The 56,038-nt window shown below is 56.6% G+C and carries 57 protein-coding genes, 5 tRNA genes and 1 pseudogene (2 of these 63 running past the window's edge); 35 read left to right on the forward strand and 28 right to left on the reverse strand.

The window, feature by feature from the left end; all coding sequences use genetic code 11:
• On the forward strand, positions 1-751 hold the 3' portion of the coding sequence (locus AC4OVS_RS05000) for a HoxN/HupN/NixA family nickel/cobalt transporter (RefSeq protein WP_022649154.1). Its footprint begins 272 nt before the window's first position; 751 of the gene's 1,023 nt are visible here — the last part of the coding sequence; the start codon falls outside the window, past its left edge; it ends in the stop codon at positions 749-751.
• A gap of 113 nt (positions 752-864) precedes the next feature.
• On the opposite strand, the gene norW is transcribed toward AC4OVS_RS05000, so the two are convergent.
• Both norW and norV read right to left on the reverse strand, forming a co-directional pair.
• On the reverse strand, positions 865-1,998 hold the full coding sequence (gene norW, locus AC4OVS_RS05005; RefSeq protein WP_491922223.1) for an NADH:flavorubredoxin reductase NorW: 1,134 nt from the start codon (positions 1,996-1,998) through the stop codon (positions 865-867).
• A complete protein-coding gene (gene norV, locus AC4OVS_RS05010) occupies positions 1,995-3,443 on the reverse strand; it encodes an anaerobic nitric oxide reductase flavorubredoxin (RefSeq protein ID WP_023298460.1) in 1,449 nt (482 codons plus the stop codon). Before norV ends, norW begins: the two co-directional genes overlap by 4 nt.
• A 187-nt stretch (positions 3,444-3,630) precedes the next feature.
• Between norV and norR the strand changes: the two genes are divergently transcribed.
• Complete coding sequence (norR, locus tag AC4OVS_RS05015) at positions 3,631-5,145, forward strand: nitric oxide reductase transcriptional regulator NorR (protein WP_023298459.1); 1,515 nt, start codon at positions 3,631-3,633, stop codon at positions 5,143-5,145.
• Here norR and gutQ read toward each other — a convergent pair.
• The 7 genes from gutQ to srlA all read right to left on the reverse strand — a co-directional run bounded on the left by gutQ (position 5,142) and on the right by srlA (position 10,046).
• Positions 5,142-6,107 carry an arabinose-5-phosphate isomerase GutQ gene (gutQ, locus tag AC4OVS_RS05020; protein WP_023298458.1) on the reverse strand — a complete coding sequence of 322 codons (966 nt, stop codon included), beginning with the start codon at positions 6,105-6,107 and terminating at the stop codon, positions 5,142-5,144. The genes norR and gutQ overlap by 4 nt on opposite strands.
• Complete coding sequence (srlR, locus tag AC4OVS_RS05025) at positions 6,100-6,873, reverse strand: glucitol operon DNA-binding transcriptional repressor SrlR (protein WP_015571676.1); 774 nt, start codon at positions 6,871-6,873, stop codon at positions 6,100-6,102. Before srlR ends, gutQ begins: the two co-directional genes overlap by 8 nt.
• Positions 6,874-6,936: 63 nt before the next feature.
• A complete protein-coding gene (gutM, locus tag AC4OVS_RS05030) occupies positions 6,937-7,296 on the reverse strand; it encodes a transcriptional regulator GutM (RefSeq protein WP_155024366.1) in 360 nt (119 codons plus the stop codon).
• Positions 7,297-7,357: 61 nt separating this feature from the next.
• Positions 7,358-8,137 carry a sorbitol-6-phosphate dehydrogenase gene (gene srlD, locus AC4OVS_RS05035; protein WP_491922224.1) on the reverse strand — a complete coding sequence of 260 codons (780 nt, stop codon included), beginning with the start codon at positions 8,135-8,137 and terminating at the stop codon, positions 7,358-7,360.
• Between the two features lie 14 nt (positions 8,138-8,151).
• Positions 8,152-8,514: a PTS glucitol/sorbitol transporter subunit IIA gene (gene srlB, locus AC4OVS_RS05040; protein ID WP_022649147.1), complete on the reverse strand. Its 363-nt coding sequence runs from the start codon at positions 8,512-8,514 to the stop codon at positions 8,152-8,154.
• A gap of 12 nt (positions 8,515-8,526) precedes the next feature.
• The gene (gene srlE, locus AC4OVS_RS05045) at positions 8,527-9,486 is read right to left on the reverse strand and encodes a PTS glucitol/sorbitol transporter subunit IIB (protein ID WP_022649146.1); all 960 of its coding nucleotides are present in this window, start codon (positions 9,484-9,486) and stop codon (positions 8,527-8,529) included.
• Positions 9,483-10,046: a PTS glucitol/sorbitol transporter subunit IIC gene (gene srlA, locus AC4OVS_RS05050; protein WP_003862164.1), complete on the reverse strand. Its 564-nt coding sequence runs from the start codon at positions 10,044-10,046 to the stop codon at positions 9,483-9,485. The genes srlE and srlA overlap by 4 nt, the downstream gene beginning before the upstream one ends.
• Before the next feature lie 251 nt (positions 10,047-10,297).
• On the opposite strand from srlA, the gene mltB reads away from it, so the two are divergent.
• The 18 genes from mltB to luxS all read left to right on the forward strand — a co-directional run bounded on the left by mltB (position 10,298) and on the right by luxS (position 23,996).
• A complete protein-coding gene (gene mltB / locus AC4OVS_RS05055) occupies positions 10,298-11,398 on the forward strand; it encodes a lytic murein transglycosylase B (RefSeq protein ID WP_022649145.1) in 1,101 nt (366 codons plus the stop codon).
• A 310-nt stretch (positions 11,399-11,708) separates the two neighbouring features.
• Positions 11,709-12,362, forward strand: coding sequence for a metal ABC transporter ATP-binding protein (locus AC4OVS_RS05060; RefSeq protein ID WP_058646232.1), 654 nt, complete (start codon positions 11,709-11,711; stop codon positions 12,360-12,362).
• Positions 12,359-13,219: a metal ABC transporter permease gene (locus AC4OVS_RS05065; protein ID WP_022649142.1), complete on the forward strand. Its 861-nt coding sequence runs from the start codon at positions 12,359-12,361 to the stop codon at positions 13,217-13,219. Before AC4OVS_RS05060 ends, AC4OVS_RS05065 begins: the two co-directional genes overlap by 4 nt.
• Positions 13,220-13,233: 14 nt before the next feature.
• Positions 13,234-14,112, forward strand: a complete 879-nt coding sequence (locus AC4OVS_RS05070; RefSeq protein WP_150312461.1) for a metal ABC transporter substrate-binding protein — start codon at positions 13,234-13,236, stop codon at positions 14,110-14,112.
• 130 nt (positions 14,113-14,242) lie between these two features.
• A complete protein-coding gene (gene pncC / locus AC4OVS_RS05075) occupies positions 14,243-14,740 on the forward strand; it encodes a nicotinamide-nucleotide amidase (RefSeq protein ID WP_003862172.1) in 498 nt (165 codons plus the stop codon).
• Positions 14,741-14,829: 89 nt separating this feature from the next.
• Positions 14,830-15,888, forward strand: a complete 1,059-nt coding sequence (recA, locus tag AC4OVS_RS05080; RefSeq protein ID WP_022649140.1) for a recombinase RecA — start codon at positions 14,830-14,832, stop codon at positions 15,886-15,888.
• A 68-nt stretch (positions 15,889-15,956) separates the two neighbouring features.
• Entirely contained in the window at positions 15,957-16,457 is a 501-nt protein-coding gene (gene recX / locus AC4OVS_RS05085) for a recombination regulator RecX (protein WP_038416578.1), read from the forward strand.
• A 131-nt stretch (positions 16,458-16,588) separates the two neighbouring features.
• Positions 16,589-19,216 carry an alanine--tRNA ligase gene (gene alaS / locus AC4OVS_RS05090; protein WP_022649139.1) on the forward strand — a complete coding sequence of 876 codons (2,628 nt, stop codon included), beginning with the start codon at positions 16,589-16,591 and terminating at the stop codon, positions 19,214-19,216.
• A gap of 241 nt (positions 19,217-19,457) precedes the next feature.
• Positions 19,458-19,643, forward strand: coding sequence for a carbon storage regulator CsrA (gene csrA / locus AC4OVS_RS05095; RefSeq protein WP_000906486.1), 186 nt, complete (start codon positions 19,458-19,460; stop codon positions 19,641-19,643).
• A 342-nt stretch (positions 19,644-19,985) separates the two neighbouring features.
• Positions 19,986-20,078, forward strand: a tRNA-Ser gene (locus tag AC4OVS_RS05100).
• A 4-nt stretch (positions 20,079-20,082) separates the two neighbouring features.
• Positions 20,083-20,159: transfer RNA gene (locus AC4OVS_RS05105), tRNA-Arg, on the forward strand.
• Positions 20,160-20,223: 64 nt separating this feature from the next.
• Positions 20,224-20,300, forward strand: a tRNA-Arg gene (locus tag AC4OVS_RS05110).
• Between the two features lie 64 nt (positions 20,301-20,364).
• Positions 20,365-20,441, forward strand: a tRNA-Arg gene (locus AC4OVS_RS05115).
• A 64-nt stretch (positions 20,442-20,505) separates the two neighbouring features.
• Positions 20,506-20,582: transfer RNA gene (locus AC4OVS_RS05120), tRNA-Arg, on the forward strand.
• Positions 20,583-20,708: 126 nt separating this feature from the next.
• Entirely contained in the window at positions 20,709-21,275 is a 567-nt protein-coding gene (yqaB, locus tag AC4OVS_RS05125) for a fructose-1-phosphate/6-phosphogluconate phosphatase (protein WP_022649138.1), read from the forward strand.
• Complete coding sequence (locus AC4OVS_RS05130) at positions 21,272-21,700, forward strand: YqaA family protein (protein ID WP_017692791.1); 429 nt, start codon at positions 21,272-21,274, stop codon at positions 21,698-21,700. The genes yqaB and AC4OVS_RS05130 overlap by 4 nt, the downstream gene beginning before the upstream one ends.
• Positions 21,701-21,783: 83 nt before the next feature.
• Positions 21,784-23,328 carry a glutamate--cysteine ligase gene (gshA, locus tag AC4OVS_RS05135; protein WP_058676734.1) on the forward strand — a complete coding sequence of 515 codons (1,545 nt, stop codon included), beginning with the start codon at positions 21,784-21,786 and terminating at the stop codon, positions 23,326-23,328.
• Between the two features lie 152 nt (positions 23,329-23,480).
• Positions 23,481-23,996: an S-ribosylhomocysteine lyase gene (luxS, locus tag AC4OVS_RS05140; protein ID WP_017382778.1), complete on the forward strand. Its 516-nt coding sequence runs from the start codon at positions 23,481-23,483 to the stop codon at positions 23,994-23,996.
• A 61-nt stretch (positions 23,997-24,057) separates the two neighbouring features.
• Here the strand turns inward: luxS and AC4OVS_RS05145 are convergent.
• The 13 genes and pseudogenes from AC4OVS_RS05145 to AC4OVS_RS05205 form a co-directional block, all read right to left on the reverse strand.
• Positions 24,058-24,201 (reverse strand): annotated as a pseudogene (locus AC4OVS_RS05145) (hypothetical protein); the annotation flags it as partial.
• A gap of 229 nt (positions 24,202-24,430) precedes the next feature.
• Positions 24,431-25,978, reverse strand: a complete 1,548-nt coding sequence (gene emrB / locus AC4OVS_RS05150; RefSeq protein ID WP_022649134.1) for a multidrug efflux MFS transporter permease subunit EmrB — start codon at positions 25,976-25,978, stop codon at positions 24,431-24,433.
• Between the two features lie 16 nt (positions 25,979-25,994).
• Positions 25,995-27,167 (reverse strand): multidrug efflux MFS transporter periplasmic adaptor subunit EmrA, encoded by a 1,173-nt coding sequence (emrA, locus tag AC4OVS_RS05155; RefSeq protein WP_022649133.1) that lies wholly within the window; start codon positions 27,165-27,167, stop codon positions 25,995-25,997.
• A 128-nt stretch (positions 27,168-27,295) separates the two neighbouring features.
• On the reverse strand, positions 27,296-27,826 hold the full coding sequence (emrR, locus tag AC4OVS_RS05160) for a multidrug efflux transporter EmrAB transcriptional repressor EmrR (protein WP_017694792.1): 531 nt from the start codon (positions 27,824-27,826) through the stop codon (positions 27,296-27,298).
• 314 nt (positions 27,827-28,140) lie between these two features.
• On the reverse strand, positions 28,141-29,325 hold the full coding sequence (locus AC4OVS_RS05165) for an MFS transporter (RefSeq protein ID WP_126502712.1): 1,185 nt from the start codon (positions 29,323-29,325) through the stop codon (positions 28,141-28,143).
• A gap of 175 nt (positions 29,326-29,500) precedes the next feature.
• Positions 29,501-30,496, reverse strand: a complete 996-nt coding sequence (proX, locus tag AC4OVS_RS05170) for a glycine betaine/L-proline ABC transporter substrate-binding protein ProX (RefSeq protein WP_491922225.1) — start codon at positions 30,494-30,496, stop codon at positions 29,501-29,503.
• A gap of 9 nt (positions 30,497-30,505) precedes the next feature.
• On the reverse strand, positions 30,506-31,570 hold the full coding sequence (proW, locus tag AC4OVS_RS05175) for a glycine betaine/L-proline ABC transporter permease ProW (RefSeq protein ID WP_022649132.1): 1,065 nt from the start codon (positions 31,568-31,570) through the stop codon (positions 30,506-30,508).
• Positions 31,563-32,765 (reverse strand): glycine betaine/L-proline ABC transporter ATP-binding protein ProV, encoded by a 1,203-nt coding sequence (gene proV / locus AC4OVS_RS05180; RefSeq protein WP_022649131.1) that lies wholly within the window; start codon positions 32,763-32,765, stop codon positions 31,563-31,565. The genes proW and proV overlap by 8 nt, the downstream gene beginning before the upstream one ends.
• A gap of 333 nt (positions 32,766-33,098) precedes the next feature.
• Positions 33,099-34,058: a class 1b ribonucleoside-diphosphate reductase subunit beta gene (nrdF, locus tag AC4OVS_RS05185; protein ID WP_022649130.1), complete on the reverse strand. Its 960-nt coding sequence runs from the start codon at positions 34,056-34,058 to the stop codon at positions 33,099-33,101.
• Between the two features lie 9 nt (positions 34,059-34,067).
• Positions 34,068-36,212: a class 1b ribonucleoside-diphosphate reductase subunit alpha gene (gene nrdE, locus AC4OVS_RS05190; protein WP_023306802.1), complete on the reverse strand. Its 2,145-nt coding sequence runs from the start codon at positions 36,210-36,212 to the stop codon at positions 34,068-34,070.
• Entirely contained in the window at positions 36,185-36,595 is a 411-nt protein-coding gene (gene nrdI / locus AC4OVS_RS05195; RefSeq protein ID WP_126315115.1) for a class Ib ribonucleoside-diphosphate reductase assembly flavoprotein NrdI, read from the reverse strand. Before nrdI ends, nrdE begins: the two co-directional genes overlap by 28 nt.
• A complete protein-coding gene (gene nrdH / locus AC4OVS_RS05200) occupies positions 36,592-36,831 on the reverse strand; it encodes a glutaredoxin-like protein NrdH (protein ID WP_017382770.1) in 240 nt (79 codons plus the stop codon). Before nrdH ends, nrdI begins: the two co-directional genes overlap by 4 nt.
• 243 nt (positions 36,832-37,074) lie before the next feature.
• Positions 37,075-37,401: an ElaB/YgaM/YqjD family protein gene (locus tag AC4OVS_RS05205; RefSeq protein ID WP_017382769.1), complete on the reverse strand. Its 327-nt coding sequence runs from the start codon at positions 37,399-37,401 to the stop codon at positions 37,075-37,077.
• Between the two features lie 158 nt (positions 37,402-37,559).
• Here AC4OVS_RS05205 and AC4OVS_RS05210 point away from each other — a divergent pair, with 158 nt between their 5' ends.
• On the forward strand, positions 37,560-37,904 hold the full coding sequence (locus tag AC4OVS_RS05210; RefSeq protein WP_006811693.1) for a DUF2002 family protein: 345 nt from the start codon (positions 37,560-37,562) through the stop codon (positions 37,902-37,904).
• A gap of 32 nt (positions 37,905-37,936) precedes the next feature.
• On the opposite strand, the gene alaE is transcribed toward AC4OVS_RS05210, so the two are convergent.
• Positions 37,937-38,386 carry an L-alanine exporter AlaE gene (gene alaE / locus AC4OVS_RS05215; RefSeq protein WP_022649127.1) on the reverse strand — a complete coding sequence of 150 codons (450 nt, stop codon included), beginning with the start codon at positions 38,384-38,386 and terminating at the stop codon, positions 37,937-37,939.
• A gap of 497 nt (positions 38,387-38,883) precedes the next feature.
• Between alaE and stpA the strand changes: the two genes are divergently transcribed.
• Complete coding sequence (gene stpA, locus AC4OVS_RS05220; RefSeq protein WP_022649126.1) at positions 38,884-39,288, forward strand: DNA-binding protein StpA; 405 nt, start codon at positions 38,884-38,886, stop codon at positions 39,286-39,288.
• 37 nt (positions 39,289-39,325) lie between these two features.
• On the opposite strand, the gene AC4OVS_RS05225 is transcribed toward stpA, so the two are convergent.
• Both AC4OVS_RS05225 and AC4OVS_RS05230 read right to left on the reverse strand, forming a co-directional pair.
• The gene (locus AC4OVS_RS05225) at positions 39,326-39,505 is read right to left on the reverse strand and encodes a YodC family protein (protein WP_006811690.1); all 180 of its coding nucleotides are present in this window, start codon (positions 39,503-39,505) and stop codon (positions 39,326-39,328) included.
• Positions 39,506-39,587: 82 nt separating this feature from the next.
• Entirely contained in the window at positions 39,588-40,106 is a 519-nt protein-coding gene (locus AC4OVS_RS05230) for a rhodanese family protein (RefSeq protein ID WP_022649125.1), read from the reverse strand.
• A gap of 179 nt (positions 40,107-40,285) precedes the next feature.
• Here AC4OVS_RS05230 and AC4OVS_RS05235 point away from each other — a divergent pair, with 179 nt between their 5' ends.
• The gene (locus AC4OVS_RS05235; RefSeq protein ID WP_003862203.1) at positions 40,286-40,444 is read left to right on the forward strand and encodes a YqaE/Pmp3 family membrane protein; all 159 of its coding nucleotides are present in this window, start codon (positions 40,286-40,288) and stop codon (positions 40,442-40,444) included.
• On the opposite strand, the gene AC4OVS_RS05240 is transcribed toward AC4OVS_RS05235, so the two are convergent.
• Complete coding sequence (locus AC4OVS_RS05240) at positions 40,441-41,370, reverse strand: LysR substrate-binding domain-containing protein (protein ID WP_491922226.1); 930 nt, start codon at positions 41,368-41,370, stop codon at positions 40,441-40,443. The genes AC4OVS_RS05235 and AC4OVS_RS05240 overlap by 4 nt on opposite strands.
• 320 nt (positions 41,371-41,690) lie before the next feature.
• On the opposite strand from AC4OVS_RS05240, the gene AC4OVS_RS05245 reads away from it, so the two are divergent.
• The 6 genes from AC4OVS_RS05245 to AC4OVS_RS05270 all read left to right on the forward strand — a co-directional run bounded on the left by AC4OVS_RS05245 (position 41,691) and on the right by AC4OVS_RS05270 (position 49,287).
• The gene (locus AC4OVS_RS05245; protein WP_032625916.1) at positions 41,691-42,296 is read left to right on the forward strand and encodes an ankyrin repeat domain-containing protein; all 606 of its coding nucleotides are present in this window, start codon (positions 41,691-41,693) and stop codon (positions 42,294-42,296) included.
• Positions 42,297-42,404: 108 nt separating this feature from the next.
• The gene (gene fdrA, locus AC4OVS_RS05250) at positions 42,405-43,946 is read left to right on the forward strand and encodes an acyl-CoA synthetase FdrA (RefSeq protein WP_045622879.1); all 1,542 of its coding nucleotides are present in this window, start codon (positions 42,405-42,407) and stop codon (positions 43,944-43,946) included.
• On the forward strand, positions 43,946-45,361 hold the full coding sequence (locus tag AC4OVS_RS05255; protein WP_491922227.1) for a YlbE family protein: 1,416 nt from the start codon (positions 43,946-43,948) through the stop codon (positions 45,359-45,361). The genes fdrA and AC4OVS_RS05255 overlap by 1 nt, the downstream gene beginning before the upstream one ends.
• Positions 45,362-45,372: 11 nt before the next feature.
• Positions 45,373-46,953, forward strand: a complete 1,581-nt coding sequence (locus AC4OVS_RS05260) for a xanthine permease (RefSeq protein ID WP_491922228.1) — start codon at positions 45,373-45,375, stop codon at positions 46,951-46,953.
• On the forward strand, positions 46,950-47,906 hold the full coding sequence (locus AC4OVS_RS05265) for a carbamate kinase family protein (RefSeq protein ID WP_023298439.1): 957 nt from the start codon (positions 46,950-46,952) through the stop codon (positions 47,904-47,906). The genes AC4OVS_RS05260 and AC4OVS_RS05265 overlap by 4 nt, the downstream gene beginning before the upstream one ends.
• Before the next feature lies 1 nt (position 47,907).
• On the forward strand, positions 47,908-49,287 hold the full coding sequence (locus tag AC4OVS_RS05270; RefSeq protein ID WP_491922229.1) for an amidohydrolase family protein: 1,380 nt from the start codon (positions 47,908-47,910) through the stop codon (positions 49,285-49,287).
• Positions 49,288-49,305: 18 nt separating this feature from the next.
• Here AC4OVS_RS05270 and AC4OVS_RS05275 read toward each other — a convergent pair whose 3' ends face one another.
• Positions 49,306-50,226 carry a LysR substrate-binding domain-containing protein gene (locus AC4OVS_RS05275; protein ID WP_023323646.1) on the reverse strand — a complete coding sequence of 307 codons (921 nt, stop codon included), beginning with the start codon at positions 50,224-50,226 and terminating at the stop codon, positions 49,306-49,308.
• Positions 50,227-50,441: 215 nt separating this feature from the next.
• Between AC4OVS_RS05275 and AC4OVS_RS05280 the strand changes: the two genes are divergently transcribed.
• The 5 genes from AC4OVS_RS05280 to AC4OVS_RS05300 all read left to right on the forward strand — a co-directional run bounded on the left by AC4OVS_RS05280 (position 50,442) and on the right by AC4OVS_RS05300 (position 55,221).
• On the forward strand, positions 50,442-51,773 hold the full coding sequence (locus tag AC4OVS_RS05280; RefSeq protein WP_058676724.1) for an MFS transporter: 1,332 nt from the start codon (positions 50,442-50,444) through the stop codon (positions 51,771-51,773).
• A gap of 36 nt (positions 51,774-51,809) precedes the next feature.
• Positions 51,810-52,559 (forward strand): SDR family NAD(P)-dependent oxidoreductase, encoded by a 750-nt coding sequence (locus AC4OVS_RS05285; RefSeq protein WP_003862216.1) that lies wholly within the window; start codon positions 51,810-51,812, stop codon positions 52,557-52,559.
• 12 nt (positions 52,560-52,571) lie between these two features.
• Positions 52,572-53,417, forward strand: coding sequence for a transketolase (locus AC4OVS_RS05290; protein WP_022651707.1), 846 nt, complete (start codon positions 52,572-52,574; stop codon positions 53,415-53,417).
• Positions 53,417-54,415, forward strand: a complete 999-nt coding sequence (locus AC4OVS_RS05295; protein WP_022651706.1) for a transketolase family protein — start codon at positions 53,417-53,419, stop codon at positions 54,413-54,415. Before AC4OVS_RS05290 ends, AC4OVS_RS05295 begins: the two co-directional genes overlap by 1 nt.
• A gap of 74 nt (positions 54,416-54,489) precedes the next feature.
• Positions 54,490-55,221, forward strand: a complete 732-nt coding sequence (locus AC4OVS_RS05300) for a class I SAM-dependent methyltransferase (protein ID WP_023298437.1) — start codon at positions 54,490-54,492, stop codon at positions 55,219-55,221.
• On the opposite strand, the gene AC4OVS_RS05305 is transcribed toward AC4OVS_RS05300, so the two are convergent.
• A complete protein-coding gene (locus AC4OVS_RS05305) occupies positions 55,218-55,820 on the reverse strand; it encodes a short chain dehydrogenase (protein WP_023298436.1) in 603 nt (200 codons plus the stop codon). The genes AC4OVS_RS05300 and AC4OVS_RS05305 overlap by 4 nt on opposite strands.
• Before the next feature lie 97 nt (positions 55,821-55,917).
• Between AC4OVS_RS05305 and AC4OVS_RS05310 the strand changes: the two genes are divergently transcribed.
• Positions 55,918-56,038, forward strand: the start of a protein-coding gene (locus AC4OVS_RS05310; RefSeq protein WP_022649115.1) for a LysR substrate-binding domain-containing protein. 767 nt of this gene lie beyond the right edge of the window; 121 of the gene's 888 nt are visible here — the first part of the coding sequence; the start codon lies at positions 55,918-55,920; its stop codon lies beyond the right edge, outside the window.

A 56,038-nucleotide genomic window follows, 5' to 3' on the forward strand; every position in this document is an offset into this window, starting at 1 on the left:
CGTGGTGCTGGCCTCCATTGCCATCGCCGCCACCGCCACGGCGTTTCAGAAAAATATGGAATGGTTCCACGAAACCGGCAGCCTGATTGGCACCGCCGTCTCCGCCACCTTCCTGCTGGCGATGGCGCTGGTGAATATGGTGATCCTGCGCGGCGTCTGGCGCAGTTTTCAGGCACTGAAACACGGCAGGCCCGTGCAGGGCGACATCACGCTGCCTGCCCAGGGTGGCGTCATGAACTGGCTGTTCGGCAAAACCTTCCGCCTCGTCAATAAAAGCTGGCAGATGTATCTGGTGGGCTTCCTGTTTGGCCTCGGCTTTGACACGGCCACCGAAATCGGCGTACTGGGGATCTCCGCCGCCAGCGCCTCCAGCGGGATGTCGGTGTGGTCGATCATGATCTTCCCGGCGCTCTTCGCCAGCGGCATGGCGCTGGTGGATACGCTCGATAACCTGCTGATGGTGGGTGCCTACGGCTGGGCGTTTAACAAGCCACAGCGCAAGCTGTACTACAACATGACCATCACCGGCACTTCGGTGGTGGTGGCGCTGTTTATCGGCGGGCTGGAAGCGCTGGGTCTGCTGATGGACAAGTTCTCCCTCAGCGGCGGCGTGTGGGATCTGATTGGCGCGGTGAACGATAACCTGGGCGACGCCGGGTTTGTGGTGGTCGGGCTGTTTGTCGCCTGCTGGCTGATCTCGATGGCGAATTACCGTTGGCGCGGTTATGACGCGCTGGTGGTGCGGTCCTGAACCACGCAGCCCTGTTTTTGCCCGGCGGCGCTACGCTTGCGCGGGCCTACAAGGTTTGCCGTTATGGTGTTAAGTAGGCCGGGTAAGCGGAGCGCCACCCGGCATGACGAGGGTTAAGCAGGTAACGATTTCAGCAGTGCAAAGGCCTCCTTCATTCTGTCTTCGCTGACCACAAAGGCGCGCATCTGACCGACAGTATCGGTGCCGCGCGCCACCATGCCCTGAGGCGAAAGGGCAATCTCCCAGTTCAGATCCTGACGCTGCGTTTCACCTGCGAGATGCAGCGGTAGTTCCGGCGTTTTTACCTTCACCAGCATGGCGGGTAATTTCACCGGGGCGTTGCCGCCGAGCAGGTTTTTCGCCAGGAACATGGCGCTTAACTGAATCGGTTGCAGGAACGGCAGCACCTGGCCGTTAATTTCCGCGCAGTCGCCCAGGGCAAAAATGTCCGGCTGGGTGGTTTGCAGGTAGCTGTCTACCTTCACGCCGCGATTGATCTCTGCGCCTGCGCGGTGCGCCAGCGCGGTTTCCGGGCGCAGCCCCGTCGCCGCAATAACCACATCCACTTCCACCCTGCGGGTGCGGTCGAGCGTCGCACAAATGCCGGTTTCGGTTTTGCTCAGGCTCTGCAACTGCGATTTCAGCAGCAGATGCACGCCCATGTCGGTCAAACGATGCTGTAAGCGACTGCTTACTTCTGCCGGCATTAGCGCTGACAGAATGCTGGCCGCGTGGTCAACCAGGGTGACGGATTTTCCCGCCCGGCAGAAGTCCATCGCCAGCTCGGTGCCAATCAGCCCGCCGCCGACAATCATCACCCGTGTGGCGTCGCGTAACAGGGTCTCGCTGGCCTGATACTCCTGCTGACTGTTGAGCGTGACCATCAGCTCGCGGCCCTCAACCGGCGGCACAAACGCCGATGCCCCCGTCGCCAGCACCAGCTTGTCGTACTGCCAGGTTTTATCTTTCGCGTTCACCACGTGGGCGTCGGCGTCGATATCGGTGACCCAGGTGTACGGAAACAGACGCAGATTAAATTGTTCTGCAAACTCCCCCGCCGTCTGGCGGGTGAGATCGTCGGCGCGCTGATTTTGGCTAATGACGTGGCTTAAATCAGGCTTGTTGTACTCATCCATGCTGTCGGCGGCGATCACCGTCAACGGCACGTTAGCATCCTGTTTGCGGATATTTTTCACCAGCTGGCGGGCGGCAAAGCCCGAGCCGATAATGACGATGCCGTGGCTCATTTTGCCTCCGTTGCCAGTTCATCAAAGACGTCTTTTCCGAGGGAACATTCCGGGCAGAGGAAGTTGTCCGGCACCTCGCTCCACGGTGTACCCGGCGCGACATCCTGCAACGGCTCGCCCAGCTCAGGATCGTAAATCCACTGGCAGACGCTGCACTGCATGCAGGGGCCGAGGTCGGCAGCGGCAGGAGCGGCTTCTGCTACGGCTTCCGGCGCAGCAGCCGCGGCGGGTGCGGTTTCCGGCAGCGGCGCAAGCGCCCACTGGCGGGCAATGTCGCGACCGTGCTGGCGACAGATTTCCAGCGCGTCGAGATCCGGACGCCATTTCGCCTTCAGGCTCAGGGACATCTCAAAACCGGCATCCTGTAAACGGGTGGAGAGACGGTCTACCGCGCCGCCGCTCCAGCCGTGTGAACCAAAGGCGCTGGCGCGTTTGTTACGGAAGCGCAGGCCGGTCATCTCTTCCACCAGTCCGGCAATTTTCGGCATCATCACGTTATTCATGGTGGAGGTACCCACCAGCACGCCTTTGGAGCGGAAGACGTTGGTCAATACCTCATTCTTATCGCTGCGCGCCACGTTGAAGATTTTCACTGCCACGTTCGGGTCCACTTCGTTGATGCCCTGGGCAATGGCGTCCGCCATCATGCGGGTGTTGTTGGACATGGTGTCGTAGAAGATCGTAATGCGGTCTTCCTGATAGTCCGCCGCCCACTTCAGGTACAGCTCGACGATCTGGGTTGGATTTTCACGCCATACCACGCCGTGGGAGGTGGCAATCATATCCACCGGCAGGTTGAAGCCGAGGATCTCGGTGATTTTTGGCGTGACCAGACGGCTGAACGGCGTCAGGATGTTGGCGTAGTAGCGCTGGCACTGTTCGAACAGCTCGGTCTGATCCACTTCGTCGTTGAACAGACGTTCGTCGCAGTAGTGCTGGCCGAAGGCGTCGTTGCTGAACAGCACCGCGTCACCGGTCATGTAGGTCATCATGCTGTCCGGCCAGTGCAGCATTGGGGTTTCCACGAAGATCAGCTGTTTGCCGTTGCCGATATCCAGCGTGTCGCCGGTTTTTACGGTGTGGAAGTTCCACTCCGGATGGTGGTGGTGACCGTTGATGGAGTCAATGGCGTTGGTGGTGCAGTAGATCGGGGTATCCGGAATGAGGGACATCAGCTCGGTCAGCGCCCCGGCGTGATCCTCTTCCGCGTGGTTGATGATGATGTAGTCGATGTCATTCAGATCGATTTCGCTGCGCAGGTTCTGCACGAACTCGCGGCTGAATTTGTGATCGACGGTATCGATCAGAACGTTTTTACCTTCGCGAATGAGGTAGCTGTTGTAGCTGCTGCCGCGCAGCGTTTTGTATTCCGTCCCGTGAAAATCACGTACTTCCCAGTCACGTTGACCCACCCAATGAATGTTATTTTTAACCAGAATAGACATAGCAACCTCAACTTAATACGGCGTTTTCAAATAAGATGACTGTCATATATCAAGTTGCGTGCCAGTTTTTTAACTTATTGAAAATAATATATTTGTGTTTTGATTCTCCCTAATGGGTAGTCATTTTGACTATCTTAAAAATTGTCAATATGACACTATGTGTTGTCAAAATGACAGTGAGGCAGCGATGAGCTTTTCCGTAGATGTGCTGGCGAAGATCGCCATAGAACTGCAAACCGGTATTGGTCATCAGGACCGCTTTCAACGGCTGATCTCCACGTTGCGCCACGTGCTGGATTGCGATGCCTCGGCGCTGCTGCGTTACGAAGGGCGGCAGTTTATTCCACTGGCTATCGACGGTCTGGCGAAGGACGTACTCGGGCGGCGCTTTACCCTGGAGGGCCACCCGCGTCTGGAAACCATCGCCCGTGCGGGTGACGTGGTGCGTTTCCCGGCAGACAGCGATCTGCCCGATCCGTACGACGGCCTGATCCCCGGCCAGGAGAGCCTGAAGGTTCACGCCTGTATCGGCCTGCCGCTGTTTGCCGGGCAGAACCTGATTGGCGCGTTAACCCTCGACGGCATGTCGCCGGATCAGTTCGATACCTTCAGCGACGAAGAGCTACGGCTGATTGCCGCGCTGGCGGCCGGGGCGCTGAACAACGCCCTGCTGATAGAACAGCTGGAGAGCCAGAATATTCTTCCGGGTAGCCCGACGGCGTTTGAGCAGGTGGCGCACACCGAAATGATTGGCCTTTCGCCGGGCATGGCGCAGCTTAAAAAAGAGATTGAGATTGTCGCCGCGTCTGATTTGAACGTGCTGATCTTCGGGGAGACCGGCACCGGTAAAGAGCTGGTGGCGAAAGCGATCCACGAAGCCTCGCCCCGTGCGGTGAACCCGCTGGTGTATCTCAACTGCGCGGCGCTGCCGGAAAGCGTGGCGGAAAGCGAGCTGTTCGGACACGTCAAAGGAGCCTTTACCGGGGCGATCAGCAACCGCAGCGGCAAGTTCGAAATGGCTGATAACGGCACGCTGTTCCTCGATGAAATTGGCGAACTCTCCCTTTCGCTCCAGGCCAAACTGCTGCGGGTGTTGCAGTATGGCGATATTCAACGCGTGGGTGACGATCGCAGCTTACGCGTGGATGTGCGCGTGCTGGCGGCGACGAACCGCGATCTGCGCGAAGAGGTGCTGGCGGGCAATTTCCGCGCCGATCTGTTCCACCGTCTGAGCGTGTTCCCGCTCACGGTGCCGCCGCTGCGCGAGCGGGGCGATGATGTGGTGCTGCTGGCGGGCTTTTTCTGCGAACAGTGTCGGCTCAAAATGGGGCTTTCCCGCGTGGTGCTAAGCCCCGGCGCGAGGACGCACCTGCTGAGCTACGGCTGGCCGGGTAACGTGCGTGAACTGGAACATGCGATTCACCGCGCGGTGGTGCTGGCGCGGGCTACGCGTTCGGGGGATGAAGTGGTTATTCATGCGCGCCATTTCGCGCTGCATGAGGAAACGACGCCGTCCGTGAAGCCAGTGATACCTGAGAGCGTGAACGAAAACCTGCGCGAGGCGACGGATGCGTTCCAGCGTCAGATGATCACCCGCGCCCTGGAGCAGAATAACCGCAGCTGGGCGGCATGCGCGCGGGCGCTGGAGATGGACGTCGCCAACCTTCACAGGCTGGCGAAACGTCTGGGGCTTAAGGGTTAAATAATCCCCGCCTGGTAGAAGTCTTGCAGGTTGATCGCGCCGCACAGCCTGCCGTGCTCGTCCACCACCGGCGCAGCGGTGATTTTGCGCTTCATCAGCACCTCTTTGGCTTCAATGGCGCGGCTGTCGGCATTCAGCGTCAGCCCGCCCCGGGTCATTGCTTCGGATACCCGCGCCTCCAGCTTGCCGCCGCCCACCAGCCAGCGGCGCAGGTCGCCGTCGGTGAAGACGCCCTTCACCTGGCGGTCGTTGTCGCATACCGCAACCAGCCCCAGCCCGGTGCGGCTCAGCTCCAGCATGGCGTCCATCACGCTGGTGTCGAGTTTGACCTGAGGAATGGCATCGTCCGTGCGCATCAGATGGTGAACCTTGTTGAGCAGACGTGCCCCAAGCGCGCCAGCAGGATGGGAACGGGCGAAATCCTCTTCGTTAAAGCCGCGCGCCTGCATCACCGCCATCGCCAGCGCGTCGCCCATCATCAGCGTGTTGACGGTGCTGGAGGTCGGTGCCAGGTGCATCGGGCAGGCTTCGCGCTCAACGGAAATATCCAGCGTTGCTTTCGCGGCCAGCGCCAGCGGCGAACGGGATTTGCCGGTCATCGCTAACAGGGCCACCGATTTTTCTTGCAGGCGAGGGATGATGAGATCCAGCTCTTTGGCTGAACCGGAGTAGGAGATAAACAGCATCACGTCGCGGCTTTCGATCATCCCCAGATCGCCGTGCAGCGCTTCGGCAGGATGCACGAAGAACGCCGGTGTGCCGGTGCTGGCAAGCGTCGCGGCAATCTTCTTGCCGATATGACCGGATTTACCGATACCCGCCACGATCACTTTGCCCTCGCAGTGGATAATGGTGTTGGCTGCACGAACAAAATCCTCACCCAGACGCTCCGGCAGGCGGCTGGCTTCCTGTAGCTCCAGCAGCAGAGTCTGGCGGCCTGCGTTTAACAGAAAATCACTCATTTTTCTCTCCGGTTACGATCACGTCGATGCCCTTCGCTTCCAGCGCTTTTTTAAATGCCGGATCGATACCTGCGTCGGTAATCAGCTTATCGACGCTTTCAAGGCTACAGACAATGTTGGGGCTTTTACGGCCAAACTTCGACGAGTCCGCCATCAAAATCACTTCCCGCGCGGCGTTGCACATCGCTTTGCTGACGCTGAACACCTCGTTGAAGGTGGTCACGCCCGCGTTGAGGTCGATGCCGTCCGTGCCCATAAACAGCTTATCGAAGCTGAAGTGGTCGAAGGCATTCTCCGCCAGCTGCCCGTGAAACGACGCGGATTTTTTACGGAAGGTGCCACCGGGCATCAGGATGGTCTGCTCGCTGTCGAACTCTGACAGGGCATTGACGATGTGCAGGCTGTTGGTCATCACGGTGATGTTATTAAAGCGGCTGAGCAGCGGGATCATCTGCAGGACGGTACTGCCAGCGTCGAGGATGATGGAATCGCCGTCCTGGATAAATTTGACCGCGGCTTCGGCAATCAGCGCTTTCTGGTGCGTATTAATCAGCGTCTTGTGATCGATAGGCGGGTCGGCTTCGTCTTTATTGAGCACCACGCCGCCGTAGGTACGAATGACGGCGCCGGAGTTTTCGAGCAACACCAGGTCCTTGCGTATTGTCGTGCCGGTGGTGTCAAAGTAGTGGGCCAGATCCTCTACCGAGCACTTTCCCTGCTTTTGCAGATGCTCAAGTATGGCCGCCTGCCGCTGACGTGGTTTCATAGGCGCTTCGTTCCTTACGTTGCGAAATGATAATTCCGCAAGTTTATAACTTTCACAACGAAATTATCCATGTTTCAGATTAAGCGCTAATGATAGTGCATTCTGACAGAGTGAATCATGGGGGAAGATCACATCAGGTTGTAATTCATGCAGCAAAATGCCGTTGATCGCCTGGATTTTCACCGGGCGGGCAAAGACGGTCATGCCGCGCATGATGAGGGAATCGCAGACCTTATTGTTTTCATCCAGCGCAACAGCGACGACAACCCGCGGTTTGAAGCGTCCGCCGGAACGCCCGACGCCCACGCGGCCTTTCTGGCACAGGGCGTCAAAGGCGCGGTTAAACTGATGGATTTGCCAGCCGCCAAACGCCATCTGGCAGAACCAGGCGAGGGCGGCGAAGGTGATTAATGCGGTTACCATATCGACTCCTTGTTTTGTTCCCTCTCCCGGTGGGAGAGGGTGAGGGCATCAGGCCGCTCGATCAGAACATCACCTGCCCACCGGTGACGTTAATCGACTGCCCGGTGCAGTACGAGGCTTTCGGGCTGGCGTAAAACAGCAGCATGTTCAGCACGTCCTGATAATCACACCCGCGCTTGAGCGGCACTTTGTCGATGTAGTACTGCTCCACTTCTTCAGCTTTGATGCCGAGCTTGGAGGCGTACTGCGGCAGCAGGGACTGGAACATCGGTGATTTCAACAGGTTACCCAGCATCAGCGAGTGAACGGTGATGCCGTATTCGGCCAGATCCAGCGCCAGAGACTGCGTCAGCCCCACGCCGCCAAACTTCGCCGCGCTGTAGCCGGAGTTGTGCTTGCTGCCCACTTTCCCGGATTTCGAGTTGATCTGAATGATGCGCCCCTGAATACCATCGCGGATCATCAGCCGGGAAAACTCACGGGCGCAGAGGAAATAGCCCACCAGATTCACCTGCAACGAGCGGTCAAAATCCCCCAGTTCGAAATCGCTGATAAAGGCCGCTTTCGCGATCCCCGCGCTGTAGACCAGCAGGTCGATACGCCCAAATATCTTATCTACGCCGCGGGCCAGCGCCATCACGCTCTGCTCGCTGGTGGCGTCGGCACCAAATCCGTACGCCATCCCTTCGCCAATCTCGGTGTTGATGGCGTCCGCCACACGGGCGGCTTTTTCACTCTGAATGTCCACTACCGCCACGCGATAACCCTCTGCGGCAAGCCCACGGCAGAGGAACTCGCCTAAGGTTTGTCCCCCACCAATGACAACGGCAACCTGACTCATGTGTTTCTCCTTAATTACGCAACAAATTTTAACGTACAGCCTGGTGTGACAGCCTGCGGAACCGGCCCCTCAACGTGAACCGTGCCGGGATACTCCGCCTGCGGTTGCCCGTCAAAACGCAGGGTGATGTGCCCCAGCTCGCGCAGGTTTTGTTCAGCGACGTCGCCGACGGCGGTCACGGCATAGCGCGCCTCGCCCAGCTCAAGCTGGCTCCCGGCCTTCAGCTCGCCGTTTAGCTCGCCGTGGCAGTGGATAAAGCAAAACTCTTCGATATCCGCAGGCGCCCCTTCGCGGAAGGTGATCAGCATCTGGTCGCTCAGCGCATCGGCCGCGCTCTGGCCGATGCGGGTAATGGTGGTCTGGTAAATCACGGTCATGGCAGGAACCTCTTATTGATAAATAAAGCCGGAGACAAACCAGGCAATCAGCACCGTGGGCGCGCCCGTCAGGAAGCGGCTCACCAGCACGGAGGGGACGCCCACGCGCACGGTGTCCTGACGTGCTTCCGCCAGCGACAGCCCGACGGGGATGAAGTCGCATGCCGCCTGAGCGTTAATGGCAAAAAGGGCAGGCAGAGCGAGGTGCGGGGGAATGTTGCCCAGACCAATCTGTACGCCAATCAGCACGCCGATGACCTGGGCAATCACCGCGCCCGGGCCGAGAAACGGCGACAGCAGCGGGAAGGAGCAGATCAGCGCCAGCGTCACCAGGCCGAGCGGGTGGCTGGCGAGCGGGGCGAGGCCGTGGGCAATCCAGTCGCCGAGGCCGGAGGCCATGATGATACCGATCAGCGCCGAGACGAACGCCATAAACGGCAGAATGGTTTTCAGCACCGTGTCGATGGTGTCGCGCCCGGACTGGAACAGCACCGCCACGGCGGACCCCATCCCCATCCCGACCTTCGCCAGCAGGCCATCGCTCTGCTCGGTGATTTTTTTGCTGGTGTCGTACTCGCGCGGGGCCGCTTTTTGCGGCGCGGATGTGCCATTCACCAGCGTGATGTTGTCCTCCTTCACCCCAGAGACATAAATATCCTCAAGGATGTACTGCGCCAGCGGGCCGGATTTCCCGGTGGAGTGAATATTTACCGTCGGAATGCGGCGCTTCGGATAGATGCCGCAGCGCAGCGTGCCGCCGCAGTCGATCACCGCCACGCCGATTTCCGCTTCCGGCGGTTCCCCTTCCTTGAAGCCGTCGACCGCTTCCCAGCCCGTCAGCTCGTGCAGCCTGTCGACGATCGCCGGGCGCGTGCCCGCGGTGATGTACACAATCTTTTTGCCTTCGGTGGCGTCGAACTCCAGCGGGCCGCCCCAGCCGCCCGTGCCTTTCTCAATGCGGATCCGGTTCATGCTGTGGCTCCTGAAAGATGGACTTTCTGTTCAAGCTGGATGCCCATTTTTTTCTCAAAAATGGCGGTGGTGAGATCCGTCACCCAGCCGCGGAAGAAGTTGGTGACCAGACCGACCAGCAGGTAGCTCACCGCCAGCGGGCCGAGCGGCAGGCCAAGCGTGGTAAGGCCGCTGGCGATCCCGAGATAAACGAACAGCTCGCCGGGGTTGATGTGCGGGAACAGGCCGTTCATGGAATGGCAGCTGTAGGAGGCGGCGGCGTAATAGCTCGGCTTGTACTTCTCTGGCATAAAGCGGCCGAGGCTTAAGGTCATCGGGTTGCAGAACACAAAGGTGCCGATGAAGGGCAGGATCAGGTAGCGGGACAGCGGGTTTCCGGCGCAGCGCTGGGCGAAGCGTTCAATACGCTGCTGGCCGATAAAGTTAATCAGCGCGTTCATGATTACCAGCAGGCTGATCAGCAGGGGCAGGATCCCGGTCACCATGCCGGTGAATACCTCGCCGCCTTTCTGAAAAAGCCCGATGAACCACTCGGCGCCGTGGGTGATGGTTTCTATCATTCTTCTCTCCTGTAGGGCGTTTGTTTTTGTCTGTTCGGGGCTAATAATAATCAAATTGAAAGCTTTTAAAGTGTTAATTAGATCTCACAATGAAAGAAAAATGGATTAATTTGAAAGATAATTGGTGGGGCGAATGATTTTCGATGGAAAAAAGCGCGGATTTGCGTTGGGGAGGTGTGTACCGCTTCCTTGAGGTGTTGCGGATGCTTTACCATACTGGGTTCTTACCGAACTCGTTAAATGGATGCCACATGTTCAAGCGTCGTTATGCAGCGCTGTTACCTGCGCTTATTCTCCTGTCCGCCTGTAGTAGCAAACCCAGGACTGAAGCTGTTCAACAAACGGCGGGCGCGCCTTCCGGCGGGTTCCTGCTTGAGCCGCAGCACAATATGATGCAGATGGGCGGCGACTTCGCGAATAACCCTGCGGCCGAACAGTTCATCGATAAAATGGTGAGCAAGCACGGTTTTGATCGCCAGCAGCTGCATGCCATTTTGTCTCAGGCGAAGCGTCTGGACTACGTGCTGCGCCTGATGGACAGGCAGGCGCCGACGGCCCAGGTGCCGACCGGGCCAAACGGGGCGTGGCTGCGCTATCGCAAACAGTTTATTACCCCGGACAACGTGCAAAATGGCGTGGTGTTCTGGAATCAGTATGAAGACGCCCTGAATCGTGCGTGGCAGGTCTATGGCGTGCCGCCGGAGATCATCGTCGGTATTATTGGGGTCGAGACTCGCTGGGGACGCATTATGGGTAAAACCCGCATCCTCGATGCGCTGGCGACGCTCTCCTTCAACTACCCGCGCCGCGCCGAGTATTTCTCCTCTGAACTGGAAACCTTCCTGCTGATGGCGCGAGACGAACAGGACGATCCGTTAGATCTGAAAGGGTCGTTCGCCGGTGCGATGGGCTACGGCCAGTTTATGCCGTCCTCCTATAAGCAGTACGCGGTAGATTTTAACGGGGATGGTCACATCAACCTGTGGGATCCCGAAGACGCCATTGGCAGCGTGGCCAACTACTTCAAAGCGCACGGCTGGACGCCGGGCGGCCAGGTGGCGGTACAGGCGAACGGCGAGGCGTTTGGTCTGGAAAACGGATTTAAAACCAAATACAGCGTGGCGCAGCTTGCAGCGGCAGGCTTAACGCCGTCGCAGCCGCTGGGCAATGTTGACCAGGTGAGCCTGCTGCGCCTGGATGTCGGAACCGGTTATCAGTACTGGTTCGGACTGCCGAACTTCTACACCATTACCCGCTACAACCACAGCACGCACTATGCGATGGCGGTGTGGCAGCTGGGGCTGGCGGTGTCTCAGGCGCGTGTGCCGGCAGCGTCACCGTTTAGCCAGTAAGTTACCCCGACGGGTAGGCCGGGTAAGGCAACGCCGCCACCCGGCATGGCTGCCCGCACGGTGCGGCCTGATGCCCTCACCCTGACCCTCTCCCACGGGAGAGGGAAGTTTGCAGAAACATTTCGCCACATTCCCATTTCACTCCCGCCGTTTACATCTTAATCGTCTTTCATTATTGTTATGTTATAACATAATTTTGAATTGAGATGTCCATGTCCCTGTTTTCTCTCTCATCCCCGGTTCGTCTGCTGCTGGCGCTGATGCTCATTCTGTTTCTCGGCCTGGCCGTGCGCTGGGCGGTGGCGTTGCCATGATCGTGATGAACGACCTGGTGGCGGGTTACGATCGCCAGCCCGTTACGCGCGCACTGTCCGGCGTGATTGAACGCGGGAGCATGACCGCCATCGTCGGGGCCAACGGCTGCGGCAAATCCACGCTGCTGAAAACGCTCGCTGGCTTTCTTCCGCCCGTCAGCGGTACGTTTCGCTGGCAGGGGAGACGTCCGGTGGTGGGCTGGCTGGCGCAGCGTCACGCGCTGGAGGCGCAATTTCCTCTGACCGTGCAGGACGTGGTGAGCATGGGCTGCTGGCCAGAAATCTCGCTATTTGCCAGTTTTCGTCGGGATACCCGCATGCGCATTGCCGGCGCGCTTGAGCGCGTGGGGCTGGCGTCCATGGCGTTATCCACCATCGATGAACTCTCCGGCGGGCAATTCCAGCGCATGCTGTTTGCCCGCGTTTTAGTGCAGCAGGCGCCGCTGGTGATGCTGGACGAACCCTTCACCGGCGTTGATGAAGCGACCTGCAACGTGCTGATGGATCTGATGCTGGAGATGTATATGCAGGGGCAGACCCTACTGGCGGTTCTGCATGACAGCGAGCGCGTAGCACGTCACTTCCCGCAGACGTTACGTCTGGACGCTGATAGTCCCCAATGGAAAACCGAGCGGGTGAGGGTGGCATGATCTGGCATACATTCTTCCAGCCGTTTATTGAGTACGGCTTTATGCGCCGTGCACTGGTGGTTTGCCTGGCGCTCTCCGTCAGCACCACGGCGCTGGGCGTATTCCTTCAACTGCGTCGGATGAGCCTGATGGGGGACGCCCTTTCTCATGCCATTTTGCCGGGTGTCGCGGTGGGCTATCTGCTCAGCGGTATGTCGCTGCTGGCAATGACTGTCGGCGGGTTTATTGCCGGGATCGCCGTTGCGCTGGTGGCCGGGCTGGTCAGCCGCCGCACGCCCCTTAAAGAGGATGCCAGCTTCGCGGGGTTTTACCTGGGTTCCCTGGCGCTGGGCGTCACGCTGGTGTCGCTGCGCGGTTCAAATGTCGATCTGCTTCATCTTCTGTTTGGCTCCATTCTCGCCGTGGATAGCGCGTCAGCCCTGTTCGTGACGGGCGTTTGCATGTTCACGCTCCTCACGCTGGCGATGTTTTATCGTGGGCTGGTCAGCGAAGCGTTCGATACCGCGTGGTTGCAGGTGAACGCGCGCTGGCTGCCCGGGATGTTACACGGTCTGTTTCTGGCGCTGCTGGTGCTCAACCTGGTGGCCGGTTTTCAGGTGCTCGGCACGTTGATGGCCGTCGGGCTGATGATGTTACCCGCCGTGGCGGCACGCTGCTGGGTGCGCACCCTGCCAGGGTTACTTCTGATGGCGGGTATCAGCGGTATTTTTTGCGCGTGGCTGGGCTTAAGCCTTTCCTGGGCAGTGAGTCTGCCCGCCGGGCCCTCCATTGTGCTGACCGCCAGCGCATTGTTCTTTATTTCCGTTTTATTTGGCACGCGCAGCAGGCTGGCGGATAGCCTGCGGGCGCTTTTTTAACGCAAGGGGAAACGATGAAACGTACAGGGTTAGCCGTGGCGCTCGCGCTCGGCATGATGACGCACGGCGTAATGGCGAAAACGCTTAATGTGGTGACCAGCTTTTCCATCCTGGGAGACATCACGCAGCAGGTTGGCGGCGATCGTGTGAAGGTGACGACGCTGGTGGGGCCGGACGGTGATCCCCATACTTTCGAACCCTCGCCCAAAGACAGCGCGGCGTTGAGTAAAGCTGACGTGGTGGTGGTCAATGGGCTGGGGCTGGAGGGCTGGCTCGATCGTCTGGTGAAAGCCTCCGGATTCAAAGGCCAGCTGGTGGTTGCTTCGGACGGCGTGAAAACGCACACGCTGGAAGAGGACGGTAAAACCGTGACCGATCCGCACGCGTGGAACAGCGCGGCGAACGGCGCGCTGTATGCGCAAAATATTCTCTCTGGGCTGGTGAAGGCCGATCCTGAAGATACGGCGGCGCTTGAAGCTACCGGTAAACCCTATATTGCGCAGCTCTCTCAGCTGGACGGTTGGGCTAAAAAGCGTTTCAGCGACATCCCACAGGCGAAGCGCAAAGTGCTGACCAGCCACGACGCCTTCGGCTATTTCAGCCGCGCCTACGGCGTGACGTTTATGGCGCCGCAGGGGCTGTCGTCTGAGAGTGAAGCCAGCGCGGCGCAGGTAGCGGAGAGCATCAATCAGATTAAAGCTGACGGTGTGAAAACCTGGTTTATGGAAAACCAGCTTGATCCGCGCCTGGTGAAGCAGATTGCGACCGCCACGGGCGCCCAGCCGGGCGGTGAACTTTACCCGGAAGCGCTGTCCGCGAAGGGCGGCGTGGCGGACACCTACGTCAAGGCGTTTCGCCACAATGTGGATACCCTCGCTAACAGCATGAAATAAGCGTCTCTCTGGCCGATGCGCCCGCATCGGCTTTTTTCTGAAGCCCCCTCGTAAAACCCGACGCGCATCCCCATATTTGATGAGAAAGTGCTATCTTGTGCTGCATGTTTTTCTAAGGCCTGGAGCGAGAATGACTGACCATGAATTGATGCAGCTAAGCGAAGTGGTGGGGCTGGCGCTGAAACAGCGCGGCGCGACTCTTACGACCGCAGAATCCTGCACCGGCGGCTGGGTGGCGAAAGCAATTACCGATATTGCTGGCAGTTCCGCCTGGTTTGAACGCGGCTTTGTGACCTACAGTAACGAGGCTAAAGCGCAGATGATTGGCGTGCGTGAAGCCACGCTTGAGCAGCATGGCGCGGTCAGCGAGCCGGTGGTGATCGAAATGGCGATTGGCGCGCTGAAAGAGGCGCGCGCAGATTACGCTATCTCCATCAGCGGTATCGCGGGGCCGGACGGCGGCAGCGACGTGAAGCCTGTCGGCACCGTCTGGTTTGGCTTTGCCACCTCAAAAGGTGAAGGGATCACCCGCCGGGAATGCTTCAGCGGCGATCGCGAAAGCGTGCGTCGTCAGGCAACGGAATACGCGTTAAAAACGCTCTGGCAACAATTTCTACAAAATACTTGATACTGTATGACTATACAGTATAATTACCTCAACAGAACAGAAGTCCATGGTGAAGCGCAGTTGCTTCTCCCGGCATGACAGGAGTAATAATGGCTATCGACGAAAACAAACAGAAAGCGTTGGCGGCAGCACTGGGCCAGATCGAAAAGCAATTCGGTAAAGGCTCCATCATGCGCCTGGGTGAAGACCGTTCCATGGACGTGGAAACTATCTCCACTGGTTCGCTTTCTCTTGATATCGCACTGGGCGCTGGCGGTTTACCGATGGGCCGTATCGTAGAAATCTACGGTCCGGAATCCTCGGGTAAAACCACCCTGACGTTGCAGGTTGTTGCGGCGGCACAGCGCGAAGGTAAAACCTGTGCGTTTATCGATGCCGAGCACGCGCTGGACCCGGTCTATGCCCGTAAACTGGGCGTTGATATCGACAACCTGCTGTGCTCACAGCCGGACACCGGCGAGCAGGCCCTGGAAATTTGTGACGCGCTGGCGCGCTCAGGTGCGGTTGACGTGATCATCGTTGACTCCGTTGCGGCGCTGACGCCAAAAGCGGAAATTGAAGGTGAAATCGGTGACTCTCACATGGGCCTCGCGGCACGTATGATGAGCCAGGCGATGCGTAAGCTGGCGGGTAACCTGAAGCAGTCCAATACGCTGCTGATCTTCATCAACCAGATCCGTATGAAAATTGGTGTAATGTTCGGTAACCCGGAAACCACCACCGGCGGTAACGCTCTGAAATTCTACGCTTCTGTCCGTCTGGATATCCGCCGTATCGGCGCGGTGAAAGAGGGGGATAACGTCGTCGGTAGCGAAACCCGCGTGAAGGTTGTGAAGAACAAAATCGCAGCACCGTTCAAACAGGCTGAATTCCAGATCCTCTACGGCGAAGGTATCAACTTCCTCGGCGAGCTGGTTGACCTGGGCGTGAAAGAGAAGCTGATTGAAAAAGCGGGCGCATGGTACAGCTACAACGGTGACAAGATTGGTCAGGGTAAAGCGAATGCTATCTCCTGGCTGAAAGAGAACCCGGCGGCGGCGAAAGAGATTGAGAAAAAGGTGCGTGAACTCCTGCTGAGCAACCAGGACTCTAAACCTGATTTCGTGGTCGACGGCGCGGATGCTGAAGAAACCAACGAAGATTTTTAATCCTCTCGGATAAAAATGAAGGGCTGCTGATGCGGCCCTTTTTGCATTTCTGAATCGACAGGTTTTTTATGAGTGAACCGACATCACGCCGACCAGCCTACTCACGCTTGCTGGATCGGGCCGTGCGTATTCTTGCCGTGCGTGACCATAGCGAACAGGAGCTGCGGCGGAAACTGTCAGCGCCCGTCATGAGCAAAAACGGTCCGGAAGACATTGATGCCACCGCGGAAGATTATGACCGCGTGGTTGCCTGGTGCTACGAGCATCACTATCTGGATGACGGCCGTTTTGCCGCTCGCTTTCTTGCCAGCCGTGGTCGTAAAGGCTATGGGCCAGCGCGTATCCGCCAGGAGCTGAACCAGAAAGGTGTAGCCCGTGAATCGATTGAAAAAGCCATGCGCGAAAGTGAAATCGACTGGTGCGAACTGGCGCGTGAGCAGGCGGTACGAAAGTACGGTGAGCCGCTGTCGCGTGAATTTTCAGAAAAAGTTAAAATCCAGCGCTTTTTGCTCTACCGCGGCTTCCTGATGGAAGATATTCAGGATATCTGGCGTAATTTTACCGATTGAACGCATGCGGGATTTTACTTCCCACTAAAGAAAACTTATCTTATTCCCACTTTTTCCAGTAGCTGGTCCGTCCAACTGTTTACAGATACAGATCTGCTGCGACATTTCGTTAGCTTGATTTCAGGATAATTATGAGCAAGAGCACCGCTGAGATCCGTCAGGCGTTTCTCGATTTTTTCCATAGTAAGGGACACCAGGTTGTTGCCAGCAGCTCCCTGGTACCGAACAATGACCCGACTCTGCTGTTTACCAACGCCGGGATGAACCAGTTCAAGGATGTGTTCCTTGGTCTCGACAAGCGTAATTATTCCCGCGCCACAACCTCACAGCGTTGCGTGCGTGCGGGCGGTAAACACAACGATCTGGAAAACGTCGGTTACACCGCGCGCCACCACACTTTCTTCGAAATGCTGGGTAACTTCAGCTTCGGCGACTACTTCAAACACGACGCCATTCAATATGCGTGGGAACTGCTGACCGGTGAAAACTGGTTTAATCTGCCGAAAGAGCGTCTGTGGGTGACCGTGTATGAGACCGATGACGAAGCGTTCGACATCTGGGAAAAAGAAGTGGGTATCCCTCGCGAACGTATCATCCGTATCGGTGACAACAAAGGCGCGCCTTACGCGTCTGATAACTTCTGGCAGATGGGTGACACCGGCCCTTGCGGTCCGTGCACCGAGATCTTCTACGATCATGGTGACCACATCTGGGGCGGCCCTCCGGGAAGCGCGGAAGAAGATGGCGATCGCTACATTGAGATCTGGAACATCGTCTTCATGCAGTTCAACCGTCAGGCCGACGGCACCATGGAGCCGCTGCCAAAACCGTCCGTAGATACCGGTATGGGTCTTGAGCGTATCGCGGCCGTTCTGCAACACGTTAACTCCAACTATGAGATTGACCTGTTCAGCACCCTGATCAAAGCCGTTGCCGAAGTGACGGGCGCAACCGATCTGAACAACAAATCACTGCGCGTTATCGCAGACCATATTCGTTCTTGTGCGTTCCTGATTGCTGACGGCGTTATCCCGTCGAATGAAAACCGTGGCTATGTGCTGCGTCGTATCATTCGTCGTGCGATCCGTCATGGCAACATGCTGGGCGCGAAGGACACCTTCTTCTATAAACTCGTTGGGCCACTGATTGGCGTGATGGGCTCTGCCGGTGACGAGCTGAAACGCCAGCAGGCGCAAGTTGAACAGGTTCTGAAAACCGAAGAAGAGCAGTTTGCCCGTACGCTGGAGCGCGGACTGGCGCTGCTGGACGACGAGCTGGCGAAACTCAAGGGCGACACGCTGGATGGCGAAACCGCTTTCCGCCTGTACGACACCTACGGCTTCCCGGTTGACCTGACGGCGGACGTTTGCCGCGAGCGCAACATCAAAGTTGACGAAGCAGGCTTTGAAGCCGCAATGGAAGAGCAGCGTCGTCGTGCGCGTGAATCCAGCGGTTTTGGCGCGGACTACAACGCGATGATCCGCGTTGATAGCGCGTCTGAATTTAAAGGCTACGAAGAGCTGGCTCTGACCAGCAACGTGACCGCGCTGTTTGTTGACGGTAAAGCCGTAGACAGCATTAGCGCAGGTCAGGACGCGGTTGTTATCCTGGATAAAACACCGTTCTATGCGGAATCCGGCGGCCAGGTTGGCGATAAAGGCGAACTGAAAGGCAATGGCTTCAGCTTCAGCGTAAGCGATACCCAGAAATACGGTCAGGCAATTGGTCACCAGGGCAAACTGGTTTCCGGTTCTCTGAAAGTGGGCGAGGGCGTTCAGGCCAACGTTGACGAAGCTCGCCGCGCGCGCATTCGTCTGAACCACTCGGCAACCCACCTGATGCACGCAGCCCTGCGCGAAGTGCTGGGTACGCACGTTGCACAGAAAGGTTCTCTGGTTAACGACAAAGTGCTGCGTTTCGACTTCTCGCATTTTGAAGCGATGAAGCCGTCTGAAATTCGTGCGGTGGAAGACCTGGTGAATGCCCAGATCCGCCGCAACCTGCCAATCGAAACCCACATCATGGATCTTGAGGCAGCGAAGAAGAAAGGTGCGATGGCGCTGTTTGGCGAGAAATATGACGACCGCGTTCGCGTGCTGAGCATGGGCGACTTCTCTACCGAACTGTGTGGCGGTACTCACGCATCCCGCACCGGTGACATCGGCTTGTTCCGCATCGTTTCCGAGTCGGGTACGGCGGCAGGCGTGCGTCGTATTGAGGCGGTGACCGGGGAAGGTGCAATTGCCAGCCTGCATGCGCAGAGCGACCAGCTGCACGAGATCGCGCAACTGCTGAAAGGCGATAGCCAGAACCTGGGCGAGAAAGTGCGTGTCGCGCTGGATCGTACCCGTCAGTTGGAAAAAGAACTCCAGCAGCTGAAAGAACAGGCTGCGGCGCAGGAGAGCGCAAACCTCTCCAGCAAAGCGGTAGACATTAAGGGCGTCAAACTGCTGGTCAGCGACCTGGCGGGCGTTGAGCCTAAGATGCTGCGTACCATGGTCGACGATCTGAAGAACCAGCTTGGTTCGACGGTTATCGTGCTGGCAACGGTCGCAGAGGGTAAGGTTTCTCTGATTGCGGGCGTCTCTAAGGATGTGACGGATCGTGTCAAAGCAGGGGAACTGATTGGCATGGTCGCCCAGCAGGTGGGTGGCAAAGGTGGCGGTCGTCCGGACATGGCGCAAGCCGGTGGTACGGATGCGGCGGCACTTCCCGCGGCATTAGCCAGCGTTGAAAGCTGGGTAAGCGCGAAACTGTAATAACTACAAAGCACAAGCAGACGCCATAGCGGTAACGTTATGGCGTCTTGCTCACTGCGCTATCGATAACGATAAAGTCAGGTTGAGTTTGTGTATATCGGCTAAACTTACGTTTAACAGAATGTGATGCCGTGACTGCTTACACTTTACGTGTTTGTCATCGCTTACTTTTTGGCGTTATATGATGGATAATGCCGGGATACAAGAGACCCGACTCTTTTAATCTTTCAAGGAGCAAAGAATGCTGATTCTGACTCGTCGAGTTGGTGAGACCCTCATGATTGGGGATGAGGTCACCGTGACAGTTTTAGGGGTAAAGGGTAACCAGGTACGTATTGGTGTTAACGCTCCTAAAGAAGTATCTGTCCACCGTGAAGAGATCTACCAGCGTATCCAGGCTGAAAAATCCCAGCAGTCCAGTTACTGATATTGTCGCGTCTCGCTGTCGGGCGAGACGCAACCCTCCCGCTATTTTTCCTGCATAAAGTTACCGTTCTATTTCAAACGCTTCGTTTTTGACCACTCTCATAATCTTATCTCATCCAAATGACGCGCTTCTCTCAACACAATTCTGTGAAGATGCCTGCAAAATCCGCTTATAAAACACTCTCTTTGCGGCTTTTACATGCGAATTGCGTGCGAATTGTGCAAACGAAAAAAGCATGTGGAAAATTGTTTGACTTATAAGTCCCAGAAAGTAATATATGCGCCACGCAGCGACGAGAAGCTCTTAACGAGTTGCTCGAAGCACTCGAAAGAGGCGTTGTGTGGTGAGGTGGCCGAGAGGCTGAAGGCGCTCCCCTGCTAAGGGAGTATGCGGTCAAAAGCTGCATCCGGGGTTCGAATCCCCGCCTCACCGCCATTTTGCATCCGTAGCTCAGCTGGATAGAGTACTCGGCTACGAACCGAGCGGTCGGAGGTTCGAATCCTCCCGGATGCACCATCTATTACTTCATATTGCTTTCGAAGTGATATGAATATCGAGCAGTACAGTAGTAAATCCCGATGCATCCGTAGCTCAGCTGGATAGAGTACTCGGCTACGAACCGAGCGGTCGGAGGTTCGAATCCTCCCGGATGCACCATTTTTTACTTCATATTGCTTTTGAAGTGATATGAGTATCGAGAAGTACAGCAGTAAATCCCGATGCATCCGTAGCTCAGCTGGATAGAGTACTCGGCTACGAACCGAGCGGTCGGAGGTTCGAATCCTCCCGGATGCACCATTTTTTAATTCATATTGCTTTTGAAGTGATATGAGTATCGAGAAGTACAGCAGCAAATCCCGATGCATCCGTAGCTCAGCTGGATAGAGTACTCGGCTACGAACCGAGCGGTCGGAGGTTCGAATCCTCCCGGATGCACCATCTCTTCTTGTGATCCCCTTCGATGTTTAGTTCTTAATCACTCTCATTGTTATCACTTCGCAATCAGCGACAAAAATCCCCTTTTACGATAAAGTAATGCTTTGTTAATCGTTTAGCGAGAGCACGATGTACGCACAGTATGACGGTTTGATCTTCGACATGGACGGCACCCTCCTGGATACCGAACCCACGCATCGTCAGGCCTGGACCGAAGTCCTGGGCCGTTACGGTATGCGCTTCGATTTACAGGCGATGATTGCCCTCAACGGATCGCCCACCTGGCGTATCGCACAGGCCGTGATTGAGCTGAATCAGGCCGATCTCGACCCGCACCAGCTCGCGCGTGAAAAAACCGACGCGGTAAAAGCCATACTGTTAGACACCGTGCAGCCTTTACCACTCATTGACGTCGTCAAGGAGTGGCACGGCCGTCGTCCTATGTCTGTCGGTACGGGCAGCGAGAGCGCGATTGCTGAAGCGCTACTCAAACACCTTGGCCTGCGCCACTATTTTTCTGCCGTCGTTGCCGCCGATCATGTTAAACATCACAAACCCGCACCGGATACCTTCCTGCGCTGTGCAGAATTAATGGGTGTACCACCTGCAAAATGCGTGGTGTTTGAAGATGCTGATTTTGGCATTCAGGCCGCGCGTGATGCCGGAATGGCGGCGGTGGATGTTCGCTTACTGTGAGTGACGCGCTGTCACTCGCTTCATTATTCGCCAGCAGTTTTTTAAGCTCCACCCTCTTACCGGGGAATTCGGAAGTGGTGCTGGTGGCGATGCTGTTGTCCGGCGTGAGTCAGCCCTGGTTGCTGGTCTTAATAGCAACAATGGGTAATAGCCTTGGAGGGCTGACTAACGTTATTCTTGGACGTTTCTTTCCGCTACGCGAAAAATCTCGCTGGCAGGAAAAGGCAGTGGGCTGGCTAAAACGCTATGGCGCTGCCACGCTGTTATTAAGCTGGATGCCTGTAATAGGCGATTTACTGTGTCTGCTGGCGGGATGGATGCGCATCTCCTGGGGACCGGTGCTCTTTTTTTTGTGCCTTGGCAAGGCGTTACGCTATGTTTTACTGGCATGGGTAACACTACAGGGTATGACGTGGTGGCACTAATTGGTGGAATGAATTCGCGACCTTCAATCGTCAACCATTACAATTATGCTGAGTGACAATTTTTTGACAGGCGGGAGGTCAAATTGATCCCGGACGTATCACAGGCGCTGGCCTGGCTGGAAAATCACCCTCAGGCACTGAAGGGGATTCAGCGTGGGCTTGAGCGCGAAACGCTGCGCGTAAATGCGGATGGTAGCTTAGCGACTACGGGACACCCGAAGGCGTTAGGCTCGGCGCTGACACATAAATGGATCACAACCGATTTCGCCGAAGCGCTGCTGGAGTTCATTACGCCAGTAGACGGTGATATTGATCATATGCTGACGATCATGCGCGACGTGCATCGCTTCACCGCCCGCAACCTCGGCGACGAGCGTATGTGGCCGCTCAGCATGCCGTGCTATATCGAGCAGGGGCAGGAGATTGAGCTGGCTCAGTACGGCACCTCGAATATTGGACGGCTGAAAACGCTGTATCGCGAAGGACTGAAAAATCGCTACGGCGCACTGATGCAGACGATCTCTGGCGTGCACTACAATTTCTCTCTGCCGATGGCGTTCTGGCAGGCGAAGTGCGGTGAAACGGATAAAGAAGCGATCTCCGCGGGCTACTTCCGCCTGATCCGCAACTACTACCGTTTTGGCTGGGTTATTCCGTATCTGTTCGGCGCGTCCCCGGCTATCTGTTCATCGTTCCTGCAAGGGAAACCGACCACGCTGCCGTTCGAGAAGACTGAGTGTGGCATGTACTATCTGCCGTACGCGACCTCGCTGCGCCTGAGCGACCTTGGCTATACCAATAAGTCGCAAAGCAATCTCGGAATTACGTTTAACGATCTGCACGAATATGTGGCAGGCCTGAAGCGGGCGATAAAAACCCCGTCGGAAGAGTACGAAAAAATCGGCCTCGAAAAAGACGGCAAGCGCCTGCAAATTAACACCAACGTATTGCAGATTGAAAATGAACTGTATGCGCCGATTCGTCCGAAGCGCGTGACGCGCAGCGGTGAAACGCCGTCTGATGCGCTACAGCGCGGCGGGATCGAATACATTGAAGTGCGCTCACTGGATATTAACCCGTTCTCACCGATTGGCGTTGACGAGCAGCAGGTTCGCTTCCTTGACCTGTTTATGGTCTGGTGCGTACTGGCGGATGCGCCGGAAATGAGTTCCGACGAACTGCTGTGTACTCGTGCCAACTGGAATCGCGTGATTCTGGAAGGGCGCAAGCCGGGTCTGACGTTAGGTATTGGCTGTGAAACGGCCCAGTTCCCACTGTCTAAGGTAGGGAAGGATCTGTTCCATGACCTGAAGCGCGTAGCCCAGACGCTGGATAGCGTGTACGGCGGCGAAGCTTACCAGAAGGTCTGCGACGAACTGGTTGAAAGCTTCGATAACCCGGAACTGACATTCTCAGCACGTATTCTGCGTTCTATGATTGAACAGGGAATTGGTGGCACAGGGCGTTCACTCTCAGCGGAGTACCGTGAGATGCTGATGCAGGAGCCGTTAGAGATCCTGAGCGAAGCGGATTTTGTGGCAGAGCGCGATGCGTCCGTTGTGCGTCAGAAAGAGGTCGAAGCGGCGGATACGGAGTCGTTTGAGGCGTTTCTGGCGAAGCAGGCCTGAACCAAAAGAAAAAGGCCACATCGCTGTGGCCAAAATATACATCTCTGAATTCAGGGATGATGATAACAAATGCGCGTCTTTCATATACTCAGACGCGCATTCTGTAGAAGAGTTCAGTTTATTTTAAAAAAAATCACTATCGGAGGTGACGTATGCCGTTATTAGATAGCTTTACTGTCGACCATACCCGTATGGAAGCACCAGCAGTCCGCGTGGCGAAGACCATGAACACGCCGCACGGCGACACGATCACCGTTTTCGACCTGCGCTTCTGCGTGCCGAATAAAGAAGTGATGCCAGAGAAAGGCATTCACACGCTGGAACACCTTTTCGCCGGATTCATGCGCGACCACCTGAACGGCAACGGCGTGGAGATCATCGATATCTCTCCGATGGGCTGCCGCACCGGTTTCTACATGAGCCTGATTGGTCAGCCTGATGAGAAACGCGTCGCGGATGCGTGGAAAGCGGCGATGGAAGACGTGCTGAAGGTGAAAGAGCAGAACCAGATCCCTGAGCTGAACGTTTACCAGTGCGGCACTTACCAGATGCACTCTCTGGAAGAAGCTCAGGAGATTGCCCGTCATATCATCGAACGTGATGTTCGTGTAAACAGCAACGACGAGCTGGCCCTGCCAAAAGAAAAACTTCAGGAACTGCACATTTAGTATCGTGCCTGTGGATGCCCGGTGGCGCTTCGCTGACCGGGCCTACAATACTGATGACGACAACCACGGCCAGCTCCGCGCTGGCGACGCCGGTATCGCGATTGTTTTGCGGATGCACGCTGATACAGACGTCGCTGCGGCGGCTGAAGTGGTGGCAGAAATATTCGATCTGGTCGAGATAGACGTTCGGCGAGCTCACTTCGACGTAAGTCTGTCGAGAGCCAGCGCGTGGCGCGGGTGTGTTCAGCATGGTACGCTCCTGTTGTCTTTTCACTCTCGTGAATCAATTTCAGGCGCGCTGCTTTATCGGAACTGACAATCGCTGTCGCGTTTTGGACACGGTGCGGTGTTTTGCCGGATGGCGGCTACGCCTTATCCGGCCTACGTTCGTAGGCCCGGTAAGCGTAGCGCCACCGGGCAACCCGTGCACAGGGCTAGTGTGCTCCACCGCCCCCGCTACCGGCACCAAACGGTGGTTTGGCAAACCACACCAGCCCCAGCAGGACGATGAAGATCCCCGCCGATATCCAGAAAATCTCGTTTGCCGAGATAATCAGCCCCTGGTTGGTGATCTGCTGGGCAAGCCAGCCGGACGCCTGCTGCTCCGTCATCCCCATCCCCTCAAGCTGGCTATACATCTGCTGAGCGTTAGGGTTGAACGGGTTCACCGCTTCGGTCAGTTGGGCATGGTGCATCGCTTCCCGGTTGGTCCACAGCGTGGTGGTGATCGATGTCCCGATGGAGCCCGCCAGCGTACGGGTGAAGTTCGACAGGCTCGATGCCGCCGCCATCCGCTCAGGCGGCAAGCCCGAAAGCGTAATGGTGGTCAGTGGCATAAAGAAGCACGCCACAGCAAAGCCCTGAATAAACTGCGGCCACGCGGAGGCGCCAAAGTCCATTCCCGGTTCAAACGTATACGCGCGCCAGTAGAAGCACACGGCGTACATGATGAAGCTGAACGTCACCAGCCTGCGCATGTCGAGCTTATGGGCGAAACGGCCAATAATCGGCGACAGCAGAACCGGAATTAACCCCACCGGCGCGGAGGCCAGCCCCGCCCAGGTTGCGGTATAGCCGTACACCTCCTGCAACAGCTGCGGCAGCAGAACAATCGCGCCGAAGTAGAGCATATAGGCGAGGCTGATACAGAGGCAGCCGATGGTGAAGTTTCGCGATTTAAACAGCGAGAGGTCGACTATCGGATTTTCGTCCGTCAGCTCCCAGACAATCAGGAAGCTAATGGCAACCACGGCGACCACCGTCAGCACGATGATTTCCGTAGAGGCGAACCAGTCCAGCTCTTTGCCGCGGTCGAGCATGATTTGCAGGCTGCCGATGCCGACAACCAGCAGTGCCAGCCCGATGCCATCGATCCGCCGCTGTTCGGTCCGCGTTTCGCGACCACGCAGAGACTGTAGCGTCATCAGCACCACCAGCGCACCGATGGGTACGTTGATGAAGAAGATCCAGCCCCAGTGATAATTATCGCTGATATAGCCGCCGAGGATTGGCCCGCAAATTGGGGCGACAATCACCGTCATCGACCACAGCGCGAGCGCGATGGAGCGCTTGGCGGGCGGATAGTTGTTCAGCAGCAAACTCTGCGACAGCGGAATCAACGGCCCGGCGACAATCCCCTGGATGACGCGGAAGAAAATCAGCATCGTCAGGCTGCTGGACATGCCGCAAGCCCAGGAGGCCAGCACGAACAGGATCGTCGACCAGAGGAACAGCTTCACTTCACCGACGCGCTTCGCCAGCCAGCCGGTGATGGGAATAGAGATGGCGTTCGCCACCCCGAACGAGGTAATGACCCAGGTCCCCTGGCTCAGCGATGAGCCAAGGTTCCCGGCGATCGTAGGGATCGCCACGTTTGCGATGGTGGAGTCCAGCACCTGCATGAATGTCGCCAGCGACAGCGCAATGGTCATAATGACCAGCTGCGCCCCCTCAAGCGGTTTTTGCGGCTTTTGCTGTTGCATAACGCTCACCTTCGGCTTAACCGGCGTTTGCCTTCACGATGTCATCGATCAGCTTATTGACCGGATCGAGGCTAATTTCACGGGCGTTACTTTCATAAGCTGGCGTGCTGCGCACCTGGCTTGCGAGGATCTGACCGTCGCGGTTGGCGGTATCGACCGTCACCAGCGTGGAAAGGCCAATTCGCAGCGGATGGTCTGCCAGCTGCTTAGGATCCAGCTCGATACGCACAGGCAAGCGCTGTACCACTTTGATCCAGTTGCCGGTGGCGTTCTGTGCAGGCAGCAGGCTGAACGCGCTGCCGGTCCCCATGTCCAGACCGACCACTTTACCGGTGTACTTCACGTCATCGCCGTAGATATCGCTGACCACGGTTGCGGTCTGGCCGATACGCATATGCGCCAGCTGGGTCTCTTTGAAGTTCGCGTCCACCCATAGGTTGTTCGCCGGAACGACCGCCATCAGCGGCGTGGTGGTGCTAATTTGCGCACCCGGCTGCACGGAACGACGGGAAACGTAACCGGTCATCGGGCTGACGATTTTGGTACGTTGCAGGGCAAGCCATGCGTTACGCACTTCGGTCGCCGCCTGTTTCACCGCTGGCTGGTTTTCCAGAGAGGTGCCCAGCACCATCGCCTGGTTGGCGTTGTACTGTTGGATCGCCACGTCCAGCTGCGCCTGTGCGCTTGCCACCGCATCGCGTGCGTGCTGCAACTCTTCACGGCCAATCAGGTTGGCGGTGCCGAGAGGAACACGACGCTTGAGGTCGCTCTGCGCCTGGGCCAGGGCCGTTTTCTGCACGTCGATATTGGCCTGAAGCTGTTTGCTGTTGATCATCAGCTGGCGGGTCTGGCGAACGCTGGAGGCCAGCGCCGTCTGTGCTTTTTCAAACGCCTGTTGGGCGTCGGTCGGATCAAGCGTGACCAGCACATCCCCTTTTTTCACAAAGTCGGTGTTGTCAGCCCAGACTTTCGTCACGCTGCCTGACACCTGGGCCATGATTTGAACCTGATTCCCTGCCACGTATGCATCGTCTGTCTCTTCAACATGACGCAAGACTAAAAACCAATAGATCCCATATGCCACGGCAATAATAATAAAGAGCAAGGTCAGCAGAATAAGGGCGCTCTTACGTTTGCCCTTCTTGTTGACCGGTTGCTGCGGGGGGGTGTTCTCCGCATTTGCGCTCATTGTTGTTCTCCACGATCTTTTTATTTTCACATCGGCTGAGCCGACCTGTTGTCAGAAAGGCCAGCAGTTTCACGTGCTGGCCTGTCAGTTTTTCTTTTGCAATCTGGAATGTTGAGCGGATCGTCGCGTTAGCGCAGCGCCTCAAGAATGACGCCATCTTCATCCATCTGGTCCAGACGGGTGAGCAGCTTGCGAGTAATGTGCTCAAGCTGGTCGCGCTCGGCGGTGCTGAGGGCAGACCAAAGCTGGTGCAGGCAGTTATGCTGCGGTGGCAGCACTTCGCGCAGGAATTCGTGACCTTTCTCGGTCAGTTGCAGATGCAGGCAGCGGCGATCGTTATCGCTCTCACGGCGCTCTATCCAGCCGCGCTTCTCCAACTCATCAGCAATACGGGTTGCATTGGTACGGGATGAACCCAGCGCGCAGCTCAGTTCAGACGGCTGAATGCTGTGGTTTTCCTGAGACTCAAGCGTAATCAACGCCATAAACAACGTCTCGTTAATCCCTTGCGCTTTCAGCATCTTGTTACGATTTTCCAGCAGCTTACCCTGCATGTGCATGCACAGGCGGGTCAGCAGGATCTCCTGATACGGGAAGTCCTCATGACGACTGGCGCGGAACTTAAGCATTTGTTCAATGGGCGTAAACGAACTATCCATTTTGGGCATAACCTCATTAATTACAGCCGATATAGTAACGATAGTGACAAATAATGTAAATGAATTATTTGTGCGGTTATATCCGCCAAACGTATGTCACCATCAGAAAGCGCCGGGTAAATCCGTGACCCGGTGAGCACAGAAAGTGTGGGGTGTGTACCCGCGAAAGAGGGGATGTGAGGACTGGGGTCTGAACTATTCATGCCGGTAGTAAATATGTCACCCACAGTAAAATTTCTGGGATAAATGATTACCGTTACCTTAACAGATGCAGGCCCCCTTTACACCCCAGGGGGCCCAAAGCAATGTAAAACTTAGTGAATTGCTTCCTGGCGGTGATAGCCGCGCCACCATACCAGCAGATTTATCGCCGCCACGACGGCGCCGATTGCGCACACGCCCGTCCAGCCCGCATGCTGCCAGGCGGAGGCTGAGATTAGCGAGCCCGCCGCGCCGCCGATAAAGTAGCTGGTCATGTACCCGGCCGTCAGACGGTTACGGGCGTCTGGTTTCACGCGGTAAATCACGGTCTGGTTGGTGATATGTACGCCCTGCACGGTGAGGTCGAGTACCAGAATACCGACAATTAGCGCCAGCACTGAGACGTGTCCGTACCAGATAGCCGCCCATGAGAGCAGGAGTAAAACCAGCCCTGCGGAGGTGGTCATATGAGATTTACCTTTGTCGGCCAGGCCACCCGCCGGGCGCGCGCCCAGTGCGCCAGCCGCGCCTGCCAGCCCGAACAGGCCAATCACGCCTTCTGAGTAGTTAAACGGCGGCGCGGCGAGCAGAAACGCCATCGACGTCCATAAGATGCTGAAGTTGGCGAAGGTGAGACACCCCAGAACGGCGCGTGTGCGCAGGAGTTTATCCCGGGTGAAGAGGCTGAAAACGGAGGCGAGGAGCTGCGGATAGTTCAGGTGATTCTCCTGCTTCACCTTTGGCAGGCCGCGCCACAGGGCCAGCGCCATGATAACCATCAGCACGCTTGCCACCCAGTAAACGGTGCGCCAGCCGCCGAGGCTCGCCAGCAGCCCGGCAACGGTTCGCGCCAGCAGGATGCCCAGCAGCAGGCCGCTCATAATAGTGCCAACCACTTTGCCGCGTTTTTCCGGGGAAGCCAGCGTCGCCGCGAGGGGAACCAGAATTTGTGCCACCACCGAGAACAGCCCCGTCAGCGCGGTACCGATAATCATCATCGTTAACGACTGGCTGCTGGCGGTGATCAACATCCCGCCTGCGGCCAGCAGCGTCATGGAGACGATAAGCATCCGGCGCTCAAACATATCGCCTAATGGCACCAGGAACAGCAGCCCGGCCGCATAGCCGAGCTGCGCAGCGGTGACGATAAAGCCGGCGGAGCTGGCTGAAAGATCGAAAGCACGCGCGATAGTATCAAGCAGAGGTTGCGCGTAATAGTTGCTGGCGACGGCCAGTCCCGTTGCCACGGACATTAAAAGGATGAGTGCGGGGCTAAGCCCTTGAGTTGTTTTTGTCATTTGTTTCAGGAATCGTAAGTTAAGTGATTATTTTTCCGGAAACATAATAACCAATGATTGTGAATGTTGGGGGATTGTTACGTGGTGGATTGTGCGGTTTAGGTTGGGTGCGGTTTGATCCCCTCACCCTATCCCTCTCCCCAAAGGGGAGAGGGCAGGGTGAGGGGTAGTATTTTTACTTCTGCGCCTCAAGCGCCTCTTTCACCCAGCCATCGAACTGCTGCTGGTGGGCTTTGATCCAGCCATCCACGTGGCCTTTGATATCAGCTTCGGATGATTTACCCGCGTGCATCATCGCGTTCTGGGCGTTAATGTCTGCCAGCGGCAGTTTCATTACCGAGAACAGCTTCGCCGCCGCCGGGTTTTTCTCGGCCCAGGCTTTGTTCGCCACGATATGCATGGTATTCACCGGGAAGCCATAGTTCATGCCGTTTGGCAGTTTGGTGTCGATATCTTTCTGCTCGCCCGGCAGGGAGGAGAAGGGCACCTGCAACCACACCACGTCTTTGCCCGGCTTCAGCACGTCGCTCACCCAGTACGGCGTCCAGGTGTAGTAGATCACCGGCTTGCCTTCTTTAAAGCGGGCGATGGTGTCAGCCATCATCGCAGAGTAATTGCCGTGGCTCACGTCGACGGTCTTCGCCAGATCGAAGGCTTTGTTCTGGTGGTTAATCACCGCTTCACAGCCCCAGCCCGGCGAGCAGCCCATCATGTCGGCTTTGCCGTCACCGTTGGTATCAAAGAGTTTGGCGATCTTCGGATCTTTCAGCTGTTCAATATTGGTGATGTGATACTTATCGGCGGTTTTCTTGTCGATCAAATATCCCTGTGCAGCGCCGGTCACAAAGATGCCTTCGCGGTAGAATTTCTTGTCACCGCCTGCGGCGGCATACATATCGTCGTGCAGCGGCTGCCAGTTCACGGCGGTAAAGGTGGCATCGCCGGAGGCAATAGAGGTATAGCCCACGTTGTAATCCACTTCACTGGCGGTATTCACCGTATAGCCCAGTTTCTCCAGCGCACGGCTGACAATCTGGGTCTGGAAGGACTCTTCCGAAATGGTGCTCTGCACCGGCTGCACGGTAATGCCTTTGCCCGGCAGGTCAGCGGCAACTGCGCTGGTGGAGACAAGGGTCGCAAACGCTGTGGCAAAAAGTACGTTATGTCGCATCGTTGTTCCTTATTTTGTGAATGGGCGGGTGAGTAACCCGACAGGGCCGGTGGTATACCAGCGACGGTTGCCGCGACTGCGTGAATCACGACCGACAGCCTGGGTCAGGCGGTCAAGAATGATGGCGAGGATCACAATCCCGACGCCGCCGACGGTCGCCAGCCCCATATCGAGACGGCCAATGCCGCGCAGTACCATCTGACCTAACCCGCCAACGGCAATCATTGAGGCGATCACCACCATCGACAGCGCCAGCATCAGCGTCTGGTTAACACCTGCCATAATGGTCGGCATCGCCAGCGGAAGCTGAACCTTAAACAGCATCTGACGCGGGCTGGCGCCAAACGAGCGTGATGCCTCTATCAGATCCGCAGGCACCTGGTTAATGCCCAGAATGGTCAGGCGAATAATCGGCGGCAGGGCAAAGATAATGGTCACGACCACCCCCGGTACGTTACCGATGCCGAACAGCATCACGATAGGCACCAGGTAAACGAACGCTGGCGTGGTCTGCATTGCATCCAGCAGCGGGCGGATAATTTTTGCGGCCCGTGGGCTGCGCGCCAGCCAGATCCCCATCGGCAGGCCGATCGCCACGCAGAACAGCAGGGCGGTCAGCACCAGCGCCAGGGTGATCATCGCCTGAGACCACGCGCCAATCGCGCCGATGGCAATCAGGGAGATCAGCGTGGCGATCCCCATACCCGCGCTGCCGAACTGCCATGCGATCAGCGAGAACAAGATAATCGCCACCGGCGCGGGCATGCCCAGCATCAGCTGCTGGAAGCCGTTCAGGATGTAATCCACCGGGATGCGGATCCCCTGGAACACCGGACGGAAGTGGGTAACGACCCAGTCGATCCCCTCCGTTACCCAGCTATCCAGCGGGATCAGCGTCTTGTGGAACGGATCCATAATATTGAAATGCTCTGGGGCAGGCGCCGGTGCGCTGTTGAGCCAGTCTGCCGCGCCGCCGCCATCGGCAGGCGCAGGCGTCGACCCCCACGCATCGGCAGATTGCGCCGCGCTGTCCGCTGCTTCAGTGGTGCCCCATGGGTTTGATTGATCAGCCATTGTTTGTCCCCTCGCGATCTAAAGCCTGTAGCAGCATCCGTTTTGAGATGATGCCAACGTACTGTTGTTCTTCACCGACAACCGGCACGGCGCACGGCGCCTGACCCACGTGAGAGAGCAACTCGCTGAGCGGCGTTTCGGCGTCCACGGCAAGCGGAGCGTCAATCAACGCCGCATCGATTCCCTGGTTTTCGCTCAGGGCGGTTTTCAGGGAGTCGATGGAGACAACGCCTACAAATTTATTGCCGCGTTCAACCAGATAACCGTATTCACGGTCTTCGTCCTGCAACAGCTTCAGCGCGGAGCGCGGACCAAAACCTGGCGTTTTTCGAATAATGCCGTTTGGTGTTCGACGGGCAATATCTTTCGCACTGAATACGTGGCTAATATCCACACCGCGGAAGAAGGTGCGCACATAATCATTCGCCGGATTATTGAGAATTTCATCCGGTGTGCCGACCTGCACCACTTCACCATTTTGCATAATGGCGATACGGTCGCCAATACGCATGGCTTCATCCAGATCGTGAGAAATAAAAACAATGGTGCGCTGATGTTTGGCCTGTAATTTTACCAACTCATCCTGCATCTCGGTGCGAATTAAGGGATCGAGCGCCGAGAAGGCTTCGTCCATTAATAAAATATCCGGATTAATCGCTAATGCGCGCGCTAATCCTACGCGCTGACGCATACCGCCGGAGAGCTCATCCGGATACGCATGAGCATAATTTTCCAGCCCGACCTGACGCAGTGCATCAAGGGCTTTTTCCTGACGTTCCTGAGCGGGCGTGCCGGCTAACTCCATGCCAAAGGCGGTATTATCGAGTACCGTCATGTGCGGCATCAGTGCAAATGACTGAAACACCATCGCAATTTTCTTTCTGCGCACCTCGCGGAGTTCCGCGTCTGATATTCTGGCGATATCAACGCCGTCAATCAGCACCTGTCCGCGGGTGGGTTCAATCAGGCGATTGAGAAGGCGAACCATAGTGGATTTACCCGAACCGGATAATCCCATGATGACAAAAATCTCGCCTTCTTCAATGGCCAGACTGGCGTCTTTAACGCCAAGCGATAGCCCGGTTTTTTCCAGAATTTGCTCTTTCGAAAGGCCTTTCTCAATATATTTGAAAGCACGCTGCGGGTGCTCGCCAAATACTTTATAAAGATTTTTCACTTCTAATTTAATTGCCATGCAATAGAGAGTGTCCTGTTATTTGTTTATGTCGATATGATTACCATGGTAAATAGTTAACTGGCATTACCCTAACATACTCAGAATCTGAGACAACCCTGGACCTGCCTGAGGTCGGAATTTTACCGCAAGCGAAACGGCTGAATTTCCCATGAATAAAGGGCTGAGGGCGCTTTGAATTTTTCTCAATTTTTTGCTACTGCATGGGAGAATTTCGCCTGAATCGGTGTGATTCAGGCGAATATGAAGGAGAAATTACAGTGTAGTACGTAGTGGAATATTCGGCTGAAAATAATGAAATGTAGAGTTAATTAATGAACGTTAATTCATTCATTAAAAATCCCAGTCCTCGTCTTGCGTCTCCACCGCTTTACCCATCACGTACGACGAGCCGGACCCGGAAAAGAAGTCGTGGTTTTCATCGGCGTTGGGCGACAGCGCCGCGAGGATCGCCGGGTTCACTTCCGCCATTTCCGGTGGGAATAACGCTTCGTAGCCCAGGTTCATCAGCGCCTTGTTGGCGTTGTAGCAGAGGAAGGCTTTTACGTCCTCTTCCCAGCCCGTTCCGGCGTACAGCTCCTCGGTATAGCTCAGCTCGTTGTCATACAGATCCATCAGTAAATCGAGGGCAAAACCTTTGAGTTCCTCGCGTTTTTCCGGGGTGACTTTCTCCAGTCCTTTCTGGTACTTATAGCCGATGTAATACCCGTGTACCGCTTCATCGCGGATGATGAGGCGAATCAAATCGGCGGTATTAGTGAGCTTGCCCCGGCTCGACCAGTACATGGGCAGCCAGAAGCCGGAATAGAAGAGAAAAGATTCCAGGAACACGCTGGCGATCTTCTTCTTCAGCGGCTCGTCGGCCCGGTAATATTCCAGCACCAGATCTGCCTTGCGCTGCAATGACGCGCTCTCTTCGCTCCAGGCGTAGGCCGCGTCCACGTCTCTGGTCTGGCACAGGGTGGAGAAAATCGAGCTGTAAGAGCGGGCATGGACCGCCTCCATAAAGCTGATATTCGACATTACCGCCTCTTCGTGCGGGGTCAGCGCATCACTCATCAGCGCGGGCGCACCCACGGTATTCTGAATGGTGTCCAGCAGCGTCAGGCCGGTAAAGACGCGGATTGTCAGCTGCTGCTCGGCATGGCTCAGGGTTTGCCAGGCCGGAATATCGTTGGAGAGCGGCACCTTTTCCGGCAGCCAGAAGTTGCTGGTCAGGCGGTTCCAGACCTCCAGGTCTTTATCATCCTGAATTTTGTTCCAGTTAACGGCACTTACGCGTGACAGTTTCATCCTTTCTCCTTACAGCGCGCAGGACACGCAGCCTTCAATTTCGGTACCTTCCAGCGCGAGCTGGCGCAGGCGAATGTAGTACAGCGTTTTGATGCCTCTCTTCCAGGCGTAGATCTGCGCTTTATTGATATCCCGCGTGGTGGCGGTGTCCGGGAAGAAGAGCGTCAGCGACAGCCCCTGGTCCACATGTCTGGTCGCCTCGGCGTAGGTATCAATGATCTTTTCCGGGCCGATCTCATAGGCGTCCTGGTACAGAGCCAGATTCTCGTTAGTCATAAACGGGGCAGGGTAGTAGACGCGTCCGGTTTTGCCTTCCTTGCGGATTTCAATCTTCGACACGATCGGATGGATGCTCGACGTGGCATGATTTATATAGGAAATGGAGCCGGTTGGCGGAACCGCCTGAAGGTTCTGGTTATAGATGCCGTAGTGCATCACATCCTCACGCAGCTGTTGCCACATCTCACGCGTCGGCAGGGTGATGCCGGCGCGGTCGAAAAGCGCGCGTACTTTTTCGGTTTTCGGCTGCCAGTCGCCTTCCAGATACTGGCTGAAATACTCTCCGCTGGCGTAGCGGGACTGCTCAAAGCCTGCGAACCGCTGGTTGCGTTCGCGCGCCAGCAGCATCGAGGTATGCAGCGCATGCCAGGTGATGGTATAGAAATAAAGGTTGGTGAAATCCAGCCCTTCCGGGCTGCCGTAGGCGATACCCTCCCGCGCCAGATAGCCGTGCAGGTTCATCTGCCCAAGGCCGATGGCATGCGACGCGGCGTTGCCCGCCTCAATGGACGGTACGCTGCGGATGTGGCTCATGTCCGATACCGCCGTCAGCCCGCGAATGGCGGTCTCTACCGTGCGGCCAAAATCGGGGGAATCCATGGTGTGGGCAATATTCAGCGAACCGAGATTGCAGGAGATATCTTTGCCGATATCCGCGTAGTCGAGGTTCTCGTCGTAACTGGACGCGCTGTTGACCTGCAAAATCTCCGAGCACAGATTGCTCATGTTGATGCGCCCGGCAATCGGGTTGGCGCGGTTCACCGTATCCTCGTACATGATGTACGGGTACCCGGACTCAAACTGAATTTCGGCCAGCGTCTGGAAAAAGTCGCGGGCGTTAATGTATTTCTTACGAATGCGCTCGTCCGCCACCAGTTCGTCATACAGTTCGCTGATGGCCACATCGCCAAAGGCTTTGCCGTAGATACGCTCGACGTCATACGGCGAGAAAAGCGCCATGTCGGCATTTTCTTTGGCCAGCTTAAACGTGATATCCGGGATCACCACGCCGAGCGACAGGGTTTTAATGCGGATCTTTTCGTCGGCGTTTTCACGTTTGGTATCCAGAAAACGCAGAATGTCCGGATGATGCGCGTGCAGATAAACCGCGCCCGCGCCCTGACGTGCGCCGAGCTGGTTAGCGTATGAGAAAGCATCTTCCAGCATCTTCATCACCGGGATGACGCCGGAGGACTGATTTTCGATGCGCTTGATCGGCGCGCCCGCTTCCCGCAGGTTCGAAAGCAGAAATGCCACGCCGCCGCCGCGTTTCGACAGCTGTAGCGCCGAATTCACCGCACGGCCAATCGACTCCATATTGTCTTCAATACGCAGCAGGAAGCAGGAGACCAGCTCGCCGCGCTGGGCTTTGCCGCAGTTAAGGAAGGTTGGCGTGGCAGGCTGGAAGCGGCCTGAGAGGATCTCCTCCGTCAGCCTTTCGGCCAGAGCTTCATCGCCCTGCGCCAGCGTCAGGGCTACCATCACCACCCGATCTTCAAAGCTTTCTAAATAGCGTTTGCCGTCGAAGGTTTTCAGGGTGTAGCTGGTGTAATACTTCCACGCGCCGAGAAACGTCTGGAAGCGAAAACCGCTGGCGTGCGCCCGTTCAAACAATGCCACCGCGAAGGCGCGGTCGTAGCGGGTCAGGACGCGCTCTTCGTAATAACCCTCTTTTACCAGCCAGTCGAGACGTTCCTGCTGGCTGCCAAAGACGACGCTGTTCGGGCGTACATGAGCGGCAAAAAAGGCGTCCACCGCCTCACGATCTTTGCCAAACTGAATGCGCCCCTCCCGGTCATAGAGGTTTAGCATGGCGTTTAATGCATGGTAATCCGGCGTCGCCTGAATCACGCGCTCTGCGGTTGTCGTTGCCAAAATTCGTTCACTCCTTTACGCACGTTCTCTACGTCCTGCTGTGTCCCCATCAGTTCAAAACGATAGAGATACGGCACGCCGCATTTTTGAGAGATGACATCCCCGGCGCGGGCAAAGGCCTCGCCGAAGTTGCGATTGCCTGCCGCGATCACGCCGCGAATCAGCTGCCGGTTATGGGGGTCGTTCAGAAAGCGGATCACCTGACGAGGCACAGCCCCCGCGGCGCCGCCACCGCCATAGCTGGGCACTACCAGAATGTAGGGTTCGTCTACCTGAATACGCTCCCGCTCGTTCAGCGGAATGCGAATCGCGGGCAGCCCGAGACGCTCCATAAACCGAAGCGTGTTTTCCGAGCTGCTGGAAAAGTAGACCAGCCTGCTCATGCACTGACGCCCTGAGCGGCAAGGCGGTTGATCATGTCCGGACGAAAGCCAGACCAGCTGGTGTCGCCGGCAACCACAACCGGAAGCTGACGGAAACCTTGCGCCCGCAGGGTGTCTGCCGCGTCAGGCACCTGATCTATATTGACCATCTCAAATGCCACGCCGCGACTCTCCATCGCCCGTTTCGTGGCGTGGCACTGAACACAATCGTTACGAGTGTAAATAATAATGCTCATGATTCGTATTTCCATTTAGAATGAGAGAACGGCGCGAGTAAACGCGTCATGTTGTGTCTGTCTTGCTAAAGGGAATACTAGATGTAGTTGAGATAACTTTCAACCACACAAGATATGGGAAATTCAGATTGATAAGGCCCCAATGATGAGCCTGGCGGGGCAGGGCGAACTGCACGGGTTTTTCAGGCTTTCAGGCAAAGAAAAGCCCCGGCGCCTGAGGCTACCGGGGCTGAAAACGCGTGCTTACTTACGCAGGCTAAGCAGGGCGCCGACAAAAATCCCGACTGCCGCGACCGTTCCCAACGTACACAGCGGTTTCTCTCGTACGAAGGTGGTGGCGCAGCTTGCCATATCGCAGGCCGCCTGAGTGGTACGTGAGCGGCCATTCATCCTTGCTCGCGTTTCACGCAGCAGAGACTGAGCCTTACGTTTCGCGGCATCTGCTTCGTCCTTCGCGTCAGAGCCCCAGGATTTCAATACGGCTTCCAGCGTGTCCGCTAATTGGCTGACATCGTTACGAATATCCTGGGTGTCGTCGTTAATATCGTTTCGGTTCGGTCTGTTAAACATACGATCCTCCATAATTTGTGTTCCCGTTTAGTTTAGTCCAGAAATGTAATATCTGAAGCGAGTCACGGCTTATCGGGCAGTTTATGGAATATTCTGAAAGCCCTGCTAATGCTGAATACTGTAAGGTTGCCCGGCAGGTATGATAATGAGGAAAAGATATGTATTTACGACCCGATGAGGTGGCGCGCGTTCTTGAAAAAGAAGGGTTCACCATGGATGAGGTAACATCAAAAGCGTACGGATATCGCCGTGGTGAGAATTATGTTTACGTCAACCGTGAAGCAAGAATGGGGCGTACTGCTCTCATTATTCACCCGACACTCAAAGACAGAAGCCTGTCATTTGCTGAGCCCGCCTCGGATATTAAAACCTGCGATCATTATCAGCAATTTCCGCTCTATTTAGGCGGCGAGACGCATGAACATTATGGTATTCCGCACGGTTTCAGCTCGCGTATGGCGCTGGAGCGTTTCCTGAAAGGGCTGTTTGGCGACGTACAATAACTCAGCGACTGGCATGAGCCAGTCGCCTTATCTTACGCTTTTGCCTGACTATAAGGGCTGACTTTAAACAGGCGGCGGCAGTAGTCAAGGAAGTAACCGTACACCGCACCCATCAGCATAGATACCACGATATTTGAACTTACCGCGGCGGCGATTTGATGCCAGTCTGCGCCCACCGTCAGCAAAATAACCACATACACCGGGGACTGGAACGTCACGTAAGCCAGCACGTCCGCCAGGTTTTTTACCCAACCTGCCGGGCTAATACGCCGGGCGAAACGCATCACCGCATCGCGATACATTCCGTACGGCCAGGCAATCATGATATTCACCGGAATGGCCACCAGGCGCGATGAGAGGGACTGCTCAAAGGTCATTCCGGACAGGAAAATTTCAATCAGCATGTTTACGACGGAACAGTAAACGACCATCGCGAACGTATCCGCTACCGCATGGCGCAGGCGAGACTGCGGTGAGAACATGTCTGAACTCCTCGAACAGGACAAAAAAGTGGCGTTTTTACCTGCGGCGTTTAGTGCTTTAGGTTGGTTTGTTTTGAGTGTATAGCGTATCCCTCTGGCTTTTAACTAACAAGTAGTGATTAATTTTTATTTATGGACGCTTTGTCCATAAAATTCTCTAAAGTTGGCTGTTTTTTGTGCGAGTCGTTATTTTCTTTCCCATCCACCGTTTTATTAAACGAAATCAGACTATTAGCTTATCTGAGCAAGCGTATAACGTTTGTTATTCGGAGGATGCCGGGCGGTTTTTTGAACGGCTTTAAACAGGGATTTTTGACCAGGTGCAGGACGGAATATTACGCATTAAAACTGACAGGTAATTCGGGGTTATATTAACGGGATATTCTAAAACATTTACAATAATGTCAAAACGACAGAGTGGGTAGATATCAGAACAAAAATCAATTATTCTGTTGCTTGATTTATGTTATACACACGAAGAAAGGTTTCTCATTATTATGGCTTTAACGTTACAGAATCTTAATAATATCCGTACCCTCCGGGCGCTGGCGCGTGAATTATCCATGGATGTTCTGGAAGAAGTGCTGGAAAAAGTTCGGATTGTCACAGAAGAAAAACGCAGCGAGCAGGCTGAATTAGAGCGCCAGCGCGCTGAACAGCAGGATAAAATTAATGCTCTGCTGGAACTGATGAAGGCAGACGGTATTTCCCCGAGCGATCTGTTAGGCGGAGAACTGGCTCATGCGGGCCAGCCGGCTAAAAAACGTAAAGCGCGTGCGGCGAAATATCGTTTCATCGACGCGAACGGTGAAGAGAAAACGTGGACCGGTCAGGGACGTACGCCAAAGCCAATTGCGAACGCACTGGCAAACGGTAAATCGCTGGATGATTTCCTGATCTGATGATTATTCGGGCGGTGTATTCCGCCCGATTATTGACTTAGCAGACGCCAAAGTCACCTTCTTCGGAGTACAGAACTACGTCCGCCGCTTTCAGGTGATATTTCTCGCCCTGCTCATTGCTGGCCTGCACGGCCACAATGTTTTCACCATTTACTTCGAGCACTTTCAGTTTCGGACCGCCCTGACGCGGTTGGACATAATCACCGACAGAAAACATAGCACCTCCTCATCATTGTCACGATCTTCACCATAGCCCACGTCCGGGGCGGGGTACAGCCTAATCTTTCAGATACCCCTTATCAGGTACGTCGGTTCCACGGCATCACTTTCAGCAGTCGCGCCATACCGCAAAAACCTGTCACTCCGGCGAACAGCAGCCCGGCGCCCACAAAACCGCTTAGCAGGAAAAAGCCGCTGGAGACGCTGTAACCCAGCACCACGCCGCAGAGAATCAGCAGCCCGGCGGCGATCTGCACCTGACGCATCAGCGGAAGCGGCTGCGATTTATCTTCAACGGTCAGCAGCCCGGCCTGCTTCCAGCCCTGAATGCCTCCCTCAACCACAAAGGCGTTCGCAGGGGACGCTGCCCGGGCAAGACGAGCATCATTGTTTGCGGTTCTTGCGCCAGACTGACAGTGGAAAATCACCGTTTCTCCCGGCGCTGCGTTAAGCCCGCCGGGTAACGAATCCAGCGGAATGGAGTGCGCCGCTGGAATATGCTCGCGGGCATACTCGTCGGGGTCGCGAATATCGATAAGTTTGGCGCCTTCAGCAATAAGCGCGTTTGCCTGCTGCGGCGAAATAAGAGGAAGAGACATTGTGTTTCCTTACGGTCAATTTCAGAACAGTAGAGCATTTAAGGCAGGGTTTCAGCCAGTGTAAAGAGGGTAAAGGCAGGTAAAAGCGCGAGAGACGAATGGCAGTTACCCGTAAACTGGCTACGCTTAGAGAAGTGTCTTTTATAATTTTCAATTGGTTAGCTTGCACGGAGTTATTTATGGGTTTTTGGCGCGTTGTTTTTACGATTATTCTCCCGCCGCTGGGCGTGCTGCTTGGCAAGGGACTGGGCTGGGCGTTTATCCTGAACATCCTTCTGACCATCCTGGGTTACTTCCCGGGTCTTATCCACGCGTTTTGGGTTCAGACGAAAAGCTAGGTACGCCACAATAGATCACTGTAGATCCGGGTCAGCGCGCCCTCGAGGCCAAACTGCTGTTTGATCCAGCGCGTGACCTGACCGGTCGCCGCATGCTGCGTGGCAAGCAGCATGCGCGAGTCCTGGCGCGGATTATTGATTCGCCGCTTTACCAGCAGCCCGTCCTCCACCGCCTCACGCGTCATATACTCCGGTAAAAATCCAATACCTTCCCCCAGGATCTGACACTGACATTTGGTGTTAAAGTCCGGTACCAGAATCGCCTCCTGACCGTGAAGCAGCCAGCCGACCTTCTTGTTGATGGTATGCGCGGTGTCCTCAACCATGATATTGGGATACAGACGCAGCTGACTTTCGGAAATGGGCTCCGGGGCGAACGCCAGCGGATGCGTGGGCGCGATGGCAAATACCCAGCGGATCGCGCCTATCTCGGTGTAATCGATGCCCCCGCCATCCAGCAGCGTATCCGGCGCGCCAATGGCGATGTTGGCCTGATTATTAATGATGGAATCCCAGACGCCGTTATACACCTCGGTCGTCACCGTGATTTGGCAGGTAGGAAACTGTTTTTTCAGCACCTGGAGCAAACGCGCGGTATGGCGTGGCGTATACAAAAGCTGATTAATGCAGATGCGCACCCGCGTCTCAATACCCTGCGAAATGGTATCAATCCCGCGCTTGATGGCATGAAAGTCATTCAGCAGGTCGGTCGCTTTACGATAAAAATAAAAACCGGATTCGGTCAGCTCAATGCTGCGCGTGTTGCGTACAAACAGCACCACGTCCAGCCCGGTCTCCATACGTTTGATGGTGTAACTGATGGCGGAAGTGGTCACGCCCAGCTCGGCAGCCGCTTTGCTAAAACTGCCAAAGCGTGCCGCGGTGGTGAAGGCCAGCAAATTCTCTTCGGTAAAGATGGAATTCATATTATGGCTCCTGGTTACCATCAGTTTTGAACATATTTTAACACCGGCGTTACATCATAGTTGATGTCGGTCACAGTTCTGGATTTTTACGTAGGGCCGCGCTGTGTAAGGCTTTTTCATTCATAAGGATAATGCAGCCCGAGGCGCGTAAAAGCGGTAAACCATAAGAAAAAGGTTGCACAGACGCACGTTTTTGCCGGACTGTTGAATTTAACTCAACAATGAATTGCGTGTCGATGAATCATTTTTAAGCGGATTCTTTTATGACCAGGCTGTTGCTATTCTCAGGTCATCAGAAGTGAAACATAGGGAGTCTGAATATGTCTGCAACTGCACTGGTTACAGAATTTTTGCTGGCGGCAGAAGAGGGTAATATCGACGCGCTAAAAGCCTGCCTGGAAAAAGGCGTGGATATTAACGCGACCAACCGACAGAAAAGAACCGCCATTATTATTGCCAGCCTGAAAAAGCATTACGCCTGTGTGGAATTTTTAATTTCCGCCGGGGCGGATATTGATAAACAGGACCAGACCTGTTTTAACCCCTTCCTGATCGGCTGCCTGACCAATGATTTAACCCTGCTGCGCATTGTCCTTCCGGCGGATCCGGATCTCGACCGTCTGACGCGCTTTGGCGGCGTGGGCATTACCCCTGCCAGTGAAAAAGGGCACGTTGAAATCGTGCGCGAGCTGCTGGAAAAAACCGACATTAACGTCAACCACACCAATTTTGTCGGCTGGACGCCGCTGCTTGAGGCCATCGTGTTAAACGACGGCGGCGCAAAGCAGCAGGAAATTGTGAAGCTGCTGCTGGATCACGGCGCGAATCCGCACATGACTGATAAATACGGCAAAACCCCGCTCGAACTGGCGCGGGAAAAAGGCTTCAACGCGATCGCAGACCTGCTGCTGGCAGCAGGCGCATAGCGCATTCGGCCAGCCTTCCCCTGGCTGGCCGTGAATCAAAAAACGCATTGTTACCGACGTGCATTTAACACGACGGCGGCCCCCTTTTATCTTAAACAGGTGAAAATAATGCCAACCAAAATCGTCATAAAAAAGAATACGTATTTCGATTCGGTTTCCTTAATGTCGGTTTCCACCAAAGCCAATAAATTGCCGGGCATCGAGCAGGCGTTTGTGGCGATGGCGACGGAAATGAACAAAGGGGTATTAAAAAACCTCGGGCTATTAACGCCGGAATTAGCGGACGCGAAAAACGGCGACCTGATGATCGTTATTAAAGGCGACGCGGCGAATGAGGAAACCCTTGCCGCCATTGAAGCGTTATTTACGCGTAAAGAGAGCGCTGGCTCCCATGAAGCACGCTACGCGACGATTGCCAGCGCCAAAACCCATCGTCCGGACAGCAACCTTGCGGTGATATCCGTCAACGGCACCTTCGCCGCCCGCGAAGCGCGCCAGGCGCTGGAAAACGATCTCAACGTGATGCTGTTTTCCGATAATGTGTCGCTCGACGACGAGCTGGCGCTGAAGCAGCTGGCGCATGACAAAGGATTGCTAATGATGGGGCCGGACTGCGGCACCGCCATTATCAACGGCGCGGGGCTGTGCTTTGCCAACGCGGTACGTCGCGGGCCAATTGGCATCGTTGGCGCCTCCGGCACCGGTAGCCAGGAGCTGAGCGTGCGCATTCACGAGTTCGGCGGCGGCGTGTCGCAGCTGATCGGCACCGGCGGGCGCGATCTCAGCGAGAAGATTGGCGGCCTGATGATGCTCGACGCCATCGACATGCTGGAGGCGGACGACGCGACCCGGGTGATAGCGCTCATCTCCAAACCGCCTGCACCCGCGGTGGCAGAGAAAGTGCTGGCCCGGGCACGCGCCTGCCGCAAACCTGTGGTTGTGTGCTTCCTGGGCCGCAACGAACCACCAGCCAATGAAGACGGCTTGCAGTTTGCTCGTGGCACCAAAGAGGCGGCCCTGAAAGCGGTGCTGCTTACCGGCATTAAAAAAGACTCCCTGGATTTACATCCCCTCAACTGGCCGCTGATCGAAGAGGTGCGCGCCCGCCTGACGCCGCGGCAGAAGTACATTCGCGGCCTGTTCTGCGGCGGCACCCTGTGCGACGAAGCGATGTTTGCCGCGCTGGAGAAGTTTGACGATGTTTACAGCAACATCCAGCCGGATCCGGCCAGGCGTCTGAAGGACATCAGCGTCAGCCAGGCCCACACCTTCCTTGATTTCGGTGACGACGATTTCACCAACGGCAAACCACACCCGATGATCGACCCGACCAACCGCATCAGCCGCCTGCTACAGGAGGCGCGCGATCCGCAGGTGGGCGTCATCGTGATGGACTTCGTGCTGGGCTTTGGCGCACACGAGGATCCGGTGGGGGTGATGATCGAGGCGATCAAAGAGGCACAGGCAATCGCGAAAGCCGACAACCGTCCGCTGGAAATTCTCGGCTACGTGCTCGGCACCGATCAGGATCCGCAGTCGCTGGCCCAGCAGTGCCAGCTGCTGACCGACGCAGGCGTCATCTGGGCCAGCAGCAGCACCAATACCGGATTACTGGCACGCGAATTTGTCTGCAAAGGGGAGAGAGCATAATGACGACCTTATTCAACCAGCCGCTGAACGTGATTAACGTCGGGATTGCGATGTTCAGCGACGACCTCAAAAAACAGCACGTTCCCGTGACCCAGCTCGACTGGACGCCGCCGGGGCAGGGCAATATGCAGGTGGTGGACGCGCTGGACCGGCTGGCGGAAAAACCGCTGGCGGAGAAAATTGCCGCCGCGAACAACATTGCCCTTGAGCGCATTATTCAGTCCCATCCGGTGCTGGTGGGCTATGACCAGGCCATCAACGTGGTGCCGGGCATGACTCGCACCACCATTCTGCATGCCGGTCCGCCTGTTACCTGGGAAAACATGTGTGGGGCGATGAAGGGCGCGGTCACCGGCGCGCTGGTGTTTGAAGGGCTGGCGACGGATCTGGAGGACGCCGCAAGGCTGGCGGCTTCAGGCGACATCACCTTCTCGCCGTGCCACGAGCACGACTGTGTGGGCTCTATGGCGGGCGTCACCTCCGCGTCGATGTTTATGCACATCGTTGAGAACAAAACCTACGGCAACCGCGCCTTCACCAACCTCAGCGAGCAGATGGCGAAGATCCTGCGCATGGGGGCCAACGATCAGAGCGTGATCGACCGCCTGAACTGGATGCGCGACGTGCTCGGCCCAATGCTGCGCGACGCGATGAAGATTATCGGCGAAATCGACCTGCGCCTGATGCTGGCCCAGGCGCTGCACATGGGCGACGAGTGCCACAACCGCAACAACGCGGGCACCACGCTGCTTATCCAGGCGCTGACGCCGGGGCTGATCCAGGCGGGCTATCCGGTGACGCAGCAGCGTGAAGTGTTCGAGTTTGTCGCCAGCAGCGACTACTTCTCCGGTCCGACGTGGATGGCAATGTGTAAGGCCGCGCTGGATACCGCCCACGGCATTGAGTACAGCACCGTCGTCACCACCATGGCGCGCAACGGCTACGAGTTCGGCCTGCGCGTTTCCGGCCTGCCGGGGCAGTGGTTCACCGGCCCGGCGCAGCAGGTGATCGGCCCGATGTTCGCGGGCTATAAGCCGGAAGACTCCGGGCTGGATATCGGCGACAGCGCGATTACCGAAACCTACGGCATCGGCGGCTTTGCGATGGCGACGGCCCCGGCAATCGTGGCGCTGGTGGGCGGCACGGTGGAGGAAGCCATCGATTTCTCCCGCCAGATGCGCGAAATCACTCTCGGCGAAAACCCGAACGTCACCATTCCGCTGCTGTCGTTTATGGGCATCCCGTCCGCCATCGACATCACGAAGGTCGCGGGCAGCGGCATTCTGCCGGTCATTAATACCGCCATTGCCCATAAGGACGCCGGTATCGGCATGATTGGGGCGGGCATCGTTCACCCGCCGTTTAGCTGTTTTGAAAAGGCACTGTTAACCTTCCGCGATCGCTACGTTCTATAAGGTATGCATCCATGAAAAACATGAAACTGGAGTGGAAAAGAGGTGACTGGGCAGCTTATTTCGGGTTGATGACCAACAACCTGACCAATTTGCTGACCATGATGGGGTTGCTCATTTTTGTCGTCGGCATCCCGAAGGAGATTGTTTATGGACGCATCGCGCCAGCCTTCGGGCTGGCGGTGCTGGTGGCGAGTCTTTGCTATACGTGGTTTGGCCTGCAAATGGCGCGCTCCACCGGACGAACGGACGTCACCGCGCTGCCGTCCGGCCCGAGCGCGCCGTCGATTTTTACCGTGACCTTCCTGGTCTTAATGCCGGTTTACCAGCAAACCGGCGATGCGGATTTCGCGATTCAGATTGGCCTGGTGTGGTGCTTTGTGGAAGCGATGATCCTCGCGGGCGGTTCCTTCCTGGGGGAAACCATCCGCAAGATGATCCCGCGTACCGTGCTGCTGTCGTGCCTGTCCGGTCTTGGCCTGCTCCTGCTGGCGATGAACCCGATGTTGCAGGCGTTCGAAGCGCCGACCGTGTCGTTTATCGTCTTGCTGCTGATCTTCATTAACTGGTTCGGTAAAAAGCCGATTTTCGCCCGCATCCCGACCGGCCTGCTGCTGTTGATTGCCGGTACTCTGCTTGCGTGGATCTCCGGCCTGCAAAGCCCGGATGCCATTAAAGCATCCATGTCATCCTTCGGCTTTAACCCGCCGGAAGTGCATGTGGACAGCTTTATGCAGGGGTTGCCGCATGCGCTGCCGTATCTGGCGTCCGCCGTACCGCTGGGGCTGGCGAACTACATCTTTGACCTGGAGAACATCGAAAGCGCCCATGCGGCGGGGGATGAATACCCGACCCGCAAGGTAATGCTGGCGAACGGTCTGGCCTCCATGCTCGGCTGCCTGATGGGCAATCCGTTCCCGGTCACGGTCTACGTCGGCCATCCTGGCTGGAAAGCGATGGGCGCCAGCATCGGCTACACCCTGGCGTCCGGCGTGACCATGTTCATCGTGCCGCTGTTCGGGCTGGGGGCCTTTATGCTCGCCATCATCCCGATGACCGCCATCGTGCCGATTCTGGTGTTTATCGGCGTCGTCACCGCCAACCAGGTGGTGAGGGAAACCCCGAAAGTGGAGGTGCCCGTCATCTTCATCTGCCTGTTCCCGTGGATCGCCAACTGGGCGCTGACCATGATGAACAGCGTGATGAGCGCGGCGGGGACCAGCGCGGCGAAAATTGGCACCGACGTGCTGCACAGCAAGGGGATCTACTACGAAGGCCTGATGCATCTCGGCAACGGCGCGCCGCTCGCCAGCATGCTCTGGGGCTGTATCGCCATCTTCGCCATCATCAACAAACCGCTACGGGGGGCCGTCGCCGCCGCAGGAGGCGCGCTGCTGGCGCTGTTTGGCGTGATCCACGCCCCGGTGGTGGGCTTTGCCGAGGGCAGTTCCCTGATGTTCGTCACGGCCTACCTGATGATGGGCGGGATGTTTGTGGTGAAGCATGTTCTCGATATCTCTGTTAATCCCCCTCTCCCAGTGGGAGAGGGCCAGGGTGAGGGCGCCAGAACGCACCTTCTAAAGGAAACAAAATGAAAGAGCTTATGGTCGTTGCCATCGGCGGCAACAGCATTATCAAAGACAACGCCAGCCAGTCGATTGAGCATCAGGCGCAGGCGGTCAAAGCGGTGGCTGAGTCGGTGCTCGAAATGCTGGCCTCGGACTATGACATCGTGCTCACCCACGGCAACGGCCCTCAGGTGGGGCTGGATCTGCGCCGCGCCGAGATCGCCCACGAGCGGGAAGGGCTGCCGCTGACCCCGCTGGCAAACTGCGTGGCGGATACCCAGGGCGGCATCGGCTACCTGATCCAGCAGGCGCTCAACAACCGCCTGGCGGCGCGCGGGGAACAAAAAGCGGTTACGGTCGTCACCCAGGTGGAGGTGGATAAAAATGATCCCGGTTTTATGCACCCGACGAAACCCATCGGCGCTTTCTTCAGCGAGGCGCAGCGCGACGATCTGCAACTTGCGCATCCGGACTGGCATTTTGTCGAGGATTCAGGCCGGGGCTATCGCCGCGTGGTAGCTTCACCGCAGCCGCGGCGCATTGTCGAGGCGGACGCCATCAAGGCGCTGACGCAGAAAGGATTTGTGGTGATCGGCGCGGGCGGCGGAGGCATTCCTGTGGTGCGCAGTGACCAGGGCGATTATCAGAGCGTGGACGCGGTGATAGATAAAGATCTCTCCACCGCGCTGCTGGCGCGCGAGATCGGCGCCGACGTGCTGGTGATCACCACCGGCGTGGAGAAAGTGTGCGTGAACTTCGGCAAGCCGAACCAGCAGGCGCTGGATACCGTCAACGTGGCGCAGATGACGCGCTACAGGGATGAAGGCCACTTCCCGGCGGGCAGCATGCTGCCGAAAATCGTCGCTTCGCTGGAATTTTTACGCCATGGCGGCAGGCGCGTGATCATCACCTCGCCGGACTGCCTGCCCGCAGCGCTGCGCGGTGAAACGGGTACCCACATTGTTAACGAAGGAAGATAAGATGAGTGAGAATAAAAGCCGCCGCGAGTTTATTAGCCAGAGCGGTAAAATGGTTACCGCCTGCGCGCTGTTTGGCGCCACGGGTTCCGTCGCGTATGCTGCCGATTCTGCTAAGGCAACCTGCGTGACGGGTAAACCGATGAACATCATCGCAAAACATTACTATCTCGACAACGTGCTGCTGGAAGCCGGGTTTAACTTCGACGGCAGCGTGGCGACAAGCACCCGCACCGAGCTGAAAACGCTTGAGATCAAAGACGGGAAAATCGTCGCCCTGCGCGATAACAACAGCCACGCCGACGCGGCCCTGCCGCACTTCGATGCGGGCAAAAAGCTGATGCTCCCGGCGATGCGCGATATGCACATCCATCTGGACAAAACCTTCTATGGCGGCCCGTGGCGCTCCCTGAACCGTCCGGCGGGTACCACCATTCAGGACATGATCAGCCTGGAGCAGAAGTTGCTGCCGGAATTACAGCCTTACACGCAAGAACGCGCCGAAAAGCTGATCGACCTGATCCAGTCCAAAGGGTCCACCATCGCCCGCAGCCACTGCAACATAGAGCCGGTTTCCAGCCTGAAAAACCTGGAAAATTTGCAGGCGGTACTGGCGCGCCGAAGCCCAGGTTTTGACTGTGAAATCGTTGCCTTCCCGCAGCACGGTCTGCTGCTGTCGAATTCTGAAAAGCTGATGCGCGAGGCGATGCAGGCGGGGGCGCATTATGTGGGCGGGCTGGACCCAACCAGCGTCGACGGCGCGATGGAGAAATCCCTCGACACCATGTTCCAGATTGCGCTGGATTATGACAAAGGGGTGGATATCCATCTGCACGAAACCAGCCCGGCGGGCGTGGCGGCGGTGAACTACATGGTAGAAACCGTGGAGAAAACGCCGGCGCTGAAGGGGAAGCTGACCATCAGCCACGCCTTCGCGCTGGCGACGCTTAACGAACAGCAGGTGGATGAGATCTCCACCCGCATGGCGGCGCAGCAGGTGACCATCGCCTCGACCGTGCCGATTGGCACCCTGCACATGCCGCTGAAGCAGCTGCGTGAAAAAGGCGTGTTTGTCATGACCGGTACCGATAGCGTGATTGACCACTGGTCCCCGTACGGTCTGGGGGACATGCTGGAGAAAGCCAACCTCTACGCCCAGCTCTATATTCGCCCGAACGAACAGACGCTTTCGCGGGCGCTGGGCATCGCCACCGGCGACGTGCTGCCGCTGAACGACAAAGGTGAGCGCGTGTGGCCTAAAGCGCAGGACGACGCCAGCTTCGTGCTGGTGGATGCCTCCTGTTCCGCCGAGGCCGTGGCGCGTATCTCTCCGCGTACCGCGACGTTCCACAAGGGGAATCTGGTCTGGGGCACGGTCGCCTGACGCCACGTTGGGGTATCGCTACAGGTGATACCCCGACAATCGCAACTCACGGTCAATCCACTCGACGAACTGCTGGATCTTCCACGCGCGTTCGTTCATGTGCGGCATCACCAGATGGTGCGCGTTGATGGCGATACCCATTTCATCAGGCAGCACCTGCACCAGCGAGCCATCCTTCAGGTGATCGGTAGCCATCATTTTGCTCTCCAGAATAAACCCAAGCCCCATGCGCGCCGCTTCAAAGCTCATGTAGGAGCGGTCGAAGCTGAGGCTGAAATTAAGCCAGGGCCTGTCGATATTGTGCCAGGCGAACCATTTCTCCCAGTTCACCAGAGTGCTGGTGGACGAGATAAGCGATTGTTGCAGCAGATCGGCGGGCGTGCTGATGGGATGCTCTTCTGCATAGTCCGGCGAGGCCAATACCACCAGCGTGTCGTTTTTAATGGTCATCACCCGGTAGGCGTCCCAGTCCGGAATACCGTGACGGATATCAATGTCGATATTATCTCTGGCGAACTGTAGGTTCTCATAGGAGCAGGTGAGATTGATGGTGATATCAGGATATTCGGCGCGGAATCTGCCCAGACGGCGCAACAGCCAGGACAGCCCGAAGGTGGGGGAAGAGTGCACGCGAAGCACAGCATTGTCTTTTTCTTTCACGATTTGATCGGTGGCGCGCCCGATGGCGCTCATCGCCGCCGAGACCTCCCGCAGATATTTTTCTCCCGTCGGGGTGAGTTGAACCCCTTTGCCGCTGCGGATAAATAATTTCTTGCCCAGCCACGATTCCAGCGACGCGATCTGGTGGCTTACCGCCGAAGGCGTGACGTTGAGCTGTTCCGCCGCCTGATGGATGCTCAGGGCGTTAGCAACGGCGATAAACGCCTGCAAATTTCTGAGCGAGGGCAGCGATAACGTCTGGCGATCCTGCGCGGACATGGCCTACTCCTTACACGATAATTGATAAAAAACATAACATTGAGACTGCGAGCGGGCAATTTTATCCCGATGTTATTTTTTTGAGCTGTATCGCGAATCAAATTTATCTCAGCAATAAATGAGCTTTATTGAATGGCGTTTCATGGGTGAGCCGATATATTGACGTTGAACGCAATAATAAAACGACTCACGGTGTTCGAATAATGAGGTAAGTTATGTCTCGTATAGAACAAGCTGTCCCCTACATAAAGACTAAAAAAACCAATTACCGTTTCGTTGTGCTGGCATTAATTTTTATTGTTTATGCCATTAACTATGCTGACCGAACAAATATTGGTGCAGTACTGCCGTTTATCATTGACGAATTTCATATCAATAATTTCGAAGCCGGTGCCATCGCCAGCATGTTTTTTTTGGGATACGCCCTGAGCCAAATTCCTGCGGGCTTTTTTATTGCCAAAAAGGGAATTCGCGGCATGGTGGCACTGTCGATATTCGGCTTCTCTGCCTTTACCTGGCTGATGGGCACCGCAACCTCGGTTCTGGGCCTGAAGTGTATCCGCCTGGGGCTGGGGTTAACAGAGGGGCCGTGCCCGGTCGGACTGGCCTCCACCATCAATAACTGGTTTCCGCCAAAGGAGAAGGCCACTGCCACGGGCGTCTACATCGCCGCCACCATGTTCGCGCCCATCCTCGTGCCGCCGCTGGCAGTGTGGATCGCCATGACCTGGGGCTGGCGCTGGGTCTTCTTCTCCTTTGCGATCCCCGGTCTGGTCATTGCCGTCCTGTGGTATCTGCTGGTACGCACCAAGCCGTCCGAGAGCGCATTCGTCTCGAAAGCGGAGCTGGAGACCATTACCGCCGGTCAGGAGACCCCGGACGCCAGACAGGAAAATATCGTGATTTCACCAGGCTTTGCACGCCTCGATCGGCTGATCCGCGTGCGGGAATTAGCCCCGGTAAGCACGGTGAAAGGGCTGTTTACCTCGAAGAATATTCTCGGCGACTGCCTGGCCTATTTTATGATGGTCAGCGTGCTGTACGGACTGTTGACGTGGATCCCGCTCTATCTGGTGAAAGAGAAAGGCTTTACGTTTATGAGCATGGGGCTGGTCGCCAGCATGCCGTGCATCGGTGGATTTATCGGTGCGATTTTTGGCGGCTACGTCTCCGACAAACTGCTCGGCCGCCGACGTAAACCGACCATGATGTTTACCGCCATCAGCACCGTTTTAATGATGGTTATTATGCTGAATATTCCGCAAAGCACCGTCGCGGTTTGCGTCGGGTTATTTTTTGTCGGCCTCTGTCTGAATATCGGCTGGCCCGCTTTTACGGCTTATGGAATGGCTGTTGCGGACAGTAAAACCTATCCGATTGCCGCGTCCATTATCAATAGCGGCGGTAATCTCGGCGGATTTGTTTCCCCGATGCTGGCAGGTTATCTGCTGGATAAAACAGGTAGTTTTAATTCCGTGTTTATTTATTTCGGTATTTGCGCAGCCATTGGCTTAATTATGATTATGCTGCTGGAAGAACCGAAATAAAACATTAAATCTCTCTTGTCCGAATGGAGTAAATGTATGCTACTGAAAAATAAAGTCGCCGTTATTACCGGCGCGGCTTCCGTACGCGGTTTGGGTTTCGCTACGGCGAAATTATATGCTGAACAGGGTGCGAAAGTGGTGATTATCGATTTAAACGCTGAAGCCAGCCGGGCTGCCGCCGCGAGCCTGGGCGACGAACATCTGGGCCTTGCGGCGAACGTCAGCAATGAATTACAGGTTAATGCCGCCATTGAGCAGGTGCTGGGGAAATACGGGCGCATCGATATTCTGGTGAATAACGCCGGCATAACTCAGCCGATCAAGCTGATGGATATCAAACGCGAAAATTACGATGCGGTGCTTGACGTCAGCCTGCGCGGCACGCTGCTAATGTCCCAGGCGGTTATTCCCACTATGCGCGCGCAAAAGTCGGGCAGCATCGTCTGCATTTCATCGGTATCGGCCCAGCGCGGCGGCGGCATCTTTGGCGGCCCACACTACAGCGCTGCAAAAGCGGGTGTGCTGGGGCTGGCAAAAGCCATGGCGCGTGAGCTGGGGCCCGACAATGTGCGCGTAAACTGCATCACGCCGGGTCTTATCCAGACGGACATTACCGCAGGCAAGCTGAGCGATGAGATGAAAACGTCCATTCTGGCGGGCATTCCGCTTAACCGCCTCGGAGACGCGCAGGATATTGCCCGCGCCGCGCTGTTCCTCGGCAGCGACCTCTCTTCTTACTCCACCGGTATCACGCTCGACGTGAACGGCGGGATGCTGATCCATTAAGGAGATACGACGATGACGGATACCACAGTTCAACAGGTTGCCGCCGCGGCCTGGCGCATTCGCCGCTACGCGCTGCGCATGGGCGAAGTGCAGGGGCAGGGCTACATCGGGCAGGCGCTGGGCTATGCCGATGTGCTGGCCACCGCGTTTGCCCACGGGATGAACCTTAAGCCTGGCGAGCCGGAGTGGGAGGGGCGTGACCGTTTTTTGCTCTCTCACGGCCACTACGCCATTGCCTGTTACGCCGCCCTGATTGAAGCGGGGATCGTTCCTGAAGAGGAGCTGGAGACCTACGGCGCGGACGACAGCCGCCTGCCGATGTCCGGCATGGCAACCTACACGCCGGGCATGGAGATCTCCGGCGGTTCGCTGGGGCAGGGCTTAAGCATTGGCGTTGGCATGGCGCTGGGGCTGAAGCGCAAGCAGAGCGCGGCATGGGTCGTTAACTCCATGTCGGACGGCGAGCTGGACGAAGGGTCAACCTGGGAAGCTGCGATGTCGGCGGCACATCACGGCCTGTCGAACCTGATCGTGCTGGTGGACATTAACCGCCAGCAGGCGGATGGCAACTCGCACGCGATCCTCGGCTTTGAGCCGCTGGAAGATAAATGGACCTCCTTCGGCTGGTACGTGCAGCGCGTCAACGGCAACGATGTCCCTTCACTGGTAACGGCGTTTGATAACGCCAAACGCTACCCGGAAAACCAGCCGCGCGTCATTTTGTGCGACACGCTGATGGGCAAGGGCGTGCCGTTCCTTGAAAAGCGTGACAAGAACCATTTTATTCGCGTGGATGCTGACGAGTGGCAAAAGGCACTCGCTGTGCTGGATGCCAACAAACCTGAAGGAGTGCTGTAATGAGCCAGACCACGGAGAAAAAACCGCGTTTAACCACGTCGGCGATGATTGCCTCTATCGCGGAAGAGGGCCAGGAGACGCGAGCCGCACCGTTCGGCCACGCGCTGGTGAAGCTGGCGGAACAGCGACCGGAGGTCGTAGGCATGACTGCGGATCTGTCGAAGTACACCGATCTGCATATTTTCGCTCAGGCCTACCCGGAACGCTTCTTTCAGATGGGCATGGCCGAGCAGTTGTTAATGGGGGCCGCGGGCGGCATGGCGAAAGAGGGTTTTATTCCTTTCGCCACCACCTATGCCGTCTTCGCCACCCGCCGCGCCTACGATTTTATCCATCAGGTGATTGCTGAAGAGCACCTGAACGTGAAGATCTGCGCGGCGCTGCCGGGGCTAACCACCGGTTACGGGCCGAGCCACCAGGCGACGGAAGATATTGCGATTATGCGCGGTATTCCGGGCATGACGATTATCGATCCCTGTGACGCAATCGACACCGAACAGGCGGTGCCGGCGATGGCAGCGCACGATGGCCCTGTCTATATGCGCTTGCTGCGCGGCAAGGTGCCGGTGGTGCTGGACCAGTACAACTACCAGTTTAAGATTGGCAAAGCTGCGCTGCTGGAAGAGGGGAACGATGTCCTGATCGTCGCCTCAGGCCTGATGACCATGCGTGCCCTGGAGGCGGCGAAGCAGCTGCGTAAGGATAACGTCAGCGTGGCGGTGCTGCACTCGCCCACCATTAAGCCGCTGGACGAAGAGACGATCCTGGCGCAGGCTGCGAAGCCGGGACGGCTGGTCATCGTGGCGGAAAACCACAGCAGCGTAGGCGGGTTGTGCGAAGCCGTCGCGTCGCTGTTGATGCGCAACCGCGTGAACGTGGATTTCGATACCGTCGCGCTGCCGGACGCGTTCCTTGATGCGGGCGCGTTGCCCACCCTCCATGACCGCTACGGGATCTCAACCACAGCCATGGTGGAGAAAATCCGGCGCAGGCTGTGATTTATAAGACGGATACGTTGTCAACGGGCGAGGGGTGCTTTACCCTCGCCACTGTTGCGATAAAGGAGTCCGTTATGGCACAAAACATCTACGACAACCCGGCTTTTTTTGAAGGCTACGCCCAGCTTCCGCGCTCGGTTCAGGGGCTGGACGGCGCGCCAGAGTGGCCTGCGCTTAAGGCGATGCTGCCGGATTTAACCGGCACATCGGTTATCGATCTTGGGTGCGGCTACGGCTGGTTCTGCCGCGTGGCGCGCGAGCTGGGCGCTTGTGACGTCACGGGCGTCGATATCTCTGAAAAGATGCTCGCCCGCGCGGCAGAACTGACGGATGACACGCAGATCCACTATCAGCGTAGCGATCTGGAATCTCTTCAGCTTCGCGAAAACAGTCTCGATCTGGTCTACAGCTCGCTGGCGCTGCACTATCTGCCGGAACTGGATGCGTTATTCGCCAGGGTGCAGCGTGCGCTTAAACCCGGCGGCAGCCTGGTTTTCTCGATGGAGCACCCGATTTATACCTGCGCCACCCGTCAGGGCTGGCTCACCGACGACAACGGTGAGCGGTTCTGGGGCGTGAACCATTATCAGGACGAAGGCAAGCGCGTCAGCAACTGGCTGGCAGAGGGGGTAATCAAATACCACCGCACGCTGGGTACCACGCTTAACGCGTTGATCAAGGCCGGATTGACGATAAGCGAAGTCAATGAGTGGGGACCAACGCAGGCGCAGGTTGACGCCTGGCCCGCGCTGGCCGAAGAGGCGGAACGCCCGATGCTGGTGCTGATCGCCGCCCGTAAGGCTTAATAGCCGACTTTATATACCCGCCCGCTCTGTACCCCTTCCACGCTGCGGCGGTAGGCCTGCGCAACGGTCGCAGCGGGAACGCTTTCAAAGCCCGGGAAGAAGCCATCATATGCTTCGACGGATTCCGTCAGCACCGTCGGGCTGATCAGGTTAATGCGGATCCCGCGCGGCAGTTCACAGGCCGCGGCGCGCACAAACCCTTCCAGCGCCGCGTTTACGGTGGTGGCATTGACGCCCTGAGCAATCGGTTCGTGCGCCACAATCCCGCTTATCAGCGTGATCGAGCCGCCTTCGTTCAGGAAGTGCTGGCCGGTCAGCGCCAGACGAACCTGCCCCAGTAGCTTATCCTGCAAGCCCCGGTTGAACTCGCCGTCGGTCATGGTTGCGAGCGGGCCGAAGTGTACCCCACCGCTGGCGGAGACAATCGCATCCACCGGGCCGATCTTTTCGAACAGCGCCTGTACGCTCGCCTGCGAGGTGATATCCACCTGATGCTCGCCCTGCGTGCGACCCACGCGGATCGTCTCGTGGCGTTGGCTTAACTCTTCTGTGACTGCACGACCGACCGTACCGCTGGCACCAATAATGACGATTTTCATAGCAGACTCCTTATGTTGTGAGTCTTCATTCTTTAATAAATAAAAACTCAGATAAACTGGGCTAACGTTAGAAGATTACTAACCAGAGGTTTGGAATATGGATAAGCTTCGCGGGATGGAGACGTTCATCGCGGTGGTGGAAAGCGGCAGCTTCACCGGCGCGGCGGCCCGGCTGGAGATGTCGGCGGTGATGGTCGGGAAGTATATTGCGCTGCTGG

It is taken from the genome of Enterobacter sp. 4974935 (genome assembly GCF_058661735.1).

Coding starts and splice junctions, on each gene's coding strand:
- norW (WP_491922223.1), bottom strand. CDS start 1,998: ATGAGCCACGGCATCGTCATTATCGGCTCGGGCTTTGCCGCCCGCCAG.
- norV (WP_023298460.1), bottom strand. CDS start 3,443: ATGTCTATTCTGGTTAAAAATAACATTCATTGGGTGGGTCAACGTGAC.
- norR (WP_023298459.1), top strand. CDS start 3,631: ATGAGCTTTTCCGTAGATGTGCTGGCGAAGATCGCCATAGAACTGCAA.
- gutQ (WP_023298458.1), bottom strand. CDS start 6,107: ATGAGTGATTTTCTGTTAAACGCAGGCCGCCAGACTCTGCTGCTGGAG.
- srlR (WP_015571676.1), bottom strand. CDS start 6,873: ATGAAACCACGTCAGCGGCAGGCGGCCATACTTGAGCATCTGCAAAAG.
- gutM (WP_155024366.1), bottom strand. CDS start 7,296: ATGGTAACCGCATTAATCACCTTCGCCGCCCTCGCCTGGTTCTGCCAG.
- srlD (WP_491922224.1), bottom strand. CDS start 8,137: ATGAGTCAGGTTGCCGTTGTCATTGGTGGGGGACAAACCTTAGGCGAG.
- srlB (WP_022649147.1), bottom strand. CDS start 8,514: ATGACCGTGATTTACCAGACCACCATTACCCGCATCGGCCAGAGCGCG.
- srlE (WP_022649146.1), bottom strand. CDS start 9,486: ATGAACCGGATCCGCATTGAGAAAGGCACGGGCGGCTGGGGCGGCCCG.
- srlA (WP_003862164.1), bottom strand. CDS start 10,046: ATGATAGAAACCATCACCCACGGCGCCGAGTGGTTCATCGGGCTTTTT.
- mltB (WP_022649145.1), top strand. CDS start 10,298: ATGTTCAAGCGTCGTTATGCAGCGCTGTTACCTGCGCTTATTCTCCTG.
- AC4OVS_RS05060 (WP_058646232.1), top strand. CDS start 11,709: ATGATCGTGATGAACGACCTGGTGGCGGGTTACGATCGCCAGCCCGTT.
- AC4OVS_RS05065 (WP_022649142.1), top strand. CDS start 12,359: ATGATCTGGCATACATTCTTCCAGCCGTTTATTGAGTACGGCTTTATG.
- AC4OVS_RS05070 (WP_150312461.1), top strand. CDS start 13,234: ATGAAACGTACAGGGTTAGCCGTGGCGCTCGCGCTCGGCATGATGACG.
- pncC (WP_003862172.1), top strand. CDS start 14,243: ATGACTGACCATGAATTGATGCAGCTAAGCGAAGTGGTGGGGCTGGCG.
- recA (WP_022649140.1), top strand. CDS start 14,830: ATGGCTATCGACGAAAACAAACAGAAAGCGTTGGCGGCAGCACTGGGC.
- recX (WP_038416578.1), top strand. CDS start 15,957: ATGAGTGAACCGACATCACGCCGACCAGCCTACTCACGCTTGCTGGAT.
- alaS (WP_022649139.1), top strand. CDS start 16,589: ATGAGCAAGAGCACCGCTGAGATCCGTCAGGCGTTTCTCGATTTTTTC.
- csrA (WP_000906486.1), top strand. CDS start 19,458: ATGCTGATTCTGACTCGTCGAGTTGGTGAGACCCTCATGATTGGGGAT.
- yqaB (WP_022649138.1), top strand. CDS start 20,709: ATGTACGCACAGTATGACGGTTTGATCTTCGACATGGACGGCACCCTC.
- luxS (WP_017382778.1), top strand. CDS start 23,481: ATGCCGTTATTAGATAGCTTTACTGTCGACCATACCCGTATGGAAGCA.
- emrB (WP_022649134.1), bottom strand. CDS start 25,978: ATGCAACAGCAAAAGCCGCAAAAACCGCTTGAGGGGGCGCAGCTGGTC.
- emrA (WP_022649133.1), bottom strand. CDS start 27,167: ATGAGCGCAAATGCGGAGAACACCCCCCCGCAGCAACCGGTCAACAAG.
- emrR (WP_017694792.1), bottom strand. CDS start 27,826: ATGGATAGTTCGTTTACGCCCATTGAACAAATGCTTAAGTTCCGCGCC.
- AC4OVS_RS05165 (WP_126502712.1), bottom strand. CDS start 29,325: ATGACAAAAACAACTCAAGGGCTTAGCCCCGCACTCATCCTTTTAATG.
- proX (WP_491922225.1), bottom strand. CDS start 30,496: ATGCGACATAACGTACTTTTTGCCACAGCGTTTGCGACCCTTGTCTCC.
- proW (WP_022649132.1), bottom strand. CDS start 31,570: ATGGCTGATCAATCAAACCCATGGGGCACCACTGAAGCAGCGGACAGC.
- proV (WP_022649131.1), bottom strand. CDS start 32,765: ATGGCAATTAAATTAGAAGTGAAAAATCTTTATAAAGTATTTGGCGAG.
- nrdF (WP_022649130.1), bottom strand. CDS start 34,058: ATGAAACTGTCACGCGTAAGTGCCGTTAACTGGAACAAAATTCAGGAT.
- nrdI (WP_126315115.1), bottom strand. CDS start 36,595: ATGAGCAGGCTGGTCTACTTTTCCAGCAGCTCGGAAAACACGCTTCGG.
- nrdH (WP_017382770.1), bottom strand. CDS start 36,831: ATGAGCATTATTATTTACACTCGTAACGATTGTGTTCAGTGCCACGCC.
- AC4OVS_RS05205 (WP_017382769.1), bottom strand. CDS start 37,401: ATGTTTAACAGACCGAACCGAAACGATATTAACGACGACACCCAGGAT.
- AC4OVS_RS05210 (WP_006811693.1), top strand. CDS start 37,560: ATGTATTTACGACCCGATGAGGTGGCGCGCGTTCTTGAAAAAGAAGGG.
- alaE (WP_022649127.1), bottom strand. CDS start 38,386: ATGTTCTCACCGCAGTCTCGCCTGCGCCATGCGGTAGCGGATACGTTC.
- stpA (WP_022649126.1), top strand. CDS start 38,884: ATGGCTTTAACGTTACAGAATCTTAATAATATCCGTACCCTCCGGGCG.
- AC4OVS_RS05225 (WP_006811690.1), bottom strand. CDS start 39,505: ATGTTTTCTGTCGGTGATTATGTCCAACCGCGTCAGGGCGGTCCGAAA.
- AC4OVS_RS05230 (WP_022649125.1), bottom strand. CDS start 40,106: ATGTCTCTTCCTCTTATTTCGCCGCAGCAGGCAAACGCGCTTATTGCT.
- AC4OVS_RS05235 (WP_003862203.1), top strand. CDS start 40,286: ATGGGTTTTTGGCGCGTTGTTTTTACGATTATTCTCCCGCCGCTGGGC.
- AC4OVS_RS05240 (WP_491922226.1), bottom strand. CDS start 41,370: ATGAATTCCATCTTTACCGAAGAGAATTTGCTGGCCTTCACCACCGCG.
- AC4OVS_RS05245 (WP_032625916.1), top strand. CDS start 41,691: ATGTCTGCAACTGCACTGGTTACAGAATTTTTGCTGGCGGCAGAAGAG.
- fdrA (WP_045622879.1), top strand. CDS start 42,405: ATGCCAACCAAAATCGTCATAAAAAAGAATACGTATTTCGATTCGGTT.
- AC4OVS_RS05255 (WP_491922227.1), top strand. CDS start 43,946: ATGACGACCTTATTCAACCAGCCGCTGAACGTGATTAACGTCGGGATT.
- AC4OVS_RS05260 (WP_491922228.1), top strand. CDS start 45,373: ATGAAAAACATGAAACTGGAGTGGAAAAGAGGTGACTGGGCAGCTTAT.
- AC4OVS_RS05265 (WP_023298439.1), top strand. CDS start 46,950: ATGAAAGAGCTTATGGTCGTTGCCATCGGCGGCAACAGCATTATCAAA.
- AC4OVS_RS05270 (WP_491922229.1), top strand. CDS start 47,908: ATGAGTGAGAATAAAAGCCGCCGCGAGTTTATTAGCCAGAGCGGTAAA.
- AC4OVS_RS05275 (WP_023323646.1), bottom strand. CDS start 50,226: ATGTCCGCGCAGGATCGCCAGACGTTATCGCTGCCCTCGCTCAGAAAT.
- AC4OVS_RS05280 (WP_058676724.1), top strand. CDS start 50,442: ATGTCTCGTATAGAACAAGCTGTCCCCTACATAAAGACTAAAAAAACC.
- AC4OVS_RS05285 (WP_003862216.1), top strand. CDS start 51,810: ATGCTACTGAAAAATAAAGTCGCCGTTATTACCGGCGCGGCTTCCGTA.
- AC4OVS_RS05290 (WP_022651707.1), top strand. CDS start 52,572: ATGACGGATACCACAGTTCAACAGGTTGCCGCCGCGGCCTGGCGCATT.
- AC4OVS_RS05295 (WP_022651706.1), top strand. CDS start 53,417: ATGAGCCAGACCACGGAGAAAAAACCGCGTTTAACCACGTCGGCGATG.
- AC4OVS_RS05300 (WP_023298437.1), top strand. CDS start 54,490: ATGGCACAAAACATCTACGACAACCCGGCTTTTTTTGAAGGCTACGCC.
- AC4OVS_RS05305 (WP_023298436.1), bottom strand. CDS start 55,820: ATGAAAATCGTCATTATTGGTGCCAGCGGTACGGTCGGTCGTGCAGTC.